This window comes from Streptomyces termitum, assembly GCF_014650175.1.
Classification (GTDB): Bacteria; Actinomycetota; Actinomycetes; order Streptomycetales; family Streptomycetaceae; genus Streptomyces; species Streptomyces termitum.
Genome location: NZ_BMUL01000001.1, coordinates 448,182 through 501,894, shown reverse-complemented (window position 1 = coordinate 501,894; position 53,713 = coordinate 448,182). Strand labels below are relative to the sequence as shown.

The following is a 53,713-nucleotide window of genomic DNA, read 5'->3' as shown; positions in this document are numbered from 1 at the left end:
ACAGGATGTCCACCAGCGGGCGCCCGGCCAGCTCGGGGTGGGCGTGGGTCTGCGCGAAGTGCCCGGGGACGACCCGCGCCCCCAGCTTCCACTCCCCGGTGTGCGCCACCGACGGGTCCCCGGCGAGCAGCCGCAGGAAGTGCGACTTCCCGGAGCCGTTCGACCCGAGGACGGCGACCCGCTCCCCGTAGAACACCTCCAGGGAGAACGGCTTCATCAGGCCGGTCAGCTCCAGCCCCTCGACCGTCACCGCCCGGACCCCGGTCCGGCCGCCGCGCAGCCGCATCCGGATGTCCTGCTCGCGCGGCGGCTCCGGCGGCGGGCCCGCCTCCTCGAACTTCCGCAGCCGGGTCTGCGCCGCCGCGTACCGGGACGCCATCTCGTGGCTGACCGCCGCCGCCTGCCGCAGGTTGACCACCAGCTTCTTCAGCTGGGCGTGCTTCTCCTCCCAGCGCCGCTTCAGCTCCTCGAAGCGGGCGAAGCGCTCGCGCCGGGCCTCGTGGAAGGTGTCGAAGCCGCCGCCGTGCACCCACACGTCGGAGCCGGCCGCGCCGGGCTCCACCGCGATGATCTTCTGCGCGGCCCGGGAGAGCAGCTCCCGGTCGTGGGAGATGAAGAGGACGGTCTTGCGGGTCTCCCGCAGCCGCTCCTCCAGCCACCGCTTGCCGGGCACGTCCAGGTAGTTGTCCGGCTCGTCCAGGAGCAGCACCTCGTCGGTGCCGCGCAGCAGCGCCTCCAGGACCAGCCGCTTCTGCTCACCGCCGGAGAGCGTCCGCACCTCGCGGAACTGCGCCTTGTCGTACGGCATGCCGAGCGCGGCCGTGGTGCAGATGTCCCACAGCGTCTCGGCCTCGTAGCCCTGCACCTCGGCCCAGTCGGCGAGCGCCTGCGCGTACGCCATCTGCGCGGCCTCGTCGTCGACGGTCATGATCAGGTGCTCGGCCGCGTCGACCGCCTTCGCCGCCTCCCGGATCCGGGGGTGCGCCACCGAGACCAGCAGGTCCCGGACGGTCGACCCGTCCCGTACGGAGCCGATGAACTGCGGCATCACGCCGAGCCCGCCGCCGACGGTGACGGAGCCGCCGTGCGGCTGGAGCTCCCCCGCGATCATGCGCAGCAGCGTCGTCTTGCCGGCGCCGTTGGCCCCGACCAGCGCGACGACCGCGCCCTCGCCCACCCGGAAGGAGGCGTCCCCGAGCAGGACCCTCCCGTCCGGAAGGTAGTACTCCAGATGCGCGGCCTCGACATGTCCCATGGAGGGCATTGTCACCGCCCGTGTCGCTTTCCCCCAAGCGGTTTAGGATGCGCGGCATGAGCTTTGGGGGACCGCAGTGGCCGCAGGAGCCGCAGCAGCAGGGGCAGCAGGGGTGGGGCGGACCGCCACAGGGGCAGCCACCGGGACCGCCGCAGGGGCAGCCGGGGCCGTACGGGCAGCAGCCCGGCCCCTACGGTCCGCAGCCCGGTCCGTACGGGCAGCAGCCCGGTCCTCACGGACAGCAGCAGCCCCCGCAGCCGCCGTGGCAGCAGCAGCCCGACCCCGCCGCCGCCGGCACCCCCGACTGGGGCGCCCTCGCCGACGCCTCCGCCGCCGGTGGCCGCCGCAGGCGCCGGCTGATGATCGCGGGCGGAGTGCTCGCCACGGTGGCCGTGGGCGCGCTCGTCGCGACCGCCGTCGTCGTCACCAACAAGAAGAACGACGAGGCGAAGAACGGCGGCCCCACGCCCGCCCCCACCGCCACCGCGACGGCCTCCCCCACCCCGGAGCCGACCTTCTCCTCCGTGGCGCCGCCGCCCCCGCCGGACCCGAAGGACTACATCACCGACCCGAAGAAGGACACGGCCCCGCTGACCGCCGAAGGACTCTTCCCCGGCAAGAAGCTCACCATGGCCGGCCGGCCCTACCAGAAGGGCGCGACCTCCTCCACGACGAAGTGCGCCTCGGTCACCCAGGGCGCGCTCGGATCGGTCCTGAACCGCCACGGCTGCGAGCGGGTCATCCGCGCGACCTACGTGAAGGACGGCGTCGCGGTCACCGTCGGCGTCGCCGTCTTCCCCGCCGAGAAGGCCGCGCTGGCCGCGAAGAAGGAGGCCGACGGCGGCATCGCCCCGCTGGCGGGCTCCGGCGTGCCGGGCTTCTGCCGCGCCACGGTCTGCCTGCGCCGCTCGAACTCGCTCGGCCGCTACGCGTACTTCACCCAGGCCGGCTTCCTGAACGGCGCCAAGGTCACCACCGCGGACAAGCCGGTCTTCCAGGCCAGCGACGACCTCGGCACCTTCGTCTTCAACCAGATCTACGCCCGCGGCAAGGCGCAGGCGAAGGCCGCCGCCTCGGCCCCGCCGCGGTAGCGGGGCCGGTCCCTCAGCAGCAGCCGGCCGCGCCGGGCAGGGTCCGCTTGTTCCGGGCCTCCCGGCTGCGAACGGCCAGCAGTTCGTCGGCCGGGTAGCCGACCTCCTCCAGGGTGAGGCCGTGCGGGCGCACCACGTGGACGGCGGAGTCCCGGACCCCGGCGGCCAGCACCTTCCCCGGCCAGTCCACCGGCCGGTGGCCGTCGCCGACGAAGAGCAGCGCGCCGACCAGCGAGCGCACCATGTTGTGGCAGAAGGCGTCGGCCTTGACCGTGGCCTCCAGGACCCCGTCCGGCCGCCGCTCCCAGCGCAGCTCCTGGAGGGTGCGGATGGTCGTCGCGCCCTCCCGCTTCTTGCAGTACGCGGCGAAGTCGTGCTCGCCGATCAGCGCGGCGGCGGCCTCGTTCATGGCGTCCGCGTCGAGGGTCCAGTCGTGCCACAGCACGTGCCCGCGCAGCAGCGGGTCGACGCCGCCGGGGCGGTCGGTGACCCGGTAGGCGTACCGCCGCCAGACCGCCGAGAAGCGGGCGTTGAACCCCGCCGGGGCCTCGGCGACGGACCACACCCGCACGTCGTGCGGGAGCCGCCCGGCGAGCCGCCGCAGCAGCAGCTCCCGGTGCTCCTCCCACACCGCCGCCGGCAGGTCCACATGGGCGACCTGCCCGCGCGCGTGCACGCCGGCGTCGGTCCGCCCGGCGACGGTCAGCTCGTACGTCTGAGGGGACCGCGTCACGGTCCTCAGCGCGTCCTCGATCTCGCCCTGCACGGTCCGCTGCCCGCGGGCCTGCTTGGCCCAGCCGGAGAAGTCCCGGCCGTCGTACGAAAGGTCCAGCCGTACCCGTACGAACCCGGGCTGCGCGTCATCACTCACCCCGGAATCCTCTCAGACGCACGGGAACGGGCCCGCACCCCAGGGGGTACGGGCCCGTCCGCGAGAGACTCCGGAAGGAGACGCTTACGCGTCCTTCGCCTCGTCCTCGGTCGCCTCGGCGGCGGGGGCCTCGTCGGCCTCCTTGACGGCGCGCTTGGTGGCGGCCTCGGCCTCGGCGACGGTCGCCTTCTTGGCGATCTCGCCCTCGACCAGCTCGATCACGGCCATCGGGGCGTTGTCGCCACGACGGTTGCCGATCTTGGTGATACGGGTGTAACCACCCGGACGCTCCGAGTAGCGCGGGGCGATCTCGGTGAAGAGGGTGTGGACGATGCCCTTGTCGGTGATCGTCTGCAGCACCAGGCGACGGTTGTGGATGTCGCCCTTCTTCGCCTTGGTGATCAGGCGCTCGGCGACGGGACGCAGACGGCGGGCCTTGGCCTCGGTCGTCGTGATGCGGCCGTGCTCGAACAGCGACTTCGCCAGGTTGGCGAGGAGCAGCTTCTCGTGAGCGGCGGAACCGCCGAGGCGGGCACCCTTCGCGGGACGCGGCATGGTGTTTCTCCTTGTGATCTGCACCGGCCGTATGAGGTACCGGTGTCAGTGTCCGAGCGGGCGGTCACCCGTCGGAGATCCGGACAGGCCCCGAAGGGGCGAGTCCGGAAGGGGCGCGGGGAACTGCGCGGTCAAGCACAGCGCACCCGCGCCGGAGTACGGACCCGAGGGCCCGAGTTCTCAGTACTGCTCGGTCTCGACGAAACCGGCGTCCGCGTCGTCGTCCGCGCCGAAGGCGTCGGCGGCGGCGGTCGGGTCGAATCCGGGCGGGCTGTCCTTGAGGGCCAGGCCCATGCCGGCCAGCTTCGCCTTGACCTCGTCGATCGACTTCGCACCGAAGTTGCGGATGTCGAGCAGGTCGGCCTCGGAGCGCGCCACGAGCTCACCCACGGAGTGGATGCCCTCGCGCTTGAGGCAGTTGTAGGAGCGGACGGTGAGCTCCAGCTCCTCGATCGGCAGCGCGAGGTCGGCGGCCAGGGCGGCGTCCGTGGGGGACGGGCCCATGTCGATGCCCTCGGCGTCGATGTTCAGCTCGCGGGCGAGACCGAACAGCTCGACCAGGGTCTTGCCGGCGGACGCCATGGCGTCGCGCGGGCGCATCGCCTGCTTGGTCTCGACGTCGACGATGAGCTTGTCGAAGTCGGTGCGCTGCTCGACTCGGGTCGCCTCGACCTTGTAGGTGACCTTGAGGACCGGCGAGTAGATGGAGTCGACCGGGATGCGGCCGATCTCCTGGCCGACCTGCTTGTTCTGCACGGCGGAGACGTAGCCGCGACCGCGCTCGACGGTCAGCTCCATCTCCAGCTTGCCCTTGGCGTTCAGGGTCGCCAGGACGAGGTCGGGGTTGTGCACCTCGACACCGGCCGGGGGCGCGATGTCGGCGGCGGTGACCAGACCCGGGCCCTGCTTGCGCAGGTACATCACGACCGGCTCGTCGTGCTCCGAGGAGACGACCAGCTGCTTGATGTTGAGGATGAGGTCGGTGACGTCCTCCTTGACACCCGGCACGGTGGTGAACTCGTGCAGGACGCCGTCGACGCGGATGCTGGTGACGGCGGCACCCGGGATCGAGGAGAGGAGGGTACGACGGAGGCTGTTGCCGAGGGTGTAGCCGAAGCCCGGCTCCAGCGGCTCGATCACGAACCGGGAGCGGAACTCGTCGACGACCTCTTCGGTCAGCGACGGACGCTGAGCGATAAGCATGTGTGTTCCTTCAGTCGTGGACGCCCACTATTTGACGTCCTCGGGTGTTACAAGGGTACGGGCGGTACGCCCCCCGGAGGGGACGCACCGCCCGAAAGCCCTGGTCAAGCAGGCCGTGTGTCAGCCGCGGCGGCGGAGAACGCCGCCGACCGGGTCAGACGCGGCGGCGCTTGGGCGGACGGCAGCCGTTGTGCGGCGTGGGGGTGACGTCCTGGATCGAGCCGACCTCGAGGCCGGTGGCCTGGAGGGAGCGGATCGCGGTCTCGCGGCCGGAGCCGGGACCCTTGACGAAGACGTCGACCTTGCGCATGCCGTGCTCCTGCGCGCGGCGGGCGGCCGACTCGGCGGCCATCTGCGCGGCGAAGGGGGTGGACTTGCGCGAGCCCTTGAAGCCGACGTGGCCGGCGGAGGCCCAGGAGATCACGTTGCCGGACGGGTCCGTGATCGAGACGATCGTGTTGTTGAACGTGCTCTTGATGTGCGCGTGGCCGTGAGCGACGTTCTTCTTTTCCTTGCGGCGCACCTTCTTGGCAGCGCCCTGACGACCCTTGGGGGGCATCTCTTACTCCTACGGGAGGTGGTCGGTCCTACAGCGAAGACCGCTTGGTCAAGCGTCCGCTGAGGACTACTTCTTGCCCGGCTTCTTCTTGCCGGCGATGGCGCGACGCGGGCCCTTGCGGGTACGAGCGTTCGTGCTGGTGCGCTGGCCGCGGACGGGCAGGCCACGACGGTGGCGCAGGCCCTGGTAGCAGCCGATCTCGACCTTGCGGCGGATGTCGGCGGCGATCTCGCGGCGGAGGTCACCCTCCGTCTGGAGGTTGGCGTCCACGTACTCGCGGATCTTGACGAGGTCTTCCTCGGCAAGCTCACGGACACGGGTGGACGGGTCCACGCCGGTCGCGGCGAGGATCTCCTCGGACCGGGTGCGCCCGATACCGAAGACGTAGGTGAGTGCGACCACCACGCGCTTCTCGCGCGGGATGTCAACACCGGAAACGCGTGCCATTCAATGGCTCCTGTGTTCTCGGGGGTCTGCTGCAGAACCACTCCCGGCTGCCGTATCAGGTACAGGTCGGGTCCCCGGCCCCCGCCGGAGGTACCGTCAGCCGTGGATCACGACCGGACGGGTTCTGCGTATGTACGTATTGCTATGCGTCGCGCGAAGACTGCGAGATGCAGGTCGGTCGGCGTGCGTCAGCCCTGGCGCTGCTTGTGGCGCAGGTTGTCGCAGATGACCATGACCCGGCCGTGACGGCGGATCACCTTGCACTTGTCGCAGATCTTCTTGACGCTCGGCTTGACCTTCATGGGATGTGAGGTTCTCCGGGTCAGTGCCACCACCCGCGCGCGGAGGCGTGGGTGCGGGCAAGATCTACTTGTACCGGTAGACGATCCGGCCACGCGTCAGGTCGTACGGAGACAGCTCCACGACGACCCGGTCGTCCGGGAGGATGCGGATGTAGTGCATACGCATCTTGCCGGAGATGTGCGCGAGGACCTTGTGACCGTTCTGGAGCTCCACCTTGAACATGGCGTTCGGCAGGGACTCGATCACGGTGCCCTCGATTTCGATGGCACCTTGCTTCTTGGCCACGCTTCGCCCTTCGAATCGGCTACCTTGATCGACTCTCGCACTCCGGTGCGGACACACGGGTACACGAGAGCCGACGCGTCAGTCTACGCCAGGCCCTACCCAAAAGACGAATCGGGAAAGTGTGCCCAGCATCTAAGATCGTTACGCCAGCGGGTCCGGGGCCGCCGTGACGCCCAGCTCCGCGAGCTTCGCCCGGCCGCCGTCCACCGCGGTGAGGACCAGCGGGCCCTCCTCCGTCAGCGCGATGCTGTGCTCCCAGTGCGAGGACCAGGTGCCGTCGGTCGTGATGACCGTCCAGTCGTCCTGGAGGACCTCGGTGCGCGGCGTGCCCAGCGAGACCATCGGCTCGATCGCCAGGCAGAGGCCGGGCACCAGCTTGGGGCCCTTGCCGCGCTTGCGGGAGACGTAGTTCAGCAGGTGCGGGTCCATGTGCATCTCGGTGCCGATGCCGTGGCCGCCGTAGTCCTCGACGATGCCGTACCGGCCGAGGCTGTGGTCGCCGACCGGCGGCCGGGGCTGCCGCTTGATGTACGACTCGATCGCCTTGGAGATGTCCACCAGCCGGTTGCCGGCCTTCATCGCGGCGATGCCGGCCCACATCGACTCCTCGGTCACCCGGGAGAGCTCGATCAGCTCCGGGGCGTGACCGGTGCCGACGAAGGCGGTGTACGCGGCGTCGCCGTGCCAGCCGTCGACGATCGCGCCGCAGTCGATCGAGATGATGTCGCCGTCCTTGAGGACCGTCTTGTCGTCCGGGATGCCGTGGACGACGACCTCGTTGACCGAGGTGCAGATGGTCGCGGGGAAGCCGCCGTACCCGAGGAAGTTCGACTTCGCCCCGTGGTCGGCGATCACCTTGCGCGCGACCTCGTCCAGGTCCCGCGTCGTGGCGCCGGGCACGGCGGCCTCGCGGGTCGCCGCGTGGATGGCGGCGACGACCAGCCCCGCCGCTCGCATCTTCGCGATCTGCTCGGGGGTCTTGATCTGCACCATCGTGACGGGGGCCTTTCCAACGACTACAGGGGGCAGGAACAACGATACGGCCGCGGCACCCGTGAGGGGCACCGCGGCCGTGTCGGACGAACCGGGGGTTACTTCTTCAGCGCGGCCATGGCGCGCGCCGTGACCTCGTCCACCTTGCCGAGCGCGGAGATCGTCACGACCAGGTTCTGCGCCCGGTAGTAGTCGATGATCGGCTCGGTCTGCGTGTGGTAGACCTCCAGGCGGGTGCGGACGGTCTCCTCGGAGTCGTCCGCGCGCTGGTAGAGCTCGCCACCACAGGTGTCGCACACGCCCTCGGTCTTCGGGGCGTTGTACTCGACGTGGAAGACGTGCGAGGAGTCGTTGCGGCAGATGCGGCGACCCGCGATCCGCTTCACGACCTCGTCCTCGGGGACCTCCAGGTCCAGGACCGCGTCCAGCTGCATCTCGTCCGCCTTGAGGACGACATCCAGGGCCTCGGCCTGAGCCACGTTGCGCGGGAACCCGTCGAGCAGGAAGCCGTTCGCGGCGTCCGCCTGCTCCATACGGTCCTTGGCCATCCCGATGGTCACCTCGTCCGGGACGAGCTCGCCCCGGTCCATGTAACCCTTGGCCTCCAGGCCCAGCGCCGTGCCCTGCGAGATGTTGGCACGGAACAGGTCACCCGTGGAGATGTGGGGGATGTCCAGGTTCTTGGCAAGGAACGCGGCCTGCGTTCCCTTGCCGGCCCCGGGCGGTCCGACGAGGACGATTCGCATCAGCGGAGGAACCCTTCGTAATTGCGCTGCTGGAGTTGGCTCTCGATCTGCTTCACGGTCTCCAGCCCCACACCCACGATGATGAGGATGCTCGTCCCGCCGAACGGGAAGTTGGCATTGGCACCGCCGAAGCCTGCCAACGCCATCGTCGGCACAAGAGCGATCAGACCCAAGTACAGCGAGCCCGGCCAAGTGATCCTGTTGAGCACGTAGCTCAGGTACTCGGCAGTAGGTCGACCAGCCCGGATACCCGGGATGAACCCACCATACTTCTTCATGTTGTCCGCGACTTCCTCGGGGTTGAACGAGATCGCCACGTAGAAGAAGGCGAAGAACACGATCAGGAGGAAGTAGGCGGCGATGTAGTAGGGGTGGTCACCCTTGACGAAGTGCGCTTCGATCCAGGTCTTCCAGCCCGCCGTGGAGTTCGAGAACTGCGCGATCAGGGCCGGGATGTAGAGCAGCGACGAGGCGAAGATGACGGGAATCACACCCGCCTGGTTCACCTTGAGCGGGATGTACGTGGACGTACCGCCGTAGGAGCGTCGGCCGATCATGCGCTTCGCGTACTGCACCGGGATCCGGCGCTGCGCCTGCTCGACGAAGACCACGAGGGCCACCATCACGAAGCCGATGAGGATGACGGTGCCGAACTCGATCCAGCCCTGGGCGAGCTTGCCGCTCTCCTTGATGGCCCAGAGGGCGCCCGGGAAGCCGGCGGCGATCGAGATGAACATCAGGATCGACATGCCGTTGCCGATGCCGCGGTCGGTGATGATCTCGCCGAGCCACATCACGACGGCGGTGCCCGCGGTCATGGTGATGACCATGGTGGCGATGGTGAAGATCGACGGGTCGGGAACGACCTGGCTCGCGACGGAGCAGCCGCTGAAGAGGGCACCGCTCTTGGCGGTGGCCACCAGGCCCGTGCCCTGGAGGATCGCCAGCGCGATCGTCAGGTAGCGGGTGTACTGCGTGATCTTCGCGGTGCCGGACTGCCCCTCCTTCTTGAGGGCCTCCAGACGCGGGATCACGACCGTGAGCAGCTGCAGGATGATGCTCGCGGTGATGTACGGCATGATGCCGAGCGCGAAGATGGTGATCTGCAGCAGTGCGCCGCCGCTGAACATGTTCACCAGGCCGAACAGGCTGTTGTTGCCATCGCGTGCCTGGTTCACACACATCTGGACGGCCTCGTAGCTGACGCCGGGGACCGGGATGTGGGCCCCGAGGCGGTACAGCACGATGATGCCCAGCGTGAAGAGCAGCTTCTTGCGCAGGTCGGGCGTCTTGAACGCCCGGGCGAAGCCGGTGAGCACGGTGCCTCCTGCGACCCCCGCGCTATGCGTCAGAGGTGACGGTCTTGAGATTCGATAAGGACGGATGTATATCCGCCCCGGCTCCGGCGGTCTATACCGCATGAGCATGGACGGTGCACGCCACCTTACCGGCGACCGTGCCCCCCTAGGAACGACCAACCGGGGATGCCCCTTTTGAGAGGCATCCCCGGTCGGATGTTCAAGCCATCGAGTCGTCTCAGACGAGCTCGGTGACGGTGCCGCCGGCGGCGGCGATCTTCTCCTTGGCGGAGCCGGAGACGGCGTCGACCGTCACCTGCAGCGCCACGGAGACCTCGCCCTGGCCCAGGACCTTGACGAGCTGGTTCTTGCGAACGGCACCCTTGGCGACCAGATCGGCCACCGTGACCTCGCCACCCTGCGGGTAGAGCGCGGCCAGCTTGTCCAGGTTCACGACCTGGTACTCGGTGCGGAAGGGGTTCTTGAAGCCCTTCAGCTTCGGGAGACGCATGTGGAGGGGCATCTGGCCACCCTCGAAGCGCTCCGGAACCTGGTAGCGGGCCTTCGTGCCCTTGGTACCACGACCGGCCGTCTTACCCTTGGACGCCTCACCACGACCCACACGGGTCTTGGCGGTCTTGGCGCCCGGGGCGGGACGGAGGTTGTGGATCTTGAGCGGGTTGTTCTCCGCCATGATCAGTCGACCTCCTCAACCGTCACGAGGTGGCGGACGGTGTGCACCATGCCGCGGAACTCGGGGCGGTCCTCCTTGACGACCACGTCGTTCAGGCGCTTGAGCCCGAGCGAACGAAGGGTGTCGCGGTGGTTCTGCTTGCTGCCGATGTACGACTTCGTCTGCGTGATCTTGAGGCGAGCCATTACGCACCCGCTCCCGCACGCGCACGAAGCAGAGCCGCGGGGGCGACGTCCTCGAGGGGCAGACCGCGGCGGGCCGCGATCTCCTCGGGACGCTGCAGGCCCTTGAGGGCCTCCACGGTCGCGTGCACGATGTTGATCGCGTTGTCGGAGCCGAGCGACTTCGACAGGATGTCGTGCACGCCGGCGCACTCGAGCACCGCGCGCACCGGGCCACCGGCGATCACACCGGTACCGGGGGAAGCAGGCTTGAGCAGGACGACGCCCGCGGCCTTCTCGCCCTGGATCGGGTGGGGGATGGTGCCCTGGATGCGGGGGACCTTGAAGAAGTGCTTCTTGGCCTCCTCAACACCCTTGGCGATGGCGGCCGGCACCTCCTTGGCCTTGCCGTAACCGACACCCACGGTGCCGTCACCGTCACCCACCACGACGAGCGCGGTGAAGCTGAAACGACGACCACCCTTGACAACCTTGGCGACGCGGTTGATCGCGACTACGCGCTCAACGTACGCGGTCTTCTCGGCGGCGGCAGCGCCACCGTCGCGGCCCTTCCGGTCCCGCCGCTCGCCGCCACCGGCACCGCTGCCGCGGCGCTGGGGTCCAGCCATTGGAATACCTCTCTCTGTTACGTCCGTTAGTCCCGGAACCGGGGCTTAGAACTTCAGCCCGGCTTCGCGGGCGGCGTCAGCCAGAGCGGCAATGCGCCCGGCGTACCTGTTGCCACCACGGTCGAACACGACGGCCTCGACACCGGCGGCCTTGGCGCGCTCGGCGACCAGGGCGCCGACCTGCTTGGCCTGCGCGGACTTGTCACCCTCGCCACCGCGGACGGAAGCGTCCAGGTGGGAGGCCGACGCCACGGTGTGGCCCTTGAGGTCGTCGATGACCTGCGCGGTGATGCCGCGGTTGGTGCGCGTCACGACGAGGCGCGGACGCTCCGCCGTACCGGACACGTTCTTGCGGATGCGCAGGTGACGACGCGCCTTCGCGGCGCGCTTGTAAGCGTCGCCCTTGGCGATCTTGACACCGTATGCCATGGCTTACTTACCAGCCTTTCCGACCTTGCGGCGGATGACCTCGCCCGCGTACTTGACGCCCTTGGCCTTGTACGGGTCGGGCTTCCGCAGCTTGCGGATGTTCGCGGCGACCTCGCCGACCTTCTGCTTGTCGATGCCCTCGACCGAGAACTTGGTCGGCGACTCGACCTTGAAGGAGATGCCCTCGGGGGCCTCCACCAGGATCGAGTGGCTGTAGCCGAGCTGGAACTCCAGACCGGAGCCCTTCGCGGCCACGCGGTAACCGACACCGCTGATCTCGAGCGCCTTGACGTACCCCTGGGTCACACCGGTGATCATGTTGGCCACCAGCGTGCGGGACAGGCCGTGGAGGGCCTTGTTCTGACGCTCATCGTTCGGACGGGTGACGTTGAGCACGCCCTCCTCGCCCTTGGCGATCTCGATCGGCGCGGCGACGGTGTGGGTCAGGGTGCCCTTGGAACCCTTCACCGTGACCGTGCGGCCCTCGATGGTGACGTCCACGCCGGCGGGAACCGTGATGGGGAGCTTGCCGATTCGCGACATTGCTATTCCTCCGTTCCCGACTACCAGACGTAGGCGAGGACTTCCCCACCCACGCCCTTCTTCTGCGCCTGCTGGCCGGTCAGGAGACCGTGGGACGTGGAGATGATCGCCACGCCCAGGCCGCCGAGGACCTTCGGCAGGTTGGTGGACTTCGCGTAAACCCGGAGGCCCGGCTTCGAGATCCGCTTGATGCCCGCGATGGAGCGCTCACGGTTCGGACCGAACTTGAGGTCGATGACGAGGTTCTTGCCGACCTCGGCGTCCTCGACCTTCCAGCCCGTGATGAAGCCCTCCTGCTGGAGGATTTCCGCGATGTGCGACTTGATCTTGCTGTGCGGCATCGTCACGGTGTCGTGGTACGCCGAGTTCGCGTTACGCAGACGCGTGAGCATGTCTGCGATCGGATCAGTCATGGTCATGAATTGGCCTTCGGCCTCTCTCGCCGGGGTTTCCTGGTGCACCATCCCTCTCCCCGATCCGAGACGGGGCGGGTGCGGTGCGGTGGACCTACGGCGTAGTAAGTCGTAAGGGCGGCGGACGCCCAACCCCACTAGCCTAAGCCATGTGAGGCGGGGAGTCCGCCAACCCAATGCCTACCGAGAGACTCCGGTCATTCACCAACGCCCAGAGGGCGAAGGGGAATTACCAGGAGCTCTTGGTCACGCCCGGCAGCTCGCCACGGTGAGCCATCTCACGAAGGCACACGCGGCAGAGGCCGAACTTGCGGTACACGGAGTGGGGGCGACCGCAGCGCTGGCAGCGGGTGTACGCACGCACACCGAACTTGGGCTTGCGGGCAGCCTTCGCGATGAGAGCCTTCTTCGCCATCTCGCTTACGCCTCCTTGAACGGGAAGCCGAGGTGACGGAGAAGCGCGCGGCCCTCGTCGTCGTTGGTCGCCGTGGTGACCACGGTGATGTCCATACCCCGGGTACGGTCGATCTTGTCCTGGTCGATCTCGTGGAACATGACCTGCTCCGTGAGACCGAAGGTGTAGTTGCCACGGCCGTCGAACTGCTTCGGGGACAGGCCGCGGAAGTCGCGGATGCGCGGCAGCGCGAGCGACAGGGTGCGGTCCAGGAACTCCCACATGCGGTCGCCACGGAGCGTGACGTGGGCACCGATCGGCTGGCCCTCGCGGAGCTTGAACTGCGCGATGGACTTGCGGGCCTTGGTGACGGCCGGCTTCTGACCGGTGATCGTGGTGAGGTCGCGGATCGCGCCCTCGATCAGCTTCGAGTCACGGGCGGCGTCGCCGACACCCATGTTGACCACGATCTTCACGAGGCCGGGGATCTGCATGACGTTCTCGTACTTGAACTCGTCACGCAGCTTGCCCGCGATCTCCTCGCGGTACTTCGTCTTGAGACGCGGAGTGGTGGTAGCCATCAGATGTCCTCACCCGTCCGCTTGGCAACGCGGATCTTGTTGCCCTCGTCGTCGAAGCGGTAACCCACACGCGTGACGACCTTCTTGCCGTCCTTCTCCACGACCAGCTGGACGTTGGAGACGTGGACCGGAGCCTCGGTGGTCACGATGCCGCCGGCCTGGTTCGGGCCGGCCTTCGTGTGCTTCTTGACCCGGTTGACACCCTCGACGAGGACGCGCGAGTCGGCGGGGTAGGCCGCGATGACCTTGCCCTGCTTGCCCTTGTCCTTGCCGGTGATGACCTGGACCAGGTCGCCCTTCTTGATCTTCATGCTTACAGCACCTCCGGCGCGAGCGAGATGATCTTCATGAACTTCTTCTCGCGCAGCTCACGGCCGACGGGGCCGAAGATACGGGTGCCGCGAGGGTCGCCGTCGTTCTTCAGAATGACGGCGGCGTTCTCGTCGAAGCGGATGTACGAGCCGTCCTGACGACGACGCTCCTTGACGGTGCGAACGATGACCGCCTTGACGACGTCACCCTTCTTCACGTTGCCACCGGGGATCGCGTCCTTGACGGTGGCGACGATGACGTCACCGATGCCCGCGTAGCGGCGACCCGAGCCACCGAGAACACGGATGCAAAGGATCTCCTTGGCACCAGTGTTGTCGGCGACGCGCAGTCGCGACTCCTGCTGGATCACGTCTATCTCCTGATTGTCTGCCGGTTCCCGGCGGGGACCGCTGGTCGATCAGCGGTCCCCGCCGAGCCTGGCGGAACTGTTCCTAGGGGGTCCCCCTAGGAGGGATTACTTGGCCTTCTCGAGGATCTCGACGACGCGCCAGTGCTTCGTCGCCGACAGCTTCCGGGTCTCCATCAGGAGGACGCGGTCGCCGATGCCGGCGGCGTTCTGCTCGTCGTGAGCCTTGAGCTTGTTCGTACGGCGGATGACCTTGCCGTACAGCGCGTGCTTGACGCGGTCCTCGACGGCGACGACGACGGTCTTGTCCATCTTGTCGCTGACGACCAGGCCCTCGCGGACCTTGCGAGCGTTGCGCTCGCCCGCGGCGGAGCCGCTCTTGGCTGCAGTCTCAGTCACGTTGCTCTCGCTCATCAGGCGTTCTCCACCGTCTCAATGCCGAGCTCACGCTCTCGCATGAGGGTGTAGATCCGGGCGATGTCCTTACGGACCGCCCGGAGACGGCCGTGGTTCTCGAGCTGGCCCGTCGCCGCCTGGAAGCGGAGGTTGAACAGCTCTTCCTTGGCCTCGCGGAGCTTGGCGACAAGCTCCTCGTTGCCCAGCTCGCGCAGCTCGGACGCCTTGGTACCGGCCGACATCACAGCTCACCTGCCTCGCGCTTAACGATCTTGCACTTCATCGGCAGCTTGTGAGCCGCACGAGTCAGAGCCTCACGCGCGATCTTCTCGTTCGGGTAGGACAGCTCGAACATCACCCGACCGGGCTTGACGTTCGCGATCCACCACTCCGGCGAACCCTTACCGGAACCCATGCGGGTCTCGGCAGGCTTCTTCGTGAGCGGGCGGTCCGGGTAGATGTTGATCCAGACCTTGCCGCCACGCTTGATGTGGCGGGTCATCGCGATACGAGCCGCCTCGATCTGGCGGTTGGTCACGTACGCCGGCGTGAGGGCCTGAATGCCGTACTCGCCGAACGCGACCTGCGTACCACCCTTGCTCATGCCAGAGCGCTTGGGGTGGTGCTGCTTGCGGTGCTTGACCCTACGGGGGATCAGCATGTCGGTCAGGCCTCCGTTCCGGTGCTCTCAGCAGCCGGAGCGGCGGCGGCCTCGGCCTTGGGGGCCTCGGCAGCGGGAGCCTGCTGCGGCTTGCGACCGCGACCGCCACGCTCGCCACCGCGGCCACCGCGGCCGGCCGGGCGGTCAGCGCCGCCACGGGCCGGGCGGTTGCCGGCGCGGGCGGCGGCGTTCTCGGCGCGGACCTCGGCGATGTTCTTGACGTCGCCCTTGTAGATCCAGACCTTCACGCCGATGCGGCCGAAGGTCGTCTTGGCCTCGAAGAAGCCGTACTCGACGTTCGCGCGGAGCGTGTGCAGCGGCACACGGCCCTCGCGGTAGAACTCCGAGCGGGACATCTCGGCGCCGCCGAGACGGCCACCGCACTGGATCTTGATGCCCTTGGCGCCGGCCTTCATGGCGGACTGCATGCTCTTGCGCATGGCCCGACGGAAGGAGACGCGGGAGGAGAGCTGCTCGGCGACGGCCTGGGCCACCAGCTGAGCGTCCACCTCGGGGTTCTTGACCTCAAGGATGTTCAGCTGGACCTGCTTGCCGGTCAGCTTCTCCAGCTGGCCGCGGATCTTGTCGGCCTCGGCGCCGCGGCGGCCGATGACGATACCCGGGCGAGCGGTGTGGATGTCCACACGGACGCGGTCGCGGGTGCGCTCGATCTCAACCTTCGAGATGCCGGCGCGCTCCATGCCGGACGTCAGCATCCGCCGGATGGCGACGTCTTCCTTGACGTAGTCCTTGTACAGCTTGTCGGCGTACCAGCGGGACTTGAAGTCCGTGGTGATGCCGAGCCGGAACCCATGCGGGTTAACCTTCTGGCCCATTACCGGGTTCCTTCCTTGCTGCTGACGACCACGGTGATGTGGCTGGTCCGCTTACGGATCCGGTAGGCGCGGCCCTGGGCACGCGGACGGAACCGCTTCAGGGTCGGGCCCTCATCCACGTACGCCTCGCTGATGACCAGCGAAGAGGCGTCAGTGTGGTCGTAGTTGTGCGCGGCGTTGGCGATGGCGCTGTCCAGCACCTTGCCAACCGGCACGCTCGCGGCCTGCGGGGCGAAACGCAGGACCGCCTGAGCCTCCGTGGCGTCCATGCCACGGATAAGGTCCACCACGCGGCGGGCCTTCATGGGCGTGACGCGGATGTACCGCGCCTGGGCCCTGGCTTCCATGGTTGTCCTTCCAGTGTCTGTCATGGTCATTCCACCCCGCTACTAGCGGCGCTTCGACTTCCGGTCGTCCTTCACGTGACCCCGGAAGGTGCGCGTCGGCGAGAACTCGCCGAGCTTGTGGCCGACCATCGACTCGGTGACAAACACCGGAATGTGGGTCTTGCCGTTGTGCACCGCGATCGTGTGGCCGAGCATGGCCGGGATGATCATCGAGCGACGGGACCAGGTCTTGATGACGTTCTTGGTACCGGCTTCGTTCTGGGCGTCCACCTTCTTGACGAGGTGGCCGTCGACGAAGGGTCCCTTCTTGAGACTGCGCGGCATCTAAACCCGCTCCTAGCGCTTCTTGTTCGTCTTGCGGCGGCGGACGATGTACTTGTTCGAAGCCTTCTTCGGCGAACGCGTACGACCCTCCTTCTGACCCCACGGGGAGACCGGGTGGCGACCACCGGAGGTCTTGCCCTCACCACCACCGTGCGGGTGGTCGACCGGGTTCATCGCCACACCGCGGACGGTCGGGCGAACGCCCAGCCAGCGCTTGCGGCCGGCCTTGCCCCAGTTGATGTTCGACTGCTCGGCGTTGCCGACCTCGCCGATGGTGGCGCGGCAGCGGGCGTCGACCAGACGGATCTCGCCGGACGGCATGCGGAGGTGGGCCATGGTGCCCTCCTTCGCAAGCAGCTGCACGGAGGCGCCGGCGGAGCGGGCGAACTTGGCACCGCCACCGGGACGGAGCTCGATCGCGTGGATCGTGGTACCGACCGGGATGTTGCGGAGGGCCAGGTTGTTGCCGGGCTTGATGTCGGCCGTGGGGCCGTTCTCGACCCGGTCGCCCTGCGAGAGGCCGCGCGGGGCGATGATGTAGCGCTTCTCGCCGTCCGCGTAGTGGAGCAGCGCGATGCGCGCGGTGCGGTTGGGGTCGTACTCGATGTGAGCGACCTTGGCCGGCACGCCGTCCTTGTCGTGACGACGGAAGTCGATCACGCGGTAGGCGCGCTTGTGTCCGCCACCCTGGTGGCGCACGGTGATCCGGCCGGTGTTGTTACGGCCGCCCTTGCTGTGCAGGGGGCGGACCAGCGACTTCTCCGGCGTGGACCGCGTGATCTCGACGAAGTCGGCTACGGAGGAGCCACGACGGCCCGGCGTAGTCGGCTTGTACTTGCGGATACCCATTTCTCAGTCCTCGTCCGATATCGGACGACTCGACCGCCGTCAGGCGGTCGGGCCGCCGAAGATGTCGATTCGGTTGCCCTCAGCAAGGGTCACGATGGCGCGCTTGGTGTTGGCGCGCTTGCCGAAACCGGTGCGGGTGCGCTTGCGCTTGCCCTGGCGGTTGATCGTGTTGACCCCGGTGACCTTGACCGAGAAGACCGCCTCGACGGCCTGCTTGATCTGGGTCTTGTTGGAGCCGGGCGCGACGATGAACGTGTACTTGTTCTCGTCGAGCAGGGCGTAGCTCTTCTCGGAGACAACCGGCTTGACGAGGACGTCGCGCGGGTCCGTGAAGGTCTTGCTGGTGATCTCGGCCATCAGGCTTCGTTCCCCTCGTTGTCAGCGGCCTTGGGGCCAGACACGAAGGACTCGAGGGCGGCCTGGGTGAAGACCACGTCGTCAGAGCGCATCACGTCGTACGTGTTCAGCTGGCCCGGCTCCAGGATGTGGACCTGGGGCAGGTTGCGGGCGGACAGCCACGCGGCCTCGTCGGCGCGGTCGACGACCAGGAGCAGGTTCTTGCGCTCCGAGATCTTGCCGAACAGCGTCTTGGCGGCCTTGGTGGAGACGCCACCCTCGACCACGCCGGTGACGACGTGGATGCGGGAGTGGTTGGCCCGGTCGGAGAGGGCACCGCGGAGGGCGGCGGCCTTCATCTTCTTGGGGGTCCGCTGCGAGTAGTCACGCGGCACGGGACCGTGCACGACGCCACCACCGGCGAACTGCGGGGCGCGGGTCGAACCCTGACGGGCGCGGCCGGTGCCCTTCTGGCGGTACGGCTTCTTGCCACCACCGCGAACCTCGCCACGCGTCTTGGTCTTGTGCGTGCCCTGACGGGCCGCGGCCAGCTGCGCGACGACGACCTGGTGGATCAGCGGGACGCTGACCTTGGCGTCGAAGATCTCGGCCGGGAGCTCGATGGTCCCCGCCTTGTCGCCGGAGGGCGACAGAATGTCAATGGTGCTCATATCCTCAGGCCCCCTTGGCCGCGGTGCGGACCAGGACGAGGCCGCCGTTCGGACCAGGAACCGCGCCCTTGATGAGCAGCAGGCCCTTCTCCGCGTCAACGGCGTGAACGGTCAGGTTCTGGGTGGTCACGCGCTCGTTGCCCATACGGCCGGCCATGCGCATGCCCTTGAAGACGCGGCCCGGGGTGGCGCAGCCACCGATCGAACCCGGCTTGCGGTGCACACGGTGGGCACCGTGGGAGGCCTTGCCACCACGGAAGTTGTGGCGCTTCATGGCACCGGCGAAGCCCTTGCCCTTGCTCTTGCCGGTGACGTCGACCTTGATGCCCGCCTCGAAGACCTCGGCGGTGATCTCCTGGCCGAGGGTGTACTCGCTGGCGTCAGCGGTACGGATCTCGACGAGGTGACGGCGCGGGGTGACGTCGGCCTTGGCGAAGTGGCCCTTGAGGGGCTTGTTCACCTTGCGCGGGTCGATCTCGCCGAAGGCGATCTGGACCGACTCGTAGCCGTCGTTGTCGTTCGTACGCACCTGGGTCACGACGTTCGGGCCGGCCTTGACGACGGTCACCGGGACGACCCGGTTGTTCTCGTCCCAGACCTGCGTCATGCCGAGCTTCTCGCCCAGGATGCCCTTGATGTTCTTAGCCATCTCGCGCGTCACCTCAGAGCTTGATCTCGATGTCGACGCCCGCCGGCAGGTCGAGACGCATGAGCGAGTCGACCGTCTTCGGCGTGGGGTCGAGGATGTCGATGAGGCGCTTGTGCGTGCGCATCTCGAAGTGCTCGCGCGAGTCCTTGTACTTGTGCGGCGACTTGATGACGCAGTACACGTTCTTCTCAGTGGGCAGCGGCACCGGGCCCGCGACCGACGCACCAGTGCGGGTCACCGTCTCGACGATCTTCTTCGCCGAGGAGTCGATGACCTCGTGGTCGTAGGCCTTGAGCCGGATGCGGATCTTCTGTCCCGCCATGGCTACTTCGTAGTCCTGTCTCTGTATGTCCAACGCTCTGGAACCCGGTCGGTTCGCGTTCTTCTCCGACCCACGCGGTCGGGCGTGTCGCATTCCCTCTACGAAGAAGTCCCGAAGGATTTCCCAACCAAGGGGATGCGGGCCGTGGACCGCGAGCCGGGGGAGAACACCCACCGGGTGCCTGGTCTGCACCCCGCTCACGCTTCCCGGAAGATTCCCGTACGTCCGCCCCTGAGAAGGGACGACGAGTACTGTGGGACTCGCTTCCGGTCCTCCCGGCGGGAGGCGCGCAGCATCGGTACTCAACCGAGCAACCCCGCCAGTCTGCCATACGGCCCCTGCGGGCCGCCAATCAGGGTCCAAGACTGTACCCCACGTCACGTCCGCCCCCACCCGAGGGGCGCGCGGGCCCTCCTCCCCCGGCTCCGCCGCACGCACCGCGGGCGGCCCGGGGCACCGGCCGCTCAGTCCAGGCGGCGGGCCCGTTCCGTGAGGTGGCGGCGTTCCGGGGCGCTGGTGGTGCGGCGGGCCGCCTCGCGGTAGGCGGCGGCCGCGGCGGTGGTGTCGCCGGTCAGCTCCAGGAGGTGGGCGCGGGTCGCCAGGAGGCGGTGGTGGCGGGCCAGGCGCTTGTCGGCCGCCAGGGCGTCGAGCAGGGCGAGGCCCTCCCCCGGGCCGTGCGCCATCGCCACCGCGACCGCCCGGTTCAGGCTGACCATCGGGTTCGGGGCCACCCGCTCCAGGAGCGTGTACAGGGCGAGGATCTGCGGCCAGTCGGTCGCCTCCGCCGACTCCGCCTCGTCGTGGACCGCGGCGACGGCCGCCTGGAGCTGGTACGGGCCCACCCGGCCGCGCGGCAGGACGCGGCTGATCAGCCCGACGCCCTCCGCGATCAGGGCCGCGTCCCACCGGCCCCGGTCCTGGTCGGCCAGCGGGACCAGTTCGCCGTGCGGGCCGGTGCGGGCCGGCCGGCGGGCGTCGGTCAGCAGCATGAGGGCGAGCAGGCCCGCCGTCTCCTCGTCGTCCGGGACGAGCCGGTGCAGCAGGCGGGCGAGGCGGATCGCCTCCGAGGAGAGCTCCGGGGCGGTCAGCTCCTCGCCCGCGCTCGCCGTGTACCCCTCGTTGAAGACCAGGTAGAGCACGTGCCGGACCTCGGCGAGCCGGGCGGTGCGGTCCTCGCCCGCGGGCAGCGCGAGGGCGTCCCCGCCGGCCGCCCGTACGGTCTGCTTCGCCCGGCTGATCCGCTGCGCCATCGTCGCCTCCGGCACCAGGAAGGCCGCCGCGATCTGCGCCGTGGTCAGGCCGCCGACGGCGCGCAGGGTGAGCGCGATCCGGCTCGGCGGCGACAGGTCCCGGTGGCAGCAGAGGAAGAGCAGCGCGAGCGAGTCGTCCGCCCGCTCCCCCGCCTCCGCCTCGTCGGCGGCCGGTGCGAGGAGTTCGGCCGCCGGGGTGGCGAGCGCGACGCCGTCCTCGCGGCGGCGGCGCGCGGCCTCGCTCCGGACGAGGTCGACGTAGCGGCGCCGGGCGACGGCGAGCAGCCAGTTCCCCGGCCGCTCGGGCACGCCCTCGCCGGGCCACTGCCGGGCCGCCGCGATCAGCGCCTCCTGGACCGCGTCCTCGCAGCCGTAGAAGTCGCCGTGGCGGCGGACCATGGCGCCGAGGACCCGGGGGGCGTGGGCCCGCAGCAGCTCCTCGACGCCGGGGGTGTCCGGGCCGGTCACACGTCCGCCGCGGACTCGTGCAGGACCGGCCAGAGCTCGACCGGGTCGACGTCCGCGAAGGGCATGTCGGCGGCGATCTCCCGGGCCCGCTCGGGGGATTCGCAGTCCAGCAGGTAGAAGCTGGCCAGGTACTCCTTGGTCTCCAGGTAGGGGCCGTCGGTGACGGCCGGGGCGCCGTCCTCGCGGCGGACGAGCTGCGCGGCGGCGGCGTCGGCGAGCCCGTAGGCGCCGAGGAGTTCGCCGGTCTCGCGGTACCTGCGGTTGAACGCCTCCTGGCGGGCGATCGCCTCGGGCCAGGCGTCGGCGGGGAAGGAGTCCCACTTGGCCTGGTTGCCGTAGATCATCGCGACGTACTTCATCGGGTGTCCTCCCCGTTCCGCGCACCCCTGCGGCGCGCCGTCACCCTACGGTCGGAGCCGGTCCCGGAAGCTCGACATCCCCCGGAAAGATCTTCTGAAGAATCTTTCCGGGGGATGTCGGAGGGCGGTGCCGGGGTCAGATGACGCCCTGCGCCAGCATCGAGTCGGCGACCCGCTCGAAGCCGGCGATGTTGGCGCCGGTGACGTAGTCGCCGGGGGCGCCGTACCGCTCGGCGGTCTCGTGGCAGGTGCGGTGGATGTCGGTCATGATGCCGGCCAGCTCCTCCTCGACCCGGGCGGCGGACCAGGAGGTGCGGGAGTGGTTCTGGGCCATCTCCAGGGCGCTGACGGCGACGCCGCCCGCGTTGGCGGCCTTGCCGGGGCCGAAGGCGACGCCGGCCTGCTGGAGGAGGTGGACGGCCTCGGCGGTGGTGGGCATGTTGGCGCCCTCCGCGACGGCCTTGACGCCGTTGCGGATCAGCGCGGCGGCGTCGTTCTCGTCCAGCTCGTTCTGGGTGGCGGACGGCAGGGCGACGTCGGCCGGGACCTCCCAGACGCGGCCGCCGGGCACGAAGCGGGCGGAGGCGCCGCGCCGCTCGGCGTAGTCGGCGACCCGGCCGCGCTCGACCTCCTTGATCTGCTTGAGCAGGTCGAGGTCGATGCCCTTGTCGTCGTAGACGTAGCCGCTGGAGTCGGAGCAGGTCAGCGGGTTGGCGCCGAGGGCGAGGAGCTTCTCGATGGTGTACAGCGCCACGTTGCCGGAGCCGGAGACGACGGCGGTCTGGCCCTCCAGCTCCTCGCCGCGCTCGCGGAGCATGGCGGCGGCGAAGAGGACGCTGCCGTAGCCGGTGGCCTCGGGGCGGATCGCGGAGCCGCCCCAGCCCTGGCCCTTGCCGGTGAGGACGCCGGCCTCCCAGCGGTTGGTGATGCGGCGGTACTGGCCGAAGAGGTAGCCGATCTCGCGGCCGCCGACGCCGATGTCGCCCGCGGGGACGTCGGTGTGCTCGCCGAGGTGGCGGTAGAGCTCGGTCATGAAGGACTGGCAGAAGCGCATGACCTCGGCGTCGCTGCGGCCGTGCGGGTCGAAGTCGCTGCCGCCCTTGCCGCCGCCGATGCCGAGGCCGGTGAGGGCGTTCTTGAAGATCTGCTCGAAGCCGAGGAACTTGACGATGCCGAGGTTGACCGAGGAGTGGAAGCGCAGGCCGCCCTTGTAGGGGCCGAGGGCGCTGTTGAACTCGACGCGGTAGCCGCGGTTGACCTGGGTGCGGCCCCGGTCGTCCTGCCACGGCACGCGGAAGATGATCTGGCGCTCGGGCTCGACCAGGCGCTCCAGGAGGCCGGGCTCGGCGTACTCGGGACGGGCGGCGAGGACGGGCGCGAGCGTGTCCAGGACCTCGTGCACGGCCTGGTGGAACTCGGGCTGGGCCGGGTTGCGCCGTTCGATGTCGACGCGCAGGTGGTCGAGCGCGGAGCGGGCGGCGGCGGTCTCGGCGGTGGGCTGGGACGGCACGGAGTACCCCCTTCTGACGCGGGTGTGTGCGCCAGGGAAGCGGTGCGGAGCTCGGCGCCGTTGCCGAGCGTTGACGGGCGGCGTCCTCGCGCGCCCCCGCACCTGTCGGACCGCCGCCGGGCTCCACTGTTACATCCGAGTGAATGCACGCACCAGTAAGCGATCCCGTACGTCCGGAATACGAGACGGCGCGTACGGCCCGGTGAGGGGGCAACCACGCCCCCGGACCTGCCGTCTAGCAAGGGGCCGAACGTGTGGGCGGCCGTCGGGACCCCTGGGGGGAAGGGCCGCTTTCCGTGCACTCGTCACCGCTTTCGTATACGTCTTCCGATGCCGCCGGCGCGCCTTCGGGCGCCGCGCGGGGCGCGTCCCGGCGCGCGCTGCTCGCCGCCGCCGTCGCCGCCGCGGCGGGCACGGCGGCGGCCGGCTGCTCGGTGCCGGACGCGCGCCGGGCCGCGCCGGCCGCCGATCCGGCGCCCGGGAAGGCGCTCGCGGCGGGCGCCCCGGGCCGGGCGCTGCTGCTCCAGATATCCGCGCACCCGGACGACGACCTGTACTTCATGAACCCGGACTCGCAGCGCCTGTTCGACGCGGGGGTGCCGCTGGTCTCGGTCTACGTGACGGGCGGCGAGCACACCGGAGTGAACCGGATCGCGGGGATGCCGAGGACGGCCCCGGACCCGGCCGCGTACTCCTCCGCCCGCCGCCAGGGCCTGCGGCAGAGCTACGCGCGGGCGCTCGGCCTGCCGCTGTTCGCGCCGTGGCGGCGGACCGAGCTGCCCCTGGGCGGCGGCCGGGCGGCCGAGCTGGCGGTCCTCGCGCACGGCGGGCGGCGGGTGGAGCTGGTCTTCCTGGACCTGCCGATGCACACCCCGCGCCGCTACATGGCGGTGCCGGCGCTGTGGGAGGACCGGGCGCTGGAGCTGTCCCCGCACCGCTCGGCGGGCTCGCCGGTGCGCCGCCCGGGGCCGTACGACCACGACGGTCTGGTGGCGGCCCTGGTGGCGCTGCTGCGCCGCTACCGGCCGACCGTGGTGCACACCCTGGACCCGGATCCGGACGCGCAGCCGGGCGACGACGCGACCCGGCGGCGCGACAGCGAGCAGCCGGGCTTCTCGGACCACGGCGACCACACGGCGGTGGCCTGCTTCAGCTGGGCGGCGCTGATCCGCTGGGTGGCGGAGGAGGTGCGGGCCGGGGCGCCGGTGCCGGCCTTCACGGCGACGGCCTTCCGCGGCTACTACAACCGGCACTGGCCGAAGAACCTGCCGCCGGAGGTGCTCGCCGGGAAGGCGGCCCGGCTGGTCCCGTACGGCGGCGATCCGTCCTGGGCGTGCGGGAACCCGTCGGGCTGCGGCGACTACGGGGTGGGCGGCGACCGGCCGCTGACCAACCGGAAGGGCTGGGTGCGCTCGACCCACCACCGGTGGCCGGGGGCGGCCCCGCGCCTGGCGGCGGAGCCGGACGGGCGGATCGCCGCGTACGGGGTGCTGGGGCTGCGGGCGGTGCGCTGGCGGGAGGACCGGCCGGGGGCGTGGGGGCCGCCGGAGGACCTGGGCGGCGGGCCGCTGGCGCCCGCGCTGGGCTCGGCGGTGCTGCCGGACGGGCGGGTGCTGCTGTTCGGGGTCCGTTTCACGGCCCTGACGGGCCGTGGCGGGCCGAACGGGCGGGAGGTGGTGGTCCTGGAGCAGCGCTCCCCCGGCGGGCCGTTCCTGGCCTGGCGGGGGCTCGGCGGGCCCGACCGGGGCCCGGAGCGCGGCCGGCGGCTGGGCGTGCCGGTGGCGCTGGCCCTGCCGGACGGCCGGGTGCGGCTGTTCGTGCGGGACGCGGCGCGGGGGGTCGCGGAGCGGGTGCGGGCGGCGGACGGCTCCTGGGGGCCGTGGCGGGCGCTGCCGGGGGACGCGGTGGTGCAGGACGGTTTCGCCGTCTCGCTGGACGCGGCGGGCCGTACGCATCTGTACGCGGCGGGACCGGCGTCCGTACGGCACTGGGTGGACGGGCGGGAGGCGCCGGGGGCGCTGCCGGTGTCGGGGTCGGCGGTGGCGAGCGCGGGCGGCGGGCTGTACCACCGGCCGCCGGCCGCGGCGCGGCTGCTGGGCCCGGACGGCGCCGACGCGGGGCTGGACGGGTACGGGGAGGTGGCGGCGGTCCGTACGGAGGCGCTGGGCACCGTCCTGCTGGGCACGGGCGCCGACGGCCGGCTCCGGGTGCGGGCGGGCGGGCGCACCCGCGTGCGGCCCGGGGGTCCCGCGGCGCTCTCGGCGGGGCTGCTGGCGGCGCCGGGCGGGGTGGTGGTGGCGGGGCTCGGTCCGGACGGCCGCCCGTGGTCCTGGCGGCCCTGAGCCCCTGTGCCGTACGGGAAAAGCAGGAGGGCCCCGCACCTTTCGGTGCGGGGCCCTCCCGTTCACTGCGAGCAACTCGTGCGAGCTACCAGGTCAGTTCGAGATCAGGCGTTGATCTTGACGACCTGGCCGGCGCCGACGGTCCGGCCACCCTCACGGATGGCGAACTTGAGGCCCTCCTCCATGGCGACGGGCTGGATCAGCTCGACGGTCATGGAGGTGTTGTCGCCCGGCATGACCATCTCGGTGCCCTCGGGGAGGGTCACGACGCCGGTCACGTCCGTGGTACGGAAGTAGAACTGCGGGCGGTAGTTGTTGAAGAACGGGGTGTGACGGCCACCCTCGTCCTTCGACAGGATGTACGCCTGGGCCTCGAAGGAGGTGTGCGGCGTGACCGAGCCGGGCTTGATGATGACCTGGCCGCGCTCGACGTCCTCGCGCTTGATGCCACGGAGGAGCAGACCGACGTTCTCACCGGCCTGGCCCTCGTCGAGGAGCTTGCGGAACATCTCGATGCCGGTGACCGTGGTGGTGGTCTTCTCGGTCTTGATGCCGATGATGTCGACGGTCTCGTTGACCTTGAGGACACCACGCTCGATGCGGCCGGTGACGACGGTGCCACGACCGGTGATCGTGAAGACGTCCTCGATCGGCATCAGGAACGGCTTGTCGACGTCGCGCTCGGGCTGCGGGATGGACTCGTCCACGGCCTTCATGAGGCCGAGGAGCTTCTCGCCCCACTCCTTGTCGCCCTCGAGGGCCTTGAGCGCGGAGACGCGGACGACCGGCAGGTCGTCGCCCGGGAACTCGTACTCGGAGAGGAGCTCACGGACCTCGAGCTCGACGAGCTCCAGGATCTCCTCGTCGTCCACCATGTCGGCCTTGTTCAGGGCGACGACGATGTACGGAACGCCGACCTGGCGGGCCAGGAGCACGTGCTCCTTGGTCTGCGGCATCGGGCCGTCGGTGGCGGCGACCACGAGGATGGCGCCGTCCATCTGCGCGGCACCGGTGATCATGTTCTTGATGTAGTCCGCGTGACCGGGGCAGTCGACGTGGGCGTAGTGACGCTGCTCCGTCTGGTACTCGACGTGCGCGATGGAGATGGTGATACCGCGCTGGCGCTCCTCGGGAGCCTTGTCGATCTGGTCGAAGGCCGAGGCCTCGTTCAGGTCCGGGTACGCGTCGTGCAGCACCTTGGTAATGGCGGCCGTGAGGGTCGTCTTACCGTGGTCGATGTGACCGATGGTGCCGATGTTGACGTGCGGCTTAGTCCGCTCGAACTTCGCCTTCGCCACTGGGGTCCTCCTGGAGTGGTTCTGAACGCCTTGCTTCATCGGCGCCAGGTGATCTTTGCTGGGGTGCCGCCCGGCAGGGGGTGTCCCGTCCGGGACGGCCCCCCACCGTTCGGTGTCAAGCCTAAAGCGTGTGTGCGCGGTGCGTGGAACGCGGTGCGGTTACTCGCCCTTGGCCTTCGCGATGATCTCCTCGGCGACGTTCCGCGGAACCTCGGCGTAGGAGTCGAACTGCATCGAGTAGCTTGCGCGACCCGAGGTCTTGCTGCGGAGGTCGCCGACGTAGCCGAACATCTCCGACAGGGGCACGAGGCCCTTCACGATGCGGGCACCGTGACGCTCCTCCATGGCCTGGATCTGGCCACGGCGGGAGTTGATGTCGCCGATGACCTCGCCCATGTAGTCCTCGGGCGTGGTGACCTCGACGGCCATCATCGGCTCAAGGAGCACGGGGGAAGCCTTGCGCGCGGCCTCCTTGAAGGCCTGCGAACCGGCGATCTTGAACGCGAGCTCGGAGGAGTCGACCTCGTGGTAACCACCGTCGTGCAGGATCACACGGACGCCGGTCATCTCGTAGCCGGCCAGGATGCCGAACTGCATGGCCTCCTGAGCACCCGCGTCCACCGAGGGGATGTACTCCTTGGGGATGCGGCCACCGGTGACCTTGTTCACGAACTCGTACGAGGCCTCGCCGCCCTCGATCGGCTCGATGCCGATCTGGACCTTGGCGAACTGACCCGTACCACCGGTCTGCTTCTTGTGCGTGTAGTCGACGCGCTCGACGGCCTTGCGGATCGTCTCGCGGTAGGCCACCTGCGGCTTGCCGACGTTCGCCTCGACCTTGAACTCGCGACGCATGCGGTCGACGAGGATGTCGAGGTGGAGCTCGCCCATGCCACCGATGATGGTCTGGCCGGTCTCCTCGTCCGAGTGCACCTGGAAGGAGGGGTCCTCCTCCGCGAGACGCTGGATGGCGACACCCAGCTTCTCCTGGTCACCCTTGGACTTGGGCTCGATCGCGACCTGGATGACCGGCGCCGGGAAGTCCATGGACTCCAGGATGACCGGGCTCTTGTCGTCGCACAGCGTCTCACCGGTGGTGGTCTGCTTCAGGCCCATGACGGCGACGATGTCGCCGGCGCCCACCGAGTCGATCTCCTCACGCTTGTTCGCGTGCATGCGGTAGATCTTGCCGATGCGCTCCTTCTTGCCCTTCACGGAGTTCAGCACCGCGGTGCCGGCCTCCATGCGGCCCGAGTAGACCCGGACGAAGGTGAGCTTGCCGAGGTGCGGGTCGCTCGCGATCTTGAACGCGAGGGCGGCCAGCGGCTCGTCGTCGGACGGCTTGCGCTTGACGACGACCTCGGCGTCCTTGACGTCGTGGCCCTCGATGGCCTCGACGTCGAGGGGCGACGGGAGGTAGCGCACGACCGCGTCGAGCAGGGGCTGGACGCCCTTGTTCTTGAACGCGGTGCCGCAGAACACCGGGGTGACCGTGGTCTCGCCACCGGCGCCGGAGGCGATGGTGATGCGACGGACGGCGGCGTAGATCTGCTCCTCGGTGGGCTCGACGCCCTCCAGGAACAGCTCCATGAGCTCCTCGTCGTTCTCCGCGACGGCCTCGATGAGCTTGCCGCGGTACTCCTCGGCGAGCTCCTGGAGGTCGGCCGGGATGTCGACGACGTCGTACATCTCGCCCTTGCTGGCCTCGGCGGAGTACACCAGGGCCTTCATGCGGACGAGGTCGACGACACCCTGGAAGTCGGCCTCGGCACCGATCGGGAGCTGCATCACGATCGGGGTCGCGCCGAGGCGGTTCACGATCATGTCGACGCAGCGCAGGAAGTCGGCGCCGGTGCGGTCGAGCTTGTTGACGAAGCAGATGCGCGGAACGCCGTAGCGGTCCGCCTGACGCCAGACGGTCTCGGACTGGGGCTCGACACCGGCGACGCCGTCGAACACCGTCACCGCGCCGTCGAGCACGCGGAGCGAACGCTCCACCTCGACGGTGAAGTCGACGTGGCCCGGCGTGTCGATGATGTTGATCGTGTGATCGACGTCCTCGAGCGGCCAGTGGCAGGTGGTGGCAGCGGACGTGATCGTGATGCCACGCTCCTGCTCCTGCTCCATCCAGTCCATCGTGGCGGCGCCGTCGTGGACCTCACCGATCTTGTACGAGACGCCGGTGTAGAACAGGATCCGCTCGGTGGTGGTCGTCTTGCCCGCGTCGATGTGCGCCATGATGCCGATGTTGCGCACCTTGGCAAGGTCAAGCGAAGTGGTAGCCATATCGGCTCAGTCTTCTCTCGGTCTCGATGTGGGTTGCGACTACCAGCGGTAGTGCGCGAAGGCCTTGTTGGACTCGGCCATCTTGTGCGTGTCCTCGCGCTTCTTGACCGAAGCACCCAGGCCGTTGGAGGCGTCCAGGAGCTCGTTCATCAGGCGCTCGGTCATGGTCTTCTCGCGGCGGGCGCGGGAGTAACCGACGAGCCAGCGCAGCGCGAGGGTGGAGGCACGACCGGGCTTGACCTCGATCGGCACCTGGTAGGTGGCGCCACCGACACGGCGGGACTTGACCTCGAGAGCCGGCTTGACGTTCTCGAGGGCGCGCTTCAGCGTGACGACCGGGTCAGCACCGGTCTTCTCGCGCAGGCCCTCCATGGCGCCGTAGACGATGCGCTCGGCGGTGGAGCGCTTGCCGTCGAGCAGGATCTTGTTGATCAGCGACGTGACAAGAGGAGAACCGTAGACCGGGTCGATGATGACCGGGCGCTTCGGGGCGGGGCCCTTACGAGGCATTCTTACTTCTCCTTCTTGGCGCCGTAGCGGCTGCGGGCCTGCTTGCGGTTCTTGACACCCTGGGTGTCGAGGGAGCCGCGGATGATCTTGTAACGAACACCAGGCAGGTCCTTCACACGGCCACCACGCACGAGCACGATGGAGTGCTCCTGCAGGTTGTGTCCCTCACCCGGGATGTAGGCCGTGACCTCGATGCCGCTGGTCAGACGCACACGCGCGACCTTACGGAGGGCCGAGTTCGGCTTCTTCGGGGTGGTCGTGAACACACGCGTGCAGACGCCACGGCGCTGGGGCGAACCCTCGAGTGCGGGCGTCTTGTTCTTCTCGACCTTGTCCTGCCGGCCCTTCCGGACCAGCTGCTGGATCGTAGGCACTACTTCTCCGGTTTCTGTGTGCCGTGAGTACTACTAACCTGGAACATTCACCGACCCACGCGGTCGGGCGTGTCGGACCCGGCGGACCCCCCGCTCAAGCGCGGAAGGGGCACGGATCGCGGCGGCCGATATCTGACTCGCCGTGCGGCTGTGGACACGCACGGGAGCCCAGGCACACCCCAGGCACAAGGCATGAGCGTACCTATCGCACGGACTGCGGTCAAAAGAAAAGCCCACGCCGCCGGAAGGCCGGGCGGCGGATCGCGCGCCGGGCGGGTCCGGAAGGGGCGCCCCCCTCCCCCTCGGAACCCGCCCGTACGGGGTCAGTCGCGGGCCGCCCGGCGGGCCTCGGCGGCCGGTCCGTCCTCCGCCGCGTCCGCGTCGGGCTCCAGGAACTGGTTGACGACCTTGACGAAGACGCCCATGCGGTCGTCCGGGACGCCCAGCCAGCGGGCGAAGTCCTCCATGGTGGGCTGCCAGTCGGACGGCGGGAGGAGGTCCGCCGCGAGCGGCAGCTCCTCCGGGCTGACCCGGCCGGACCGGATCAGCATGTCGCGCACGGAGACCCCGAGCAGCGGGGCGATGCGGCGCATGGTCTCCAGGTCGGGCATGCTCTGCCGCTGGAGCAGGCGGGTCACCGCGGCGCGGTGGACTCCGGCCTCGTCCGCGATCCGGGACTTCCCGCCGCCGCGCGGGCTGTCGATGTCGTAGCCGCGCCGTCTCATCAGGTCTTCGACCCAGCCGGCGAACTCGTCGAGTCCTCGAGTGCTCATGCTCTACCGCTCCCTCATCATCCCCACCCTCCGGGCCGCCATCCTAGCGTGCTTGCGCGCAAAGAATTACGTGCTTTCGGGCGCGCAATCGTGTCGAAAGGGCGTCGAAACGAAGGAGGCGCCTCCACATCACTAGTTGCGAGCTCGCGCGCAACATGTCACTCTGCGGTCGCCGCACTCGCCGGCCCCCCGCGCCCCGGGCACCCCACGGGTCCCCGGCGCACCGGAGGCCCCGGACCGTGGAGAGAACCGCCTTGTCCCCACCCGACCCGACCCCCTGGCAGGCCGCCGCCGCGTGCGCCGGCCTCTCCCCGTCCGTCGTCTTCGCCCGCCGCGAGCGACAGGCCGCCCCGGCCCTGCGGGCCTGCGCCGTCTGCCCCGTCCTCCGCGAGTGCGAGGAGGCCGTCGCCCCCGCCGAGAGCTGGTTCGACGGCGTCTGCGCGGGCCGCGTGTGGCGCAACGGCCGCCCGGTGACGCCCCGTTCCTCCCGGAAGGGGGGCGGAGTCCTCCGTACGGCCGCCGGTCGCGCCGGCACGGCCGGCGCCGAAGCCCCGGTGGCCGGCGTCGGCACCGGGGGCGCGTTCGACGCGTTCGAGCTCGCCGCCCGGCTCGACGCGGCGGGACTCGCCGTCGCCGCCCGCGCCGGAGGCCGCCGTGGCTGAGCCGACCGCCCCGGGCACCGAGGCCGTCCTGCGGGACACGCTCCTCTGGGCCGCCGCCCTCGTCCGCCGCTTCCCCGAACTCGCCGAGGAGCTGGCGCCCGGCCGCCGCTCCCCCGCCGGCACCCGGCCCGCCGCCCCCTCCCCCGGCGACGCCGAACTGCTCCGCAGGGAGCGGCGGGAGGCGCTGCTCCTGGAGCAGCGGCACGGGCTCGCCGTCCCCGGCCACGGCGCCGCCCCGATCCGGCTGCACGTCTCCGACTGCATCCGGGACGTCACCGACGGGGTGGTGGAGCTGGAGGAGGCCGTCCGCTCCCGGCTGGGGCTGCCCCGGCCGCCGCGGGCCGGCGTCACCGAGCGGCTGCGCCGGATCGCCGGCCTGCTGGACGGGATCGGGGCCCACCCGGACCTGGCCCGGCACGTGCGGGACGAGGTCCGGCGGATGGCCCGCCGGTGCGCGCGGACGCTCGGCGAGGCGGAGCCCGTGGTGCGGGTGGCGGGCCGTTGCCCCTGGTGCGACTCGGTCTCGCTGCGCGCCTTCCCCGACCGCCGGGCGGTGCTGTGCGTCAACCCGGCCTGCGTGTGCGTGGATCCGGTGTGCGGCTGCCAGGACGATCCGGCCTACCGCCACCTGTGGCGGGAGGACGAGTGGCGGGAGCTGGCGGACGCGTCCGGGGCCCGTACCGAGGAGATCGAGACGGCGATGGACGGCACGGAGGACGACCCCGGGACCGGTGCCGACACCGGGACCGGCACGGACACCGACACCGAGGAGACCGCGTGCTGAAGCCGGCGCACCTGCCCGCCCTGATCCCGGGGCCGCTCGCCGCCGAGGAGGCGGGGGTCGCCCCCGCCACCATCCGGAAGTGGGTGCAGCTCGGTCACCTGCGGGCCGCGGGCCGGGCGGGGCGGGCGCAGCTCTTCCGCCTGGAGGACGTCTTCGCGGCGGAGCGGGCGGCCCGCCGCCGGCCCCGCACCGCCTGATCCCCGCCGCCCGATCCGTACCGCCCGACCCGTACCGCTCGTTCCGTACCGCTCGTTCCGTACCGCTCGTTCCGTACCGCGAAGGGCCCCTTCTCCCACCGGAGGAGGGGCCCTTTCCTCATGCCTCCAGGAAGGCGTGGAGCGAGCGCGTCAGCCGGGCGGCGAAGCGCTCGCGGACCTCGTCGGGGACGCGGTCGAGGGAGAGGTAGGGGTTGAGGTCCTCCAGCTCGACCAGGAGCAGGGCGCCGCCTCGGGTGCGGCAGGCGTCGACGCGCTGGATGCCGTGGTCGAGGGTGTTCCAGTCGATGAAGCCGCGGGCGAAGTCGAGGTCGGCCGGGGTGGGTTCGTACGGCTCCAGGACCCAGCGGCGCCCGGGGTCGGGGGCGTACAGGGCGTACTGGAGGTCGTCGTCGACGAAGTAGAAGGAGACCTCGTACGCGAAGTCGACGCGCGGCTGGACGAGGAGCCCGCCGTCCGCCGCGAGCCCGGCCAGTTCGGCCAGTTCGGCGTACGGGACGAAGCGCAGGCCGATGGAGTCGGCGCCGGCCTTCGGCTTGACCGCGTACAGCTCGGCCGCGGGGAGGAGCGGCAGGTCCTCGGGGCGGTCGACGGTGGGGATGACGGGGCGGCCCTCGGCGGTGAGGTCGAGGAGGTACTGCTTGCCGGCCATGTCTCCGCGGCCGTGCGGCGGGTTGTAGACGCGGGTGCCGAGGGCGGCGGCGCGCTCGCGGAACTCCTCGTACGCCTCCCGGTGGTGGAGGACGGGGCCGCTGTTGCGGACGACGACGGCGTCGAAGCCGGTCATCAGGGCGGCGGCGTCGCGCGGGTGGCAGAGGGCCAGGTCGAAGGAGTCGCGCAGGCGGGCGGTGAGGCCGATGTCCTCGTCGCAGTAGCGGCGGCCGCGGGCGGGGTAGGCGAGGTCGGTGACGTAGAGCAGGCGGGGGCGGGCGGCGGACACGGGCGGCTCCCTCGGTCGGGTGGCGGTCAACCTACCCGGGCCCCGAGGGAACGTTTCTTCGGGGGTTCGGCGCCCCCTTTCCCGAACTAGTTGCGTGCGCGCACGCTCTCTGTCACAGTTGGCGCAGCGGCGGAGCTGTGCCCGGACGAAAGGGCGCGGCTCCGCCGTCGGCCGTCCGGGCGTGCTCCCGCGCCCCGCCCCCTCCCCGCCGGAGCCCCGGACGGCCCGCCCCCTCCGCCCGCCCGTCCACCGCTCCCTCCCGAGGAGAATCCGCGATGACCACTCCCCCGAGTGCCTTCCCGGACGTCGAGAAGCTGGTCGTCGACGTCCTCAAGGCCGACCCGGCGCTGGCCGGGGCGGTGCTCGCCGTCCAGCCGCCCGCCGGCTTCGACGGCACCCAGGCCGCCGTCCTGGTGAACCGCCGCGGCGGCGCCTGGATCGGCGACCTGCACGTCGACATGCCGCTGATCGAGTTCGAGGTGTACGGCCCCACCAAGGAGGCCGCCCACGTGCTCGCCAACGGCGCCCGGCGCGCCCTGCTCGCCGCCATCGGCACCCGCATCGGCGCGAACAACGTCGTCCACGACGTGGAGGAACAGGACGGGCCGCGCTGGCTGCCCGACTACCTCTACCGGGGCGCCCACCGCTACCTCTGCGTGCTGCGCCTCTCCCTGACGGTCTTCTGACCCGGGCCGTCCCCCGACGGCCCCCACCCCGCCGCCGACCGGCGGCCCGAGCGCGCCCCCCGGGCCGCTCCCCCCAGACGAGGCCCCGCCGACCGGCGGGGCCTTCGCCGTACCCGGACCCTCCGCACCCGCATCCGCACCGGTCCGGGCGCGGCACCCATCCACCCAAGGAGACATCACCATGGCAGGAAACAACTCGGCCGAGATCCGCGTCGCCGGCACCGGCAAGCTCTTCGTGGCCAAGGCCGGCTCGCCGCTCCCGACCTTCACGGCCGACGGGGCCGGCGACTGGCCGTCCGCGACCTGGACGAACCTCGGCTACACCACCGGTGACGGCGTCACCTTCTCCAAGAAGGACAAGCTGGAGCCGATCGACACCTGGCAGTCGGTCTCCCCGGTGCACTTCATCTACTCCAGCCGCGACCTCTCGCTGAAGTTCTCCCTGCTCCAGTTCAACGAGGACACGCTGCCGTTCTTCATGGGCGGCGGCCAGGTCGAGCCGGAGTCGGCGACGTCGACCGACACGTACAAGTACGAGATCGCCGAGCGTCCGTACGCGGACGCCCGCGCCCTCGGCCTGGAGTTCACCGACGTGAAGGTCGGCGGCGTCGCGGTCACCTACCGCTTCGTCATCCCGCGCGGCCAGGTCACCGCCTCCGACGACATCAAGCTGGCCCGCAAGGCGGCGTCCACCCTGGGCGTCACCTTCACCGCCATGTCGAACGGGGACGGCGCGCCGCTGGCGACCTTCCTCATGAAGGACGGCCAGTACGGCACGGCCTCGGCCTGATCCCCCTCCGGGGCGGGACGGCCGCGCGCCGTCCCGCCCCGCCCCTCCTTCCGTACGCACCCCCTCAAGGAGTACGCATCACCATGGCCCGCTTCGACGTCAACGCCGCCCGCGCCCAGCGCCAGGAGGCGCACGGCCGCACCTGGTCCTTCGAGCTGGACGGCGACACCTTCACCCTCCCGACGGAGCTCTCCCGCGCGGTCGCCAAGGGGCTGCGCAAGCTGGACGACAACGACGTGGACGGTCTGCTCGCGCTCCTGATGGGGCCGGACCAGTTCGCCCGCTTCGAGGAGCACGACATCACCATGCAGGACATCGCCGCGATCCTGGAGGCGTACGGCAAGGAGACCGGGCTCGGCCTGGGGGAAGACTGAGCCTCGTCGAGTTCGTCGACGAACACGCCGAGGCCCTTGAGGCGGACCTGATCCGCTACTACGGCGTCGACCTGCTCGACTGGCACCGCGGCGCGCTGTCCAGCCGGCGGGTGCTGGCCCTGGTCAAGCACCTGCCGAGGGGCAGCGCCGTCCACCGCGAGCTGCACGGCGAGGCCGCCGAGTGGTCGGTGACCGACCATCTGCTGGCGGCGGCGGTGGACCACCTCGCCGCCGCCAACTGGATGTTCGTCTGCGCCAACACCGGCGAGGACGACGAACGCCCCGACCCGCCGAAGCCGGTGCCCCGGCCGGAGTACGGCGACCCGGACGGCGGGGACGACCCCGGCGCGACGGCCCGAGAGGGCGGGGGCGGGGAGCCGGAGGAGGCCGTCCCGACGGTGTCCGCCGGTGAACTCGCCCGCTTCTTCGGCTGATCCCCGCCCGCCGCGGGTCCGCCGCCCCGCCCCTGGTCCGCTCCCGTCAGGGGGCGGACTCCGGGGGTGCTTGCGGGGTACGGTCCGCCGCCAGCTCCTCCTCCAGGGCCTTGGCCCGCTCGGAGAGCCGCCGGCCCCGGCCCGGACGCTGGTCCGGGCCGGCCGGGTCGGCGTCCCGGCGGTCGCCGGCCGGGGGCTGCTGGGCCGGCACGTGGGCCAGCGGCGGGACGATCGGCCGGCCGCCCTTGCCGCGCACCACCTTCCGCACGGTCTGCGGGGCGCGGCGGGCGCGGCTCTCCTGGGCCGTGACGAGGACGTCGGGCTCCGGGTCCGGGGCGGGTTCCTTCTGGTGCTCGGGCTCCGGCTCGGGTTCCGGTTCGAAGCCGGGTCCGGTGCGGGCGAACCGCTCGCGCTCCCGGCGGACCCGCTCCTCCGCCTCGACGACGGCGGCCGGCGGTTCGAGGAGCCGGGCGAAGGGCAGGGTGATGACCCGGGCCCCGTCGTGCGGGCCGCCGGGGTCGCCCCGGCGCTGCGGCCTGCGGACGCCCCGGGCGTCGTCCTGCCCCTGCGCGTACGCGTCGGCGACGCGGCGCTCGTACTCCCTCCGGATGCCCGGGAGTTCCTCGGAGACGGCCTCGGCCCAGCCCGAGGTGAACGCGCCGGTCTCCCGGCGGTCCAGCTCGGACCTGGGCAGCACGAGGAGCTCCTCGGGGGCGTACCCGTGGACGTGGACGAGTTCGGAGAGCCGTGCGAAGAGGTGCGGCAGATCGGGGTGGGAGGCGAGCCAGTCGACCATCCGGTCCCGCCGGTCGGCTCCGGGCTCCGTATCCATGCGTCAGTACTGCCTTCCAGCCCCCTGGGTCCCCCGCGCGCACCTCGCGCCCCTCGCCCCCGTCGTGGTCGGGTCCAGGGGCGCGCACCAGGTTACCCGGTCGAACATTCGCGGTTTCCAGCCGCCAACTCGTTCGAGAACCTGACGAGAAGACGTCACGTCAGACGTTTCCCGCTCGACAAACGCCGAGTGGGTGGACCACACTCTGTTCGCACAGAAACTCGCACAACAGTTCGAATACGTGGTGCCCCCGCTCCTCACTCCGCGGCGCCGCCACACGCACGGGCAAGCAACCGGAAGGCAGGCGTCCATGACTCAGCAGGCCGAGGCATCCCCGCACATCCCGCTCCAGGACCGCCTCCGCCAGCTCCTCGAAGGACCCGCCGGCCGCGACCGGAGAGCCCTGCTCGGCACCCTGTGCGCCGAGGTCTCCCGGCGCGAGACCCTCGCGTACGCGGCCGGCTGGAACGACGCCCTCGCCACCGCCCGGCCCGCCCCCCGCCGGGACGCCGGAGCCTGACCGCCCGCGCCGCCCCCGACGAACGAGAAGCCCCCGCCCCCTCCGGCGGGGGCTTTTCGGCGCTTGGCCCTCCCGGGCCGGAAGCGGAGCAACCATGGCAGAAGTAACGAACGACGACCTCTCGATCCAGATCGCCGGGCTCCGGCACTACCTGCGGAAGGTGGACGGAGGCTGGCTACCCACGACCGAGTGGGTGAAGCAGCAGATGGCCCCCGTCAACAAGGTGATCGAGGACCTCAAGGGGAAGCTCGAAGAGGTCCACAAGGAGATCGTCAAGAACCCGGTGACGGAGTACTGGGAGGCCGCCGGTTTCGACGGCATCGCCGCCGGCATCGAGAAGCTGTACGAGGGCGAGGGCCTGGGCACCGCGGTCGCGTACTGGCTCTCCACCGGCGGCGGCGCCCTGGCTGCCATCATCATCGGCGGCATCGGCGTCTACCTGGCCGGCAAGCTCACCGGCATCCAGCGGAGCATCCAGCAGATCGGGGGCCCCACCCGCCGGATCCTCGCCCTCGACGAGGAGGGCAACCTCCGGCTGCAGAACCGTACGGACGTCGAGAACCGCGAGCGCCGGGTCGCCAACGGCGGCACCGGCCTCGCCGACCTCCCGCCGGGCGCCGCCGGGAACCTCGACACCCTGCACCAGGCCCTCACCCGCATCAACCCCGAACTCCTCACCTTCAACAACCGCGCCCCCGACTTCCTCCGGCAGTTCCGCAAGCTGCCGAAGCAGGCGGTGGCCACCCGGGTCACCGAGGGCCTCAAGGCGCTCTCCGGCGCCCTGCGGACCCTCAACCCCACGAAGATCGGGAAGGTCGCGTCCGCCACCGACCGCATGAAGTCCGCCCTGACCGGCTTCGAGCCGTCCCGTATCCCCTCCGGCCCCACCCTCCAGGCGTCCGCCGACGCCATGGGGAACCTCGCCCGCGAGACCGGGACCCTGCGGAGCAAGTTCCAGGAGCTCTCGCGGAGCGTCCGGAGCCTCGACGACGCCATCGGCGCGGCCACCACCGCCTGATCCCGCCCCCACCCCGAAAGGAGGCAATCCCCCATGTCCCTCATCAAGTCCCTCAAGGGCGCTTCCACCGCCCTCGGCGGTTTCAAGTCCCAGGCGTCCGGCGCCGGGACCTCGGTCAAGAAGGTCGGCGACGCCGGCCGGTCGGCCTCCGGCCAGCTCAAGACCCTCCGGACGAACGCCCAGGGCGCCGGCGGGCAGCTCAAGAACCTCAGGACCGCCTCGGACCAGGCCGAGCGCGCCATGAAGAAGGCCGGCACCACCGCCCAGTCGGCCGGCGGGAAGCTCGGGAGGTACGAGTCCGGCGCCGGCAAGGCGGCCAAGGGCCAGGACCGGCTCAACAAGTCCATGAAGGGCAACTTCCTGATCCGCCTGCTCGAACTCTTCATGCCGCTCATCGAGGCCGTCGTCGACATGGCGACGCGCTCGAAGACGATGCAGGCGGTCATGAAGAAGGCCTTCAGCGCGATCAAGAGCGTGATCGGCTCCGTCATGAAGGCCATCGGCCCGATCATGAAGAAGGCCGGATCGCTCATCAAGACGGTCTGGAACGGCATCAAGAAGGCCATCTCCACCGTCGTCAAGGCCGTCGCCACCGTCATCAAGACCTACGTGAAGATCTGGAAGACGGTCATCACCACGGTCATGAAGGCCATCAAGACGGTCATCAGCACCGTCTGGCGGGGCATCAAGGCCGTCATCTCACCGGTCGTCAACTGGATCAAGAGCGCCATCCCGAAGGCGTTCAGCGCCGTCAAGAGCAAGATGTCGTCGATCTGGAACGGCCTGAAGTCCATCGCCTCCCGCGCCTTCAACGGCATCAAGAGCGGCGTCAAGGGCCCGATCAACGCCGTCATCGGCCTCATCAACCGCATGATCGGCGCCCTCAACCGGGTCAAGGTCAGCGTCCCCGGCTGGGTCCCCGTCGTCGGCGGCAAGACCTTCGGCGTCAGCATCCCGACCATCCCGATGCTGGCCACCGGCGGCGTCGTCATGCCCCGCACCGGCGGCGTCCCCGCCATCCTCGCCGAGGCGGGCGAGGCCGAGGCCGTCCTGCCGCTCTCCAAGCTCGACCGGCTCCTCGCCCTCACCGCCCGCCGCGCCCGCCAGGCCCAGGCCCCGGCCGGCCCCACCGGCGGCGCCGGTCTGCACATCGAGCACTACCACGCGGCCCGCTCCAGCGACCCGAACGCCACCGCCGACGCCCTCATGTACCTGGTGAAGGCGCGGGGAGCCCGCGCATGAGCGCCGTGGTCCTCGCCCTGCCGGACTTCCGCGCCCTGATCCCCCGGGCCGGGGCCCTGGGCCGGGACCTCGGCGGCGCCGGCGGCGCGGTGAACGGCCTGCGGCAGGGCGTCCGGCGGGCCGCCGGGGGCGTCGACGCGGTGGCCGCCGCGCTCCGCTCCGCCGGCACCTCCGTCCGTACCCTCGGCCGGGACTCCGCCGGCACCGCCGCCCCGCTGAACCGGCTCCGCGGCTCCACCGCCCCCGCCGCCGTCCGCCGGATCGGCACCGCCGCCGGCCGGGCCCGTACCGCCGCCGGCCGGATCGGCACCACGGCCGGCGCCGTCCTCGGCCTGCTGCTGCCGCTGCTCCCCGTCGCCGAGGTGATCACCGGCCTGATGGGCACCTTCGGCACCGTCACCACCGTCGCCTCGGTCGCCATGACCGGCGTCAACGTCGCCATGCGGGCCAACCCGCTGGGCTTCCTCGTCGGCCTGATCGTGCCCGTCGCCGCCTATCTGATCGAACTCGCCGTCACCTCCGAGACCGGCCAGAAGATCATCCGCAAGGTCCTCCAGCAGGCGCTCCAGGGCGTCCGGGCCGTGTGGACCTTCCTCCAGCCGCTCCTGAAGCTCATCGGCCAGGCCGTCGCCACTTACGCCAAGGCGTACCTGACGGCCTTCACCACCGCCCTCAAGGGCCTCGCCACCCTCGTCCGCGGCGTCTCCCGGATCGGCTCCGCCGTCCGCTCCGCCACCACCGCCCTGCGCGGCATCGCCTCCCGCGCCCTCGGCGGCGTCAAGAGCGCCGTCCAGCCCGTCGTGCGCTGGATCACCGACAAGGTCCCCGGCTTCTTCCGCACCGCCAAGGACGCCGTCTCCCGGGCCCTCAAGGGCATCGGCGAACTGGTCGAGGGCGGCCTCAGCGCCGTCCTCGGCGTCGTCAAGGGGCCGGTCAACGGCCTCATCGCCTTCGCCAACTGGATCATCGACGGCCTCAACAAGCTCAGCTTCAAGATCCCGCTCACCGGCAAGAAGTTCGGCGTCGACCTCGACAAGATCCCCCTGCTCGCCGAGGGCGGCATCGTCTCGCCGCCCGAAGCGGGCTCCTACCGCATCGACGCCCTCACCGAGCTGGAACGCCGCCGCGTCCCCGCCCTCACCGAGCCGCCCCCGGCCCCGCACCGCGTCCGCGACTTCCACGAGGAGGCCGGTGCCGGACCCCGCGCCACCGCCGAGGACCTCCTCTTCCTGCTGACCGCCCACGGCGCGCCGGACCCCGCCGGAGCGCCGCTCCTCGCCACCGGCCCCTGACCGCCCGCACGCCCACCCGATAGTGAGGTGACGGCCGCCATGGCCGAGACCACGATCCCGTACGCCGGAAACTCCCTCATCGCCGACCTCGCGCCCGGCTCCCTCATCACCCAGGACGGGCAGATGCAGTGGGCCGGGCTCCTCATCGGCCCCGGCACCCCCTTCGCCGTCGACAAGTCCGGCCTGACCGGCTGGGAGGACCTCCCCGAGTACGACTCCTCCGACGCCGACCGCCCGACCTCCCACGGCGCCTGGCCCGGCTCCCGCTACGCCAAGCCCCGCAAGATCGGCGGCACCATCGTCCTCGTCCCCGAGCACGGCGACGCCCCCGGCACCGTCCGGGCGCTGCGCCAGGCCCTCGCCCTGCTCGACGAGGAGCGCTGGCTCGCCGTCCGGCTGCACGGCGAGACCCTCGCCGTCCGCGCCCGGATCGCCCAGCGGGTCGTCCCCGCCGACCAGGGCTTCGCCACCCAGGGCAGCTCCCGCGTCTCCGCCCAGTGGCTCGCCGCCGACCCCCGCCGGTACGGCGTCAACGAACAGGTGTCCACCACCACCCCGCCGCAGCCCGAGGCGGGCATCACCTGGCCGCTGACCTGGCCCCTCGACTGGGGCGAGGCCAAGTCCACCGGCGACGCCGTCGTCGAGAACACCGGCTCCGCCCCCACCCACCCGGTGATCACCTTCCGCGGCCCCTGCTCGATGCCGAGCGTCACCGAGCGGGTCAGCCGCCGCCGGCTGCGGTACGCGATCGACCTCGCCGCCGGCGACGAGCTCACCGTCGACACCCGCGCCGGCACGGTCACCCTCAACAACTCCGCCTCCCGGCTCCACACCGCGATGGCCGACTCCACCCCGGAGGAGCTGTTCGTCCTCGACCCCGGCCGCACCGACCTGTCCTTCCGCCCCGAGGACGGCACCGAGCAGTCCCTCATGACCGTCCGCTGGCGCAGCGCCGAATGGTGACGGCCGCGTGACCCCCGCCGCCGGACGGCCCCACCGGACCGCCCGGCGGCCGCGCCGCCCGCCCGCCCCCATCCCGAGGTGACCCATGACCGTACGAGCCGCCTGGCTCCAGTCCACCGGGCAGACCCGCGAGGACACCCGCCTGACCCTCGCCGCGCTCCTCACCCCCAGCGGCCAGAGCGAGGCGGAGACCCCGCTCCGCTCCCGGCCCGGCATCGTCCCCGGCGGCTTCGCGCTGACCGGCACCGCCCCCATGCAGGCCACCGTCGGCACCGGCCGCGCCGTCGTCCAGGGCAACGACACCGCCCAGGGCGCGTACCTGGTCGCCGTCACCGCCCCCGAGACCCTGACCCTCACCGACGGCGACCCGCAGTACGACCGCGTCGACCTGGTCGAACTCGCCGTCCTCGACGACACGTACGACCGCTCCGGCGCCACCGAGGCCGTCGTCCGCCTCGTCCGCGGCGAACCCTCCGCCACCCCCACCGCCCCGGCCGGCGGCCCCGGCAGCGCCCTCCCGCTCTACACGGTCCGCGTCCCCAAGGGCACCTCCGCCGGCACCGGCGGCATCGCCTGGAACTCCGGCGCGGTCACCGTCCGGCACTGGCCGGTGGTCGCCCTCGGCGGCATCATGCCGGCCAGCGGCTACAAGGGCGCCTACGCCGGCCAGTACCGCGACACCTCCGGCCTGCTCCAGCGCTGGGACGGCACCACCTGGGTCTCCTACCCGAAGGCCATCGGCGGCATCGCCCCCGCCTCCACCCCCACCGGCGCCTACGCCGGCCAGTACCGGGACACCCCCGGCGGCCTCCAGCGCTGGGACGGCACCGCCTGGCAGTACGCCGAGGGCGCCGCCACCGTGCTGCTCAGCGCCAGCCAGTGGCAGACCACCCAGCAGCAGAGCCTGGCCGGCAACACCTGGACCGTGCTCAACCTGCCCACCGTCGACGTCGACGACGCCGGCCGCTGGAACGGCACCGGATACTCCGTCACCCGCCCCGGCTGGTGGCGGATCTCCGCCCACGCCACCTTCGCCAACGACGCCCAGACCGGCATGCGCGGCGCCCGGATCCTGGTCGGCGGCACCGGACAGGCCCGGATGACCTGGCTCACCCCCGCCGGGAACGGCGCCGTCTCCGTCGGCGGCTCGGGCGTGCTCAGGCTCGCCGCCGGAGACGTCCTCCAGCTCGCCGGCTTCCACAACCACACCGCGCCGGTGAAGACCCTCGGCGGCTCCGGCTACGCCTGCTCCCTCACCGCCGAATGGCTCAGGTCCTGACCGCCGCCCCCGTCCCCCTCCCGTCCCCTCCCGAACGGAGAACCCCGTGAACCTGCGCAGCAGCTGGGCCGTCGCCACCGGCCAGACCCGCGAGGACACCCGCCTCACCCAGACCGGCATCACCACCCTCGCCAACCCCGTCCAGGTCCGCTCCGGCATCGTCCCCGGCTCCTACGACGGCCGGTACCGGCTCTCCGGCTTCTGGACCTACGGCTCCGCCCCGATGACCGCGACCGTCTCCGAGGGCCGCGCCGTCATCCAGGGCGAGATCGCCCAGGGCGCCTACCCGGTCACCCTGCCGGCCTCCGAGACCCTCACCTTCACCCCGGGCACCGCCCAGTACAACCGCATCGACATGATCGTCCTGCGGATCTACGACGGCCTCTACGACACCGAGCAGAAGTTCGACGCCGCCCTGGAGATCATCGAGGGCAAGGCCGAGCAGGTCCCGCAGCGCCCGACGCTCCCGCCCCGCTGCCTCCCCCTCTACGAGGTGCTCGTCCCGGCCGGCGCCTCCGCGGGCAACGGCGGCATCCCGTGGAACACCTCCCTCACCGACCTGCGCACCCCCGTCGTCGGCCTCGGCGGCATCCTCCCGGTCGAGGGCGCGGTCCTGCCCGGCGCCTACCCCGGCCAGTACCAGGACGCCGGCGACATCCTCCAGCGCTGGGACGGCGGCGCCTGGGTCGCGTACCCCTCGGCGCTCGGCGGCATCGTCCCGAACTCCTCCGCCTCCCTGACCGCCAGCTACACCGGCCAGTACCGCGACTCGCCGGGCGGACAGCTCCAGCGCTGGAACGGCGCCGCCTGGGCCCCGGCCGTCCCCGGCCCGTACTTCATCGACAACGGCGACTTCGGCGACACCACCTCCACCACCTACACCTCCACCCTCGCCGGGCGCACCACCAACCCGCTCACCGTCAGCTTCACCGCCCCGCCGTCGAAGGCCGTCGCCGTCGGCTTCGGCTGCCGCATGCGCTCCCGCGACGACCACTACGCCTACATGGCGCTCCGGCTCACCCAGGGCAGCACCGTCGTCAACGACCTCGACGACGACTACGCCACCATCGGCGCCAGCAGCACCTCGATCTCCGTCTCCACCACCCGCCGCCTGTCGAACCTCACCCCGGGCACGACGTACACCCTCACGGCCTACTTCCGGATCCTCGCCAACACCCTCGGCCTCAAGGCGGGCTTCGACAACACCTACATCAAGGTCGACCCGCTCCCGTAGCCCCCGGACGCCCGATCCCACCCCGAGAGAGGAACCCCCGATGCCCATCCGCACCGGCTGGGTGCTGCCCCAGGGGCAGACCCGCCAGACCACCCGCCTGACCGCCCTCGGCGCCGGCACCCCGGCCGACCAGTCCGCCTCCCGCTCCGGCATCCTCCCCGGCTCGGCCGACGGCACCTACCGGGTCAGCGGCCTGTCGCTGACCGGCAGCGGCCCCATGACCGCCACCGTCCACGCCGGGCGCGCCCTCGTCCAGGGCCTGCCCGAGCAGGGCGCGTACCCCGTCGACCTCAGCGGCGACACCGTCCTCACCTTCACCGACGGCAACCCGCTCAACCCGCGCGTCGACCTCGTCGTGCTGCGCGTGTACGACCACGACGCCGACGGCCTCGACGCGTACGGCGCCGTCCTGGAGGTCATCACCGGCCAGGCCGCCGCCACCCCCGTCGTCCCGGAGACCCCCGGCGCCTCCCTCGCCCTCTTCACCGTCCGGGTCAAGGCGGGCACCTCCGCCGGCACCGGCGGCATCGACTGGAACGCCGACCTCACCGACCTGCGCACCACCGTCGCCTCGGTCGGCGGCATCCTGCCCGTCTACAACAACGCGGGCGTGCCCGGCGCCTACCCCGGCCAGTACCAGGACGACGACGTCACCCACCACCTCCAGCGCTGGAGCGGCACCGCCTGGGTCGCCTACCCGAAGGAGATCGGCGGCGTCGCCCCGCAGAACGCCCTCTCCGTCGGCTCCTACCCCGGCCAGTACCGCGAGCACAACGGCGTCCTCCAGCGGTGGAACGGCACCTCCTGGGCCGCCTACCAGCCGCCGGTCCAGACCGAGTCCCTCAGCAGCGGCGCGGTCGCCACGACCGGCTGGTCCGTCGTCTCCTACGAGGCCCGCCGCAGCCGCGGCCTGTGCACCATGTCGGTCGTCGTCACCCGCACCGGCGCCAACATCCCCTCGGACCCCGACGGGAACATCAACGACGTCACCCTGTGCACCCTGCCCGCCGGATGGCGCCCGCCGTTCAACCTGGAGGCCGCCGTGGCCGACGGCTACGGCGACGGCTCGGCCATGATCGCCTCCAGCGGCCTGATCACCCTGCGCACCTGGTCCCCGAACGGCCTCCTCAAGGTGGAGCGCAACGTCCGCGTCAGCGCCACCTACATCCTTCCGTGAGGTCCGCCCCATGAGTCTCGACACTCCCTACCGGGCCATCTTCTGCGACCTGGTGACCGACCAGACCCTCGACATCCTGCCGCTGCGGGACGTCTCCTTCGAGGACTACATCGGCCGGGCCGGCTCGCTCTCCGGCACCGTGCCCGTCCCCGACCGGGCGATGGCCGACCGGGCCCGCCAGATCAAGCCCGGCCGCACCACCGTCTACCTGGAGCGCGGCGGCTTCCTGTGGTGGGGCGGCATCGTCTGGACCACCAACCTCCAGAGCAGCGACCGGGGCGTGGTCACCCTCGGCGTCCAGGCCGCCACCTTCGACTCGTACGCGGGCCGCCGCCGCGTCCGCACCGAGCTCAAGTACACCGAGACCGAGCAGTTCGACATCGTCCGCGGCCTCTGGGCGGAGCTCAACCGCGGCCTCGGCTCCAGCGCCGTCGACCTCGGCGACGACCTGCCGTCCGAGCCGGTGTTCCGCACCGCGTCCTGGCGGCACGGCGACGAGACCGTCTACCAGGAGGCACTCGACCAGCTCGGGGCCTACGCGGACGGGACCGAGTACCAGATCCTCGTCCACCGCGACCCCTCCGACGGACGGCGGGTCCGCCGGCTCCGGCTCGGCTCCCCCCGCATCCGCACCGGCGCCACCGACGTCGTCCTCGACCGCCCCGGCACGATCCTCTCGTACTCCCTGCCGGACGACGCCACCCGCGGCGGCACCACCTCCCTCGCCCGCGGCGCCTCCACCAACGGCAACGCCGCCGCCGAGTCCCGGCCCACCCTCTCCGGGGAGGTGAAGGCCGAGGACCTGCCGGACCTGTGGCCCCAGCTCGACCTGTCCACCGACTACAACGACATCGGCGACAAGGCCGCCCTCGACGCGCTGGCCCTGGCCGTCCTCCAGGAGGCCCAGGGCTCGGTCCTCATCCCGGAGCTCAGCATCCGGCTCTCCGACGTCGTGCCCTCGGCGCTCCTCGGCCGCACCGCCCGCGTCCGGATCACCGACGAATGGCACCCGACGGGCCTCGACTCCCGCTTCCGCATCGTCGGCGTCAAGGTCCGGCCGGCCGAACGCGGCCGCCCCGACACCGCCGAACTCGCCCTGGAGGAGGTCTGATGGCACTGCTGCCCGAGGACATCATCGACCGGCTGATCCAGATGGAGCGCCGGCTGAACGCCCTGTCCACGGCGGTCAACACCCGCCCGCCGCTCACCGAGATCGTCAACGGCTCGCTGGCCCTGAGGCGCCGGACCGACCCGCTCGACCCGTCCGTCACCGCCCTCGTCGCCCAGTTCACCACCAGCGGCCCCGACGGCACCAAGCCGGTGCTGCGGGTCCTCGACGCCTACGGCCACGAGGTCCTCTCGGACGACCTGCTGAGCGGCGGCCTGGCCCGGCCCTGGCTGCCGATGCTGCCCCCGCAGACCATGGTCACGGCCTCCTGGCCGAACACCGCCGCCACCGCCTGGACCACCATCGCCCAGTCCCAGAACCCGATCTGGCAGCCGAAGCTGCGGCTGCGGATGTTCACCCGGGTCTCCTCCGGCGCCGCCGGGCAGGTGCGGGTGCTGGCCGGCGGCGTCCCCTTCGGCCCGACCGTGGCCGCCGGGACCGTCTTCGACCACACCGCCGCCGTCACCGCCGACATGCAGGCCGACTTCGGCAAGGACCTGACCGTCGAGGTCCAGGCCCTCGTCACCAGCGCGAGCGGCACCGTCTACGCCAAGCCGGTCCTGATGCACGGCCGCCAGACCTGACCCCACCGCCCTCCCCGGAAGGAGAGCACCCCATGATCCCCGACCCCACCCAGCCCTGGGGCGTCGCCATCGACTACGCGGGCCGCGGCACCGTCACCGAGAGCGGCCACACCGTCGGCGTCCGGCTGTACGACAACACCCTCGGCGGCCCGCTGGACATCGACCCGGTCACCGGCGAGTACCCGGCCGTGTACGTGACCGCGCAGACCGTCGAGAACGGCGGGAACGGCGTCCAGCTCCGCGGCTACGGCATGACCGTCGTCCAGCCGACGCACGGCCGCCCGGTCCTGCCCGACCCGGCCGCCGTCGTCCGCGCCGTCACCGCCGCGCTGGCCGACTTCGAGACCCGCCGGGCCGCCTTCGCCGCGCTCTGCGCCGCCTGGGTCCCCGTCCCGGACCCCGGCCCCGAGCCCACGCCCGAACCCGCCCCGGACCCGGAGCCCGCGCCCGCGCCCTGAGCCCCGAGTCCCCCCGTACGCCCGCCCCGCGCCGCCGCCGGCCCGGGGCCTTCGCATGTCTGGAGGCAGACAGTTGGCCACTCCCCTGTCCGCGGACCGGCTCCTCGCCGCGCTCCGCGCCGAAGGCGTCACCGTCGTCGAGCACCCCGGCTGGCGCACCCACGACCGCGGCCGGGCCGGCGCCTGGGGCCCGGTCGCCGGCGTGATGATCCACCACACCGTGTCCAGCGGCACCGCGCACTCCGTCGAGCTGTGCTCCGACGGCTACCAGGGCCTCCCCGGCCCGCTCTGCCACGGCGTCGTCGCCAAGGACGGCACCGTCCACCTGATCAGCGCCGGCCGCGCGAACCACGCCGGCGGCGGCGACCCGTCCGTCCTGCGCGCCGTCGTCACCGAGGCGTACGGCGACCGCCCGCCGGCCCCCCGCGAGCACCAGGGCAGCGCGCACGCCGTCGACGGCAACGCCCGCTTCTACGGCTTCGAGTGCGTCAACCTCGGCGACGGCGCCGACCCCTGGCCGGCCGCCCAGCTCGACGCGATCGAGCGGGTCTCCGCCGCCCTGTGCCGCGCCCACTCCTGGGGCGCCCGCTCCGTCATCGGCCACCTGGAGTGGTCCGACTGGAAGAGCGACCCCAAGGGGTTCGGCATGCCCGGGATGCGCGACCGGATCCAGCGGCGGCTCGCCGCCGCCCCCGCCGGGAAGCCCCCGGCCGCCCGGCCGCCCGCCCCCCGCCACCAGCCCTTCCCCGGCACCTCGTTCTTCCGCGGCGCCCCCAGCTCCCCCGTCGTCACCGCGATGGGCCGCCGCCTGACGGCCGAGGGCTGCGGCCGCTACCAGGTCGGCCCCGGCCCCCGCTGGACCGAGGCCGACCGGCAGTCGTACGCCGCCTGGCAGCGCAAGCTCGGCTTCCGCGGCTCCGACGCCGACGGCTGGCCCGGCGCCACCTCGTGGAACGCCCTGAAGGTCCCGTACACGAAATGAGGAGGACCCCCATGTCGGACGCCGCGAAGCGGACCGCCCGCACCGTGCTCCAGAGCGCCGTCGGCCTCGCCGTCGCGCTCCCCGCGCTCGTGGACGCCGCCGGCCTCCCCGCCACCCTGCCCTGGGTCGCCGGCGCGCTCGCCGCCGCGGGCGCCCTCGCCCGGGTCATGGCGGTCCCCGCCGTCCAGCTCCTGCTCCCCGGCTGGCTGCGCACGGACGCGGAGGACGCCGATGGCCGAGGGTGATCCGAACGACCCGGTCGCGGTCGCCCTCGAACTCGAACGGCTCCGCGGCACCCTGGAGGCCGGCTTCGCCCGCGTCGACGGCTCGCTCGCCCTGCTCGTGCAGCGCAGCGACCAGACCGACCGGCAGCTCGCCGACCACGAGGCCCGGCTCGACGCCCTGGAGCGGGCCCGCTGGCCGCTCGCCTCCGTCGCCGCGCTGACCGCCACCGCCGGCGTGGGCCTGGCCCTCTGGGAACTGGCCGGCCGGTGAGAAACGCCGCAGGGCGGCCACCCCGTCTGCACGGGGTGACCGCCCTGCGGTCGAGCATCGCTCCTACTGGTTGTACGGACCGTAGTCGTAGTCCTCCAGCGGAACGGCCTGGCCGGAGCCGGAGCCGAAGGGCGAGTAGTCGAGGTCGTCGTAGCCGACGGACGAGTACATCGCGGCCTTGGCCTCCTCGGTGGGCTCCACCCGGATGTTGCGGTAGCGGGACAGACCCGTACCGGCCGGGATGAGCTTACCGATGATCACGTTCTCCTTGAGGCCGATGAGGCTGTCGGACTTGGCGTTGATCGCCGCGTCCGTCAGGACTCGGGTCGTCTCCTGGAAGGAGGCGGCCGACAGCCAGGACTCCGTGGCCAGCGAGGCCTTGGTGATACCCATCAGCTGCGGACGGCCGGAGGCGGGGTGACCGCCCTCGGTGACCACACGACGGTTCTCGGTCTCGAACTTCGACCGCTCGACCAGCTCGCCCGGCAGGAGCTCCGCGTCGCCGGACTCGATGATCGTCACGCGGCGCAGCATCTGCCGGATGATGATCTCGATGTGCTTGTCGTGGATCGACACGCCCTGCGAGTTGTAGACCTTCTGGACCTCGCCGACCAGGTGGACCTGGACGGCGCGCTGGCCGAGGATGCGCAGCACGTCGTGCGGGTTGGTGGCACCCACGGTGAGCTTCTGGCCCACCTCGACGTGGTCGCCCTCGCCCACGAGCAGACGGGCGCGCTTCGAGATCGGGAACGCCGTCTCGTCGCTGCCGTCGTCCGGGGTGACGACGATCTTCTTGGTCTTCTCGGTCTCCTCGATGCGGACGCGGCCGGCCGCCTCCGAGATCGGGGCGACACCCTTCGGCTGCCGGGCCTCGAAGAGCTCGACGACACGGGGCAGACCCTGGGTGATGTCGTCACCGGCCACACCACCGGTGTGGAAGGTACGCATCGTCAGCTGGGTACCGGGCTCACCGATGGACTGGGCGGCGATGATGCCGACCGCCTCACCGATGTCGACCAGCTTGCCGGTGGCCAGCGAGCGGCCGTAGCAGAAGGCACAGGTGCCGACGGCGGACTCACAGGTCAGGACCGAGCGGGTCTTGACCTCCTCGACGCCCGCGTCGACCAGCGCGTCGATGAGCACGTCGCCCAGGTCCACGTTGGCCGGCGCGACGACCTTGCCGTCGACGACGACGTCCTCGGCGAGCATCCGCGCGTACACGGAGGTCTCGACGTCCTCGGTCTTCCGCAGGACACCGGTCTCGTCCTTGGCCGCGATCCGCAGCTTCAGACCGCGCTCGGTGCCGCAGTCCTCCTCGCGGATGATCACGTCCTGCGAGACGTCCACCAGACGACGGGTCAGGTAACCCGAGTCGGCGGTACGCAGGGCGGTGTCGGCGAGACCCTTACGGGCACCGTGCGTGGAGATGAAGTACTCGAGGACGGTGAGGCCCTCGCGGAAGGACGCCTTGATGGGACGCGGGATCGTCTCGTTCTTGGCGTTCGACACCAGACCACGCATACCGGCGATCTGACGCATCTGCATCATGTTTCCTCGGGCGCCCGAGTCCACCATCATGAAGATCGGGTTGGTCCGCGGGAAGTTCGCGTTCATCGCCTCGGCGACCTCGTTGGTCGCCTTGGTCCAGATCGCGATGAGCTCCTGCGTGCGCTCCTCCTTGGTGATGAGGCCGCGCTCGTACTGCTTCTGGACCTTCTCGTCCTGCTCCTCGTAGCCCTTGACGATGGCCTTCTTGGCCTCGGGCACGACGACGTCGGAGATGGCCACGGTGACGCCCGAACGGGTCGCCCAGTGGAAGCCGGCCGCCTTCAGGTTGTCGAGCGTCGCCGCCACGATGACCTTGGGGTAGCGCTCGGCCAAGTCGTTGACGATCTCGGAGAGCTGCTTCTTGCCCACCGAGTGGTCGACGAACGGGTAGTCCTCGGGCAGCAGCTCGTTGAAGAGCGCGCGGCCCAGCGTGGTCTTCAGGCGGAACGAGTCGCCCGTCTGCCACTCGCCTGCCCCGACGTGGTCGTCCCCCTCCTCCGCGACCGGGGGAACCCAGCCGCGCGGCGGGACGGTGCCGATCGGGAAGCGGATGTCGATCTCCGACTGGAGCGCGAGCTCCCCGGCGTCGAACGCCATGATCGCCTCGGCCGTGGAGCCGAACGCGCGGCCCTCGCCCTTGGTGTCACGCAGCTCGCCGTCGGTGGTGAGGAAGAACAGACCGAGGACCATGTCCTGGGTCGGCATCGTCACCGGGCGGCCGTCGGCCGGCTTGAGGATGTTGTTCGAGGACAGCATCAGGATGCGGGCCTCGGCCTGCGCCTCCGCGGAGAGCGGCAGGTGGACGGCCATCTGGTCACCGTCGAAGTCCGCGTTGAACGCGGTGCAGACGAGCGGGTGGATCTGGATGGCCTTGCCCTCGACGAGCTGCGGCTCGAAGGCCTGGATGCCGAGGCGGTGCAGCGTGGGCGCACGGTTCAGGAGGACCGGGTGCTCGGCGATGACCTCTTCGAGCACGTCGTACACGACCGTGCGGCCGCGCTCGACCATGCGCTTCGCGCTCTTGATGTTCTGCGCGTGGTTCAGGTCGACCAGGCGCTTCATCACGAACGGCTTGAAGAGCTCGAGCGCCATGGCCTTCGGCAGACCGCACTGGTGCAGCTTGAGCTGCGGGCCGACGACGATGACGGAACGCGCGGAGTAGTCCACGCGCTTGCCGAGCAGGTTCTGACGGAAACGACCCTGCTTGCCCTTGAGCATGTCGCTCAGGGACTTCAGCGGGCGGTTGCCGGGACCGGTGACCGGGCGACCGCGACGACCGTTGTCGAAGAGGGCGTCCACGGCCTCCTGGAGCATGCGCTTCTCGTTGTTCACGATGATCTCGGGCGCGCCGAGGTCGAGAAGCCGCTTCAGGCGGTTGTTGCGGTTGATGACGCGGCGGTACAGGTCGTTCAGGTCGGAGGTCGCGAAGCGGCCGCCGTCGAGCTGCACCATCGGACGGAGGTCCGGCGGGATGACCGGCACGCAGTCGAGAACCATGCCCTTGGGGCTGTTCGCGGTCTGCAGGAAGGCGGAGACGACCTTGAGGCGCTTGAGCGCGCGGGTCTTCTTCTGGCCCTTGCCGGTGCGGATGATCTCGCGGAGCTTCTCGGCCTCTTCCTCCAGGTCGAAGGACTCCAGGCGCTTCTGCAGCGCGGCGGCGCCCATCGAGCCGTCGAAGTACGTGCCGAAGCGGTCACGCAGCTCGCGGTAGAGGAGCTCGTCGCCCTCCAGGTCCTGGACCTTGAGGTTCTTGAAGCGGGACCAGACCTCGTCCAGACGGTCGATCTCGCGCTGCGCGCGGTCGCGCAGCTGCTTCATCTCGCGCTCGGCACCCTCGCGCACCTTGCGGCGCACGTCGGCCTTGGCGCCCTCGGCCTCCAGCTCGGCCAGGTCGGACTCGAGCTTCTTGGCGCGGTTCTCCAGGTCGGAGTCGCGGCGCTGCTCGATCTGCTGGCGCTCGACGGAGACGTGGGCCTCCAGCGACGGGAGGTCGCGGGTGCGGCGCTCCTCGTCGACGAACGTGATCATGTACGCCGCGAAGTAGATGACCTTCTCCAGGTCCTTCGGGGCGAGGTCCAGCAGGTATCCGAGGCGCGACGGGACGCCCTTGAAGTACCAGATGTGGGTGACGGGGGCGGCGAGCTCGATGTGGCCCATCCGCTCACGGCGCACCTTGGCGCGGGTGACCTCGACGCCACACCGCTCGCAGATGATGCCCTTGAAGCGGACGCGCTTGTACTTGCCGCAGTAGCACTCCCAGTCCCGGGTCGGACCGAAGATCTTCTCGCAGAAGAGTCCGTCCTTCTCGGGCTTGAGCGTGCGGTAGTTGATGGTCTCCGGCTTCTTGACCTCGCCGTGGCTCCACTGACGGATGTCGTCAGCGGTGGCCAGACCGATCCGGAGCTCGTCGAAGAAGTTGACGTCGAGCACTATGCGTCAATCCCTCTCAGGGTTGTAAGGCTGTGGGGTCTGATACGGGGGTCCTGGGGCCGGCGGGCCTTGATCACTCAAGGCCCGCCGGACTCCCGTCAGACCTCTTCGACGCTGCTCGGCTCGCGCCGGGACAGGTCGATGCCGAGCTCCTCCGCTGCGCGGAAGACGTCCTCGTCGGTGTCGCGCATCTCGATGGACATGCCGTCCGAGGACAGCACCTCCACGTTGAGGCACAGGGACTGCATCTCCTTGATGAGCACCTTGAAGGACTCGGGGATGCCGGGCTCAGGGATGTTCTCGCCCTTGACGATGGCCTCGTAGACCTTCACGCGGCCGGTCACGTCGTCGGACTTGATCGTCAGCAGCTCCTGGAGGGCGTACGCGGCGCCGTAAGCCTCCAGCGCCCACACCTCCATCTCACCGAAGCGCTGGCCACCGAACTGGGCCTTACCACCCAGCGGCTGCTGGGTGATCATCGAGTACGGGCCGGTCGAACGCGCGTGGAGCTTGTCGTCGACCAGGTGGTGGAGCTTGAGGATGTACATGTACCCGACCGAGATCGGGTCCGGGAACGGCTCGCCGGAGCGGCCGTCGAACAGGCGCGCCTTGCCGGTGGGGAGCACCATGCGCTCGCCGTCGCGGTTCGGGATGGTGTGCTGGAGCAGACCGGCCAGCTCGTCCTCGCGGGCGCCGTCGAAGACCGGGGTGGCGACGTTGGTGCCGGGGGCGACCTGGTCGGCACCGATGGCCTGGAGGCGCTGCGCCCACTCGTCGGCGAGGCCGGAGACGTCCCAGCCGCGGCTGGCGAGCCAGCCGAGGTGGATCTCCAGGACCTGTCCCGGGTTCATTCGGGACGGGACGCCGAGCGGGTTGAGGATGATGTCGACCGGGGTGCCGTCCTCAAGGAAGGGCA

Annotated in this window: 67 protein-coding genes (2 of these 67 only partly in view); 23 read left to right on the top strand and 44 right to left on the bottom strand. The window is 70.8% G+C overall.

Translation table 11 applies throughout. The features are described from left to right. Nucleotides 1–1,264, bottom strand: the 5' portion of a protein-coding gene (locus IE219_RS02510) for an ABC-F family ATP-binding cassette domain-containing protein (RefSeq protein WP_189974779.1). Its footprint begins 368 nt before the window's first position; the window shows 1,264 of its 1,632 coding nt (coding positions 1–1,264); the start codon lies at nt 1,262–1,264; its stop codon lies beyond the left edge, outside the window. 47 nt (nt 1,265–1,311) lie between these two features. Here IE219_RS02510 and IE219_RS02505 point away from each other — a divergent pair, with 47 nt between their 5' ends. Then, entirely contained in the window at nt 1,312–2,346 is a 1,035-nt protein-coding gene (locus IE219_RS02505) for a hypothetical protein (protein WP_189974778.1), read from the top strand. 13 nt (nt 2,347–2,359) lie between these two features. Here the strand turns inward: IE219_RS02505 and truA are convergent, their stop codons facing one another. The 34 genes from truA to gdhA form a co-directional block, all read right to left on the bottom strand. Beyond that, nucleotides 2,360–3,217: a tRNA pseudouridine(38-40) synthase TruA gene (gene truA, locus IE219_RS02500; RefSeq protein ID WP_189974777.1), complete on the bottom strand. Its 858-nt coding sequence runs from the start codon at nt 3,215–3,217 to the stop codon at nt 2,360–2,362. An 84-nt stretch (nt 3,218–3,301) separates the two neighbouring features. Continuing rightward, nucleotides 3,302–3,772 (bottom strand): 50S ribosomal protein L17, encoded by a 471-nt coding sequence (gene rplQ, locus IE219_RS02495; RefSeq protein ID WP_030759335.1) that lies wholly within the window; start codon nt 3,770–3,772, stop codon nt 3,302–3,304. 180 nt (nt 3,773–3,952) lie between these two features. After that, nucleotides 3,953–4,975 carry a DNA-directed RNA polymerase subunit alpha gene (locus tag IE219_RS02490; protein ID WP_030759338.1) on the bottom strand — a complete coding sequence of 341 codons (1,023 nt, stop codon included), beginning with the start codon at nt 4,973–4,975 and terminating at the stop codon, nt 3,953–3,955. Between the two features lie 154 nt (nt 4,976–5,129). Beyond that, entirely contained in the window at nt 5,130–5,534 is a 405-nt protein-coding gene (gene rpsK / locus IE219_RS02485; protein ID WP_003956432.1) for a 30S ribosomal protein S11, read from the bottom strand. 66 nt (nt 5,535–5,600) lie between these two features. Then, nucleotides 5,601–5,981, bottom strand: a complete 381-nt coding sequence (gene rpsM, locus IE219_RS02480) for a 30S ribosomal protein S13 (protein ID WP_189974776.1) — start codon at nt 5,979–5,981, stop codon at nt 5,601–5,603. Between the two features lie 188 nt (nt 5,982–6,169). Continuing rightward, complete coding sequence (rpmJ, locus tag IE219_RS02475) at nt 6,170–6,283, bottom strand: 50S ribosomal protein L36 (protein WP_003956441.1); 114 nt, start codon at nt 6,281–6,283, stop codon at nt 6,170–6,172. A 64-nt stretch (nt 6,284–6,347) separates the two neighbouring features. Further along, nucleotides 6,348–6,569: a translation initiation factor IF-1 gene (infA, locus tag IE219_RS02470; protein WP_003956442.1), complete on the bottom strand. Its 222-nt coding sequence runs from the start codon at nt 6,567–6,569 to the stop codon at nt 6,348–6,350. Between the two features lie 141 nt (nt 6,570–6,710). After that, nucleotides 6,711–7,562: a type I methionyl aminopeptidase gene (gene map, locus IE219_RS02465; RefSeq protein ID WP_189974775.1), complete on the bottom strand. Its 852-nt coding sequence runs from the start codon at nt 7,560–7,562 to the stop codon at nt 6,711–6,713. Nucleotides 7,563–7,660: 98 nt separating this feature from the next. Next, entirely contained in the window at nt 7,661–8,308 is a 648-nt protein-coding gene (locus IE219_RS02460) for an adenylate kinase (protein WP_189974774.1), read from the bottom strand. Beyond that, entirely contained in the window at nt 8,308–9,627 is a 1,320-nt protein-coding gene (secY, locus tag IE219_RS02455; protein ID WP_189974773.1) for a preprotein translocase subunit SecY, read from the bottom strand. Before secY ends, IE219_RS02460 begins: the two co-directional genes overlap by 1 nt. Before the next feature lie 217 nt (nt 9,628–9,844). Then, the gene (gene rplO / locus IE219_RS02450; RefSeq protein ID WP_169088488.1) at nt 9,845–10,300 is read right to left on the bottom strand and encodes a 50S ribosomal protein L15; all 456 of its coding nucleotides are present in this window, start codon (nt 10,298–10,300) and stop codon (nt 9,845–9,847) included. A gap of 2 nt (nt 10,301–10,302) precedes the next feature. Further along, nucleotides 10,303–10,485 (bottom strand): 50S ribosomal protein L30, encoded by a 183-nt coding sequence (rpmD, locus tag IE219_RS02445; protein WP_005313525.1) that lies wholly within the window; start codon nt 10,483–10,485, stop codon nt 10,303–10,305. Further along, entirely contained in the window at nt 10,485–11,090 is a 606-nt protein-coding gene (gene rpsE / locus IE219_RS02440) for a 30S ribosomal protein S5 (RefSeq protein ID WP_030201551.1), read from the bottom strand. The genes rpmD and rpsE overlap by 1 nt, the downstream gene beginning before the upstream one ends. A 45-nt stretch (nt 11,091–11,135) precedes the next feature. Then, nucleotides 11,136–11,519, bottom strand: a complete 384-nt coding sequence (gene rplR / locus IE219_RS02435) for a 50S ribosomal protein L18 (protein WP_189974772.1) — start codon at nt 11,517–11,519, stop codon at nt 11,136–11,138. A 3-nt stretch (nt 11,520–11,522) separates the two neighbouring features. Continuing rightward, on the bottom strand, nt 11,523–12,062 hold the full coding sequence (rplF, locus tag IE219_RS02430) for a 50S ribosomal protein L6 (RefSeq protein WP_189974771.1): 540 nt from the start codon (nt 12,060–12,062) through the stop codon (nt 11,523–11,525). Nucleotides 12,063–12,082: 20 nt separating this feature from the next. Beyond that, nucleotides 12,083–12,481 carry a 30S ribosomal protein S8 gene (gene rpsH / locus IE219_RS02425; protein ID WP_031012103.1) on the bottom strand — a complete coding sequence of 133 codons (399 nt, stop codon included), beginning with the start codon at nt 12,479–12,481 and terminating at the stop codon, nt 12,083–12,085. 223 nt (nt 12,482–12,704) lie between these two features. Then, the gene (locus tag IE219_RS02420) at nt 12,705–12,890 is read right to left on the bottom strand and encodes a type Z 30S ribosomal protein S14 (protein ID WP_003956452.1); all 186 of its coding nucleotides are present in this window, start codon (nt 12,888–12,890) and stop codon (nt 12,705–12,707) included. A 5-nt stretch (nt 12,891–12,895) separates the two neighbouring features. Next, nucleotides 12,896–13,453, bottom strand: coding sequence for a 50S ribosomal protein L5 (gene rplE, locus IE219_RS02415; RefSeq protein ID WP_106979021.1), 558 nt, complete (start codon nt 13,451–13,453; stop codon nt 12,896–12,898). Further along, nucleotides 13,450–13,761 carry a 50S ribosomal protein L24 gene (gene rplX / locus IE219_RS02410; protein ID WP_189974770.1) on the bottom strand — a complete coding sequence of 104 codons (312 nt, stop codon included), beginning with the start codon at nt 13,759–13,761 and terminating at the stop codon, nt 13,450–13,452. Before rplX ends, rplE begins: the two co-directional genes overlap by 4 nt. Before the next feature lie 2 nt (nt 13,762–13,763). After that, a complete protein-coding gene (gene rplN, locus IE219_RS02405) occupies nt 13,764–14,132 on the bottom strand; it encodes a 50S ribosomal protein L14 (protein WP_003956455.1) in 369 nt (122 codons plus the stop codon). Between the two features lie 105 nt (nt 14,133–14,237). Then, nucleotides 14,238–14,543, bottom strand: a complete 306-nt coding sequence (gene rpsQ, locus IE219_RS02400; protein ID WP_229849540.1) for a 30S ribosomal protein S17 — start codon at nt 14,541–14,543, stop codon at nt 14,238–14,240. Next, a complete protein-coding gene (rpmC, locus tag IE219_RS02395) occupies nt 14,543–14,767 on the bottom strand; it encodes a 50S ribosomal protein L29 (RefSeq protein ID WP_030494258.1) in 225 nt (74 codons plus the stop codon). The genes rpsQ and rpmC overlap by 1 nt, the downstream gene beginning before the upstream one ends. Then, nucleotides 14,767–15,186: a 50S ribosomal protein L16 gene (gene rplP / locus IE219_RS02390; RefSeq protein WP_015035580.1), complete on the bottom strand. Its 420-nt coding sequence runs from the start codon at nt 15,184–15,186 to the stop codon at nt 14,767–14,769. The genes rpmC and rplP overlap by 1 nt, the downstream gene beginning before the upstream one ends. 5 nt (nt 15,187–15,191) lie before the next feature. Continuing rightward, the gene (gene rpsC / locus IE219_RS02385) at nt 15,192–16,022 is read right to left on the bottom strand and encodes a 30S ribosomal protein S3 (RefSeq protein WP_030759375.1); all 831 of its coding nucleotides are present in this window, start codon (nt 16,020–16,022) and stop codon (nt 15,192–15,194) included. Then, entirely contained in the window at nt 16,022–16,369 is a 348-nt protein-coding gene (rplV, locus tag IE219_RS02380) for a 50S ribosomal protein L22 (protein ID WP_004571827.1), read from the bottom strand. Before rplV ends, rpsC begins: the two co-directional genes overlap by 1 nt. A 42-nt stretch (nt 16,370–16,411) precedes the next feature. Then, nucleotides 16,412–16,693 carry a 30S ribosomal protein S19 gene (gene rpsS / locus IE219_RS02375; protein WP_015035577.1) on the bottom strand — a complete coding sequence of 94 codons (282 nt, stop codon included), beginning with the start codon at nt 16,691–16,693 and terminating at the stop codon, nt 16,412–16,414. A 12-nt stretch (nt 16,694–16,705) separates the two neighbouring features. Further along, nucleotides 16,706–17,542, bottom strand: a complete 837-nt coding sequence (gene rplB / locus IE219_RS02370; protein ID WP_189974768.1) for a 50S ribosomal protein L2 — start codon at nt 17,540–17,542, stop codon at nt 16,706–16,708. A 39-nt stretch (nt 17,543–17,581) separates the two neighbouring features. After that, nucleotides 17,582–17,899 carry a 50S ribosomal protein L23 gene (gene rplW / locus IE219_RS02365; RefSeq protein ID WP_030759382.1) on the bottom strand — a complete coding sequence of 106 codons (318 nt, stop codon included), beginning with the start codon at nt 17,897–17,899 and terminating at the stop codon, nt 17,582–17,584. Next, entirely contained in the window at nt 17,899–18,549 is a 651-nt protein-coding gene (rplD, locus tag IE219_RS02360) for a 50S ribosomal protein L4 (protein ID WP_189974767.1), read from the bottom strand. The genes rplW and rplD overlap by 1 nt, the downstream gene beginning before the upstream one ends. A gap of 4 nt (nt 18,550–18,553) precedes the next feature. Further along, nucleotides 18,554–19,198, bottom strand: coding sequence for a 50S ribosomal protein L3 (gene rplC / locus IE219_RS02355; RefSeq protein WP_189974766.1), 645 nt, complete (start codon nt 19,196–19,198; stop codon nt 18,554–18,556). A 13-nt stretch (nt 19,199–19,211) separates the two neighbouring features. Then, nucleotides 19,212–19,520 (bottom strand): 30S ribosomal protein S10, encoded by a 309-nt coding sequence (gene rpsJ / locus IE219_RS02350; protein ID WP_003948644.1) that lies wholly within the window; start codon nt 19,518–19,520, stop codon nt 19,212–19,214. A gap of 464 nt (nt 19,521–19,984) precedes the next feature. After that, nucleotides 19,985–21,238 (bottom strand): RNA polymerase sigma factor, encoded by a 1,254-nt coding sequence (locus tag IE219_RS02345; protein ID WP_189974765.1) that lies wholly within the window; start codon nt 21,236–21,238, stop codon nt 19,985–19,987. Next, a complete protein-coding gene (locus IE219_RS02340) occupies nt 21,235–21,597 on the bottom strand; it encodes a YciI family protein (RefSeq protein ID WP_189974764.1) in 363 nt (120 codons plus the stop codon). The genes IE219_RS02345 and IE219_RS02340 overlap by 4 nt, the downstream gene beginning before the upstream one ends. A gap of 136 nt (nt 21,598–21,733) precedes the next feature. Next, complete coding sequence (gene gdhA / locus IE219_RS02335; protein WP_268256825.1) at nt 21,734–23,107, bottom strand: NADP-specific glutamate dehydrogenase; 1,374 nt, start codon at nt 23,105–23,107, stop codon at nt 21,734–21,736. A gap of 296 nt (nt 23,108–23,403) precedes the next feature. Here gdhA and IE219_RS02330 point away from each other — a divergent pair, with 296 nt between their 5' ends. Beyond that, nucleotides 23,404–25,449 carry a PIG-L family deacetylase gene (locus IE219_RS02330; protein WP_189974763.1) on the top strand — a complete coding sequence of 682 codons (2,046 nt, stop codon included), beginning with the start codon at nt 23,404–23,406 and terminating at the stop codon, nt 25,447–25,449. Between the two features lie 104 nt (nt 25,450–25,553). Here IE219_RS02330 and tuf read toward each other — a convergent pair whose 3' ends face one another. The 5 genes from tuf to IE219_RS02305 form a co-directional block, all read right to left on the bottom strand. Beyond that, nucleotides 25,554–26,747: an elongation factor Tu gene (gene tuf / locus IE219_RS02325; RefSeq protein ID WP_043230265.1), complete on the bottom strand. Its 1,194-nt coding sequence runs from the start codon at nt 26,745–26,747 to the stop codon at nt 25,554–25,556. Nucleotides 26,748–26,906: 159 nt separating this feature from the next. Next, nucleotides 26,907–29,033 carry an elongation factor G gene (gene fusA, locus IE219_RS02320; protein WP_189974762.1) on the bottom strand — a complete coding sequence of 709 codons (2,127 nt, stop codon included), beginning with the start codon at nt 29,031–29,033 and terminating at the stop codon, nt 26,907–26,909. Nucleotides 29,034–29,072: 39 nt separating this feature from the next. Beyond that, on the bottom strand, nt 29,073–29,543 hold the full coding sequence (gene rpsG, locus IE219_RS02315; RefSeq protein WP_030494244.1) for a 30S ribosomal protein S7: 471 nt from the start codon (nt 29,541–29,543) through the stop codon (nt 29,073–29,075). A gap of 2 nt (nt 29,544–29,545) precedes the next feature. Further along, nucleotides 29,546–29,917, bottom strand: a complete 372-nt coding sequence (rpsL, locus tag IE219_RS02310) for a 30S ribosomal protein S12 (RefSeq protein WP_003948652.1) — start codon at nt 29,915–29,917, stop codon at nt 29,546–29,548. Nucleotides 29,918–30,240: 323 nt separating this feature from the next. Next, a complete protein-coding gene (locus IE219_RS02305; RefSeq protein ID WP_189974761.1) occupies nt 30,241–30,690 on the bottom strand; it encodes a helix-turn-helix domain-containing protein in 450 nt (149 codons plus the stop codon). A 254-nt stretch (nt 30,691–30,944) separates the two neighbouring features. Between IE219_RS02305 and IE219_RS31530 the strand changes: the two genes are divergently transcribed. The 3 genes from IE219_RS31530 to IE219_RS02290 are packed head-to-tail and all read left to right on the top strand — an operon-like array spanning nt 30,945 to nt 32,333. After that, nucleotides 30,945–31,352: a WhiB family transcriptional regulator gene (locus tag IE219_RS31530; RefSeq protein WP_229849539.1), complete on the top strand. Its 408-nt coding sequence runs from the start codon at nt 30,945–30,947 to the stop codon at nt 31,350–31,352. Next, nucleotides 31,345–32,136, top strand: a complete 792-nt coding sequence (locus IE219_RS02295; RefSeq protein WP_229849538.1) for a hypothetical protein — start codon at nt 31,345–31,347, stop codon at nt 32,134–32,136. The genes IE219_RS31530 and IE219_RS02295 overlap by 8 nt, the downstream gene beginning before the upstream one ends. Continuing rightward, the gene (locus IE219_RS02290; RefSeq protein WP_229849537.1) at nt 32,130–32,333 is read left to right on the top strand and encodes a MerR family transcriptional regulator; all 204 of its coding nucleotides are present in this window, start codon (nt 32,130–32,132) and stop codon (nt 32,331–32,333) included. Before IE219_RS02295 ends, IE219_RS02290 begins: the two co-directional genes overlap by 7 nt. A 118-nt stretch (nt 32,334–32,451) precedes the next feature. Here IE219_RS02290 and IE219_RS02285 read toward each other — a convergent pair whose 3' ends face one another. Continuing rightward, complete coding sequence (locus tag IE219_RS02285; protein WP_189974760.1) at nt 32,452–33,291, bottom strand: ATP-grasp domain-containing protein; 840 nt, start codon at nt 33,289–33,291, stop codon at nt 32,452–32,454. Nucleotides 33,292–33,566: 275 nt separating this feature from the next. Between IE219_RS02285 and IE219_RS02280 the strand changes: the two genes are divergently transcribed. The 4 genes from IE219_RS02280 (at nt 33,567) to IE219_RS02265 (ending at nt 35,575) form a co-directional block, all read left to right on the top strand. Next, a complete protein-coding gene (locus IE219_RS02280; protein ID WP_189974759.1) occupies nt 33,567–33,977 on the top strand; it encodes a hypothetical protein in 411 nt (136 codons plus the stop codon). Between the two features lie 181 nt (nt 33,978–34,158). Next, on the top strand, nt 34,159–34,767 hold the full coding sequence (locus tag IE219_RS02275; protein WP_189974758.1) for a phage tail tube protein: 609 nt from the start codon (nt 34,159–34,161) through the stop codon (nt 34,765–34,767). 83 nt (nt 34,768–34,850) lie between these two features. Further along, on the top strand, nt 34,851–35,141 hold the full coding sequence (locus IE219_RS02270; protein WP_189974757.1) for a hypothetical protein: 291 nt from the start codon (nt 34,851–34,853) through the stop codon (nt 35,139–35,141). 113 nt (nt 35,142–35,254) lie between these two features. Continuing rightward, nucleotides 35,255–35,575, top strand: coding sequence for a hypothetical protein (locus IE219_RS02265; protein ID WP_189974974.1), 321 nt, complete (start codon nt 35,255–35,257; stop codon nt 35,573–35,575). Nucleotides 35,576–35,621: 46 nt separating this feature from the next. Here the strand turns inward: IE219_RS02265 and IE219_RS02260 are convergent, their stop codons facing one another. Beyond that, nucleotides 35,622–36,407: a hypothetical protein gene (locus IE219_RS02260; RefSeq protein WP_189974756.1), complete on the bottom strand. Its 786-nt coding sequence runs from the start codon at nt 36,405–36,407 to the stop codon at nt 35,622–35,624. Between the two features lie 310 nt (nt 36,408–36,717). Here IE219_RS02260 and IE219_RS02255 point away from each other — a divergent pair, with 310 nt between their 5' ends. The 14 genes from IE219_RS02255 to IE219_RS02190 all read left to right on the top strand — a co-directional run bounded on the left by IE219_RS02255 (nt 36,718) and on the right by IE219_RS02190 (nt 48,819). Next, nucleotides 36,718–36,927 (top strand): hypothetical protein, encoded by a 210-nt coding sequence (locus IE219_RS02255; RefSeq protein WP_189974755.1) that lies wholly within the window; start codon nt 36,718–36,720, stop codon nt 36,925–36,927. Nucleotides 36,928–37,021: 94 nt separating this feature from the next. Next, the gene (locus tag IE219_RS02250; RefSeq protein ID WP_189974754.1) at nt 37,022–37,945 is read left to right on the top strand and encodes a hypothetical protein; all 924 of its coding nucleotides are present in this window, start codon (nt 37,022–37,024) and stop codon (nt 37,943–37,945) included. 33 nt (nt 37,946–37,978) lie between these two features. Further along, nucleotides 37,979–39,187 (top strand): phage tail protein, encoded by a 1,209-nt coding sequence (locus IE219_RS02245; protein WP_189974753.1) that lies wholly within the window; start codon nt 37,979–37,981, stop codon nt 39,185–39,187. Beyond that, entirely contained in the window at nt 39,184–40,479 is a 1,296-nt protein-coding gene (locus IE219_RS02240) for a phage tail family protein (protein ID WP_189974752.1), read from the top strand. The genes IE219_RS02245 and IE219_RS02240 overlap by 4 nt, the downstream gene beginning before the upstream one ends. A 39-nt stretch (nt 40,480–40,518) precedes the next feature. Continuing rightward, complete coding sequence (locus IE219_RS02235; protein ID WP_189974751.1) at nt 40,519–41,442, top strand: phage distal tail protein; 924 nt, start codon at nt 40,519–40,521, stop codon at nt 41,440–41,442. An 85-nt stretch (nt 41,443–41,527) separates the two neighbouring features. Then, nucleotides 41,528–42,721, top strand: a complete 1,194-nt coding sequence (locus tag IE219_RS02230) for a hypothetical protein (RefSeq protein WP_189974750.1) — start codon at nt 41,528–41,530, stop codon at nt 42,719–42,721. Nucleotides 42,722–42,767: 46 nt separating this feature from the next. Continuing rightward, entirely contained in the window at nt 42,768–43,955 is a 1,188-nt protein-coding gene (locus tag IE219_RS02225; RefSeq protein WP_189974749.1) for a hypothetical protein, read from the top strand. Between the two features lie 40 nt (nt 43,956–43,995). After that, nucleotides 43,996–45,132 (top strand): hypothetical protein, encoded by a 1,137-nt coding sequence (locus tag IE219_RS02220; RefSeq protein ID WP_189974748.1) that lies wholly within the window; start codon nt 43,996–43,998, stop codon nt 45,130–45,132. A 10-nt stretch (nt 45,133–45,142) separates the two neighbouring features. Beyond that, the gene (locus tag IE219_RS02215) at nt 45,143–46,243 is read left to right on the top strand and encodes a hypothetical protein (RefSeq protein ID WP_189974747.1); all 1,101 of its coding nucleotides are present in this window, start codon (nt 45,143–45,145) and stop codon (nt 46,241–46,243) included. Further along, on the top strand, nt 46,243–46,884 hold the full coding sequence (locus IE219_RS02210; RefSeq protein WP_189974746.1) for a hypothetical protein: 642 nt from the start codon (nt 46,243–46,245) through the stop codon (nt 46,882–46,884). The genes IE219_RS02215 and IE219_RS02210 overlap by 1 nt, the downstream gene beginning before the upstream one ends. Before the next feature lie 32 nt (nt 46,885–46,916). Next, nucleotides 46,917–47,342 carry an ATP-binding protein gene (locus IE219_RS02205; RefSeq protein ID WP_189974745.1) on the top strand — a complete coding sequence of 142 codons (426 nt, stop codon included), beginning with the start codon at nt 46,917–46,919 and terminating at the stop codon, nt 47,340–47,342. A gap of 73 nt (nt 47,343–47,415) precedes the next feature. After that, the gene (locus IE219_RS02200) at nt 47,416–48,324 is read left to right on the top strand and encodes a peptidoglycan-binding protein (protein ID WP_189974744.1); all 909 of its coding nucleotides are present in this window, start codon (nt 47,416–47,418) and stop codon (nt 48,322–48,324) included. 11 nt (nt 48,325–48,335) lie between these two features. Then, complete coding sequence (locus IE219_RS02195) at nt 48,336–48,569, top strand: hypothetical protein (protein WP_189974743.1); 234 nt, start codon at nt 48,336–48,338, stop codon at nt 48,567–48,569. Next, a complete protein-coding gene (locus tag IE219_RS02190; RefSeq protein ID WP_189974742.1) occupies nt 48,556–48,819 on the top strand; it encodes a hypothetical protein in 264 nt (87 codons plus the stop codon). Before IE219_RS02195 ends, IE219_RS02190 begins: the two co-directional genes overlap by 14 nt. A gap of 63 nt (nt 48,820–48,882) precedes the next feature. Here the strand turns inward: IE219_RS02190 and IE219_RS02185 are convergent, their stop codons facing one another. Continuing rightward, nucleotides 48,883–52,797, bottom strand: a complete 3,915-nt coding sequence (locus tag IE219_RS02185) for a DNA-directed RNA polymerase subunit beta' (RefSeq protein ID WP_189974741.1) — start codon at nt 52,795–52,797, stop codon at nt 48,883–48,885. Between the two features lie 98 nt (nt 52,798–52,895). Beyond that, a protein-coding gene (rpoB, locus tag IE219_RS02180) for a DNA-directed RNA polymerase subunit beta (protein WP_189974740.1) crosses the window boundary here: on the bottom strand, nt 52,896–53,713 show its final stretch. Its footprint extends 2,665 nt past the window's final position; the window shows 818 of its 3,483 coding nt (coding positions 2,666–3,483); its start codon lies off the right edge, out of view — the gene reads right to left on this strand; the stop codon is at nt 52,896–52,898.

What these genes read in the sequence shown, in the direction of transcription:
- rplC (WP_189974766.1), bottom strand. Translation starts at nt 19,198, where the DNA reads ATGGCTAAGAACATCAAGGGCATCCTGGGCGAGAAGCTCGGCATGACG.
- map (WP_189974775.1), bottom strand. Translation starts at nt 7,562, where the DNA reads ATGGTGCAGATCAAGACCCCCGAGCAGATCGCGAAGATGCGAGCGGCG.
- IE219_RS02215 (WP_189974747.1), top strand. Translation starts at nt 45,143, where the DNA reads ATGAGTCTCGACACTCCCTACCGGGCCATCTTCTGCGACCTGGTGACC.
- IE219_RS02460 (WP_189974774.1), bottom strand. Translation starts at nt 8,308, where the DNA reads ATGCGAATCGTCCTCGTCGGACCGCCCGGGGCCGGCAAGGGAACGCAG.
- IE219_RS02190 (WP_189974742.1), top strand. Translation starts at nt 48,556, where the DNA reads ATGGCCGAGGGTGATCCGAACGACCCGGTCGCGGTCGCCCTCGAACTC.
- IE219_RS02235 (WP_189974751.1), top strand. Translation starts at nt 40,519, where the DNA reads ATGGCCGAGACCACGATCCCGTACGCCGGAAACTCCCTCATCGCCGAC.
- rpsC (WP_030759375.1), bottom strand. Translation starts at nt 16,022, where the DNA reads ATGGGCCAGAAGGTTAACCCGCATGGGTTCCGGCTCGGCATCACCACG.
- rplF (WP_189974771.1), bottom strand. Translation starts at nt 12,062, where the DNA reads ATGTCGCGAATCGGCAAGCTCCCCATCACGGTTCCCGCCGGCGTGGAC.
- rpsG (WP_030494244.1), bottom strand. Translation starts at nt 29,543, where the DNA reads ATGCCTCGTAAGGGCCCCGCCCCGAAGCGCCCGGTCATCATCGACCCG.
- rpmD (WP_005313525.1), bottom strand. Translation starts at nt 10,485, where the DNA reads ATGGCTCGCCTCAAGATCACGCAGACGAAGTCGTACATCGGCAGCAAG.
- IE219_RS02490 (WP_030759338.1), bottom strand. Translation starts at nt 4,975, where the DNA reads ATGCTTATCGCTCAGCGTCCGTCGCTGACCGAAGAGGTCGTCGACGAG.
- IE219_RS02270 (WP_189974757.1), top strand. Translation starts at nt 34,851, where the DNA reads ATGGCCCGCTTCGACGTCAACGCCGCCCGCGCCCAGCGCCAGGAGGCG.
- rpmJ (WP_003956441.1), bottom strand. Translation starts at nt 6,283, where the DNA reads ATGAAGGTCAAGCCGAGCGTCAAGAAGATCTGCGACAAGTGCAAGGTG.
- IE219_RS02250 (WP_189974754.1), top strand. Translation starts at nt 37,022, where the DNA reads ATGGCAGAAGTAACGAACGACGACCTCTCGATCCAGATCGCCGGGCTC.
- rplQ (WP_030759335.1), bottom strand. Translation starts at nt 3,772, where the DNA reads ATGCCGCGTCCCGCGAAGGGTGCCCGCCTCGGCGGTTCCGCCGCTCAC.
- rpsJ (WP_003948644.1), bottom strand. Translation starts at nt 19,520, where the DNA reads ATGGCGGGACAGAAGATCCGCATCCGGCTCAAGGCCTACGACCACGAG.
- IE219_RS02505 (WP_189974778.1), top strand. Translation starts at nt 1,312, where the DNA reads ATGAGCTTTGGGGGACCGCAGTGGCCGCAGGAGCCGCAGCAGCAGGGG.
- IE219_RS02245 (WP_189974753.1), top strand. Translation starts at nt 37,979, where the DNA reads ATGTCCCTCATCAAGTCCCTCAAGGGCGCTTCCACCGCCCTCGGCGGT.
- IE219_RS02340 (WP_189974764.1), bottom strand. Translation starts at nt 21,597, where the DNA reads ATGAAGTACGTCGCGATGATCTACGGCAACCAGGCCAAGTGGGACTCC.
- rpsE (WP_030201551.1), bottom strand. Translation starts at nt 11,090, where the DNA reads ATGGCTGGACCCCAGCGCCGCGGCAGCGGTGCCGGTGGCGGCGAGCGG.
- rpmC (WP_030494258.1), bottom strand. Translation starts at nt 14,767, where the DNA reads ATGTCGGCCGGTACCAAGGCGTCCGAGCTGCGCGAGCTGGGCAACGAG.
- rplP (WP_015035580.1), bottom strand. Translation starts at nt 15,186, where the DNA reads ATGCTGATCCCCCGTAGGGTCAAGCACCGCAAGCAGCACCACCCCAAG.
- IE219_RS02280 (WP_189974759.1), top strand. Translation starts at nt 33,567, where the DNA reads ATGACCACTCCCCCGAGTGCCTTCCCGGACGTCGAGAAGCTGGTCGTC.
- rplW (WP_030759382.1), bottom strand. Translation starts at nt 17,899, where the DNA reads ATGGCCGAGATCACCAGCAAGACCTTCACGGACCCGCGCGACGTCCTC.
- rplB (WP_189974768.1), bottom strand. Translation starts at nt 17,542, where the DNA reads ATGGGTATCCGCAAGTACAAGCCGACTACGCCGGGCCGTCGTGGCTCC.
- rplR (WP_189974772.1), bottom strand. Translation starts at nt 11,519, where the DNA reads ATGGCATACGGTGTCAAGATCGCCAAGGGCGACGCTTACAAGCGCGCC.
- rplO (WP_169088488.1), bottom strand. Translation starts at nt 10,300, where the DNA reads ATGGCGGAGAACAACCCGCTCAAGATCCACAACCTCCGTCCCGCCCCG.
- IE219_RS02305 (WP_189974761.1), bottom strand. Translation starts at nt 30,690, where the DNA reads ATGAGCACTCGAGGACTCGACGAGTTCGCCGGCTGGGTCGAAGACCTG.
- IE219_RS02195 (WP_189974743.1), top strand. Translation starts at nt 48,336, where the DNA reads ATGTCGGACGCCGCGAAGCGGACCGCCCGCACCGTGCTCCAGAGCGCC.
- IE219_RS02275 (WP_189974758.1), top strand. Translation starts at nt 34,159, where the DNA reads ATGGCAGGAAACAACTCGGCCGAGATCCGCGTCGCCGGCACCGGCAAG.
- rpsK (WP_003956432.1), bottom strand. Translation starts at nt 5,534, where the DNA reads ATGCCCCCCAAGGGTCGTCAGGGCGCTGCCAAGAAGGTGCGCCGCAAG.
- IE219_RS02255 (WP_189974755.1), top strand. Translation starts at nt 36,718, where the DNA reads ATGACTCAGCAGGCCGAGGCATCCCCGCACATCCCGCTCCAGGACCGC.
- rplD (WP_189974767.1), bottom strand. Translation starts at nt 18,549, where the DNA reads ATGAGCACCATTGACATTCTGTCGCCCTCCGGCGACAAGGCGGGGACC.
- IE219_RS02210 (WP_189974746.1), top strand. Translation starts at nt 46,243, where the DNA reads ATGGCACTGCTGCCCGAGGACATCATCGACCGGCTGATCCAGATGGAG.
- IE219_RS02220 (WP_189974748.1), top strand. Translation starts at nt 43,996, where the DNA reads ATGCCCATCCGCACCGGCTGGGTGCTGCCCCAGGGGCAGACCCGCCAG.
- rplV (WP_004571827.1), bottom strand. Translation starts at nt 16,369, where the DNA reads ATGGAAGCCAGGGCCCAGGCGCGGTACATCCGCGTCACGCCCATGAAG.
- rpsS (WP_015035577.1), bottom strand. Translation starts at nt 16,693, where the DNA reads ATGCCGCGCAGTCTCAAGAAGGGACCCTTCGTCGACGGCCACCTCGTC.
- IE219_RS02205 (WP_189974745.1), top strand. Translation starts at nt 46,917, where the DNA reads ATGATCCCCGACCCCACCCAGCCCTGGGGCGTCGCCATCGACTACGCG.
- IE219_RS02260 (WP_189974756.1), bottom strand. Translation starts at nt 36,407, where the DNA reads ATGGATACGGAGCCCGGAGCCGACCGGCGGGACCGGATGGTCGACTGG.
- rpsH (WP_031012103.1), bottom strand. Translation starts at nt 12,481, where the DNA reads ATGACCATGACTGATCCGATCGCAGACATGCTCACGCGTCTGCGTAAC.
- IE219_RS02230 (WP_189974750.1), top strand. Translation starts at nt 41,528, where the DNA reads ATGACCGTACGAGCCGCCTGGCTCCAGTCCACCGGGCAGACCCGCGAG.
- rpsQ (WP_229849540.1), bottom strand. Translation starts at nt 14,543, where the DNA reads ATGAGCGAGAGCAACGTGACTGAGACTGCAGCCAAGAGCGGCTCCGCC.
- rpsM (WP_189974776.1), bottom strand. Translation starts at nt 5,981, where the DNA reads ATGGCACGCGTTTCCGGTGTTGACATCCCGCGCGAGAAGCGCGTGGTG.
- IE219_RS02240 (WP_189974752.1), top strand. Translation starts at nt 39,184, where the DNA reads ATGAGCGCCGTGGTCCTCGCCCTGCCGGACTTCCGCGCCCTGATCCCC.
- IE219_RS02420 (WP_003956452.1), bottom strand. Translation starts at nt 12,890, where the DNA reads ATGGCGAAGAAGGCTCTCATCGCGAAGGCTGCCCGCAAGCCCAAGTTC.
- rplX (WP_189974770.1), bottom strand. Translation starts at nt 13,761, where the DNA reads ATGAAGATCAAGAAGGGCGACCTGGTCCAGGTCATCACCGGCAAGGAC.
- fusA (WP_189974762.1), bottom strand. Translation starts at nt 29,033, where the DNA reads ATGGCTACCACTTCGCTTGACCTTGCCAAGGTGCGCAACATCGGCATC.